Origin of the sequence: Limnobaculum zhutongyuii (genome assembly GCF_004295645.1) — a bacterium.
GTDB lineage: Bacteria > Pseudomonadota > Gammaproteobacteria > Enterobacterales > Enterobacteriaceae > Limnobaculum > Limnobaculum zhutongyuii.
The window spans coordinates 115,343-173,013 of the sequence record NZ_CP034752.1 but is presented as its reverse complement, the minus strand read 5'-3'; the positions used below and the strand labels follow the sequence as shown (position 1 = coordinate 173,013).

Genomic DNA, 57,671 nt, shown 5'->3' with positions numbered 1-57,671 from the left:
CCGGCATCGGCCAGTGCACCGGTAGAAATTAGCGCCAGCTTCCACCCCTTATTCAACACTGACTCGCCATATTCATTTACTGCTTTCTGGCTGGCACACTCCAACACCAAGTCTGGTTGTCCCTGGCACTCATCAGGATGCGCTAATGGTATTGATTGACCATCACATAGCTGTGATATGGCCTGATGGTGATGGGGGCGAGCCACAATCCAACCCACGCTCACGCCCTGAGGCAAACGGGCCATAACTTCATGAGCCATGGCACCAAAACCAATCATCATTATTTTTTTCATGGGGAAACTCGCTTTGCTCCAATACTTAAGGTGCTGTACAGGCTGCACTATACCTGCCTTTTAATCTGTTGTAGGTAATCAAGATGACAGTTTGAATAAACAATCACAAGCAAACGATAACGCAAACGGTTGCGATAAATTTTAAAATCATTAAAATGCGCTCTTTGCAGCTTCAGAGGTTCTTCACTTTTATCATGACCAGCCTACATCCCGCACACGATGCTGTCAGTAATGCCGAAAAAACCAGTACGCCAGCACCTGCTTCCAATAGTGAACTGATTTATCATCTCGAAGATCGCCCACCGCTACCGCAAACGCTGTTTGCCGCACTTCAGCACCTGTTGGCGATGTTCGTTGCTGTTATCACTCCCGCTATGTTGATTTGTCAGGCGCTTGGTCTGCCGGCACAAGATACTCAACACATTATCAGCATGTCGCTGTTTGCTTCAGGTTTAGCATCGTTATTGCAAATTCGCACCTGGGGTCCGGTGGGTTCTGGCTTATTATCCATTCAGGGCACCAGCTTTAACTTCGTTGCGCCATTGATTATGGGTGGAACCGCGCTGAAAAATGGGGGAGCTGATGTTCCTACCATGATGGCGACCCTGTTTGGCACGCTGATGCTGGCCTCCTGTACCGAGATTTTCCTGTCGCGCGTTTTGCATCTGGCTCAACGAGTCATTACGCCGCTGGTTTCCGGTATTGTGGTGATGATTATTGGTCTGTCGCTGATTCAGGTTGGTTTAATCTCTATTGGCGGTGGCTACAGCGCCATGTCAGAAACCAATAATACTTTTGGCTCACCCAGTAATCTGTTGCTGGCGGGTGTGGTATTAGCCACGATTATTTTACTTAACCGCCAGCGTAATCCTTATCTGCGCGTTTCTTCTCTGGTCATCGCGATGGCGATTGGTTATCTGTTGGCCTGGGCTATGGGTATGCTGCCAGAGCGTGCCAATGTAGAGAGCGAAGTGATTATGGTGCCAACGCCGCTTTACTATGGCCTTGGCATTGACTGGACGCTGCTTATTCCTCTGATGCTGGTATTTATGATCACCTCACTGGAAACCATTGGCGATATTACCGCAACCTCTGATGTTTCAGAGCAGCCGGTGGCAGGTCCTGTGTATATGAAGCGCCTGAAAGGTGGTGTATTGGCGAATGGTCTGAACTCCATGCTGTCAGCGGTGTTTAACACCTTCCCTAACTCTTGCTTTGGCCAGAACAACGGCGTGATTCAGTTGACCGGGGTTGCCAGCCGATATGTGGGTTATGTGGTTTCCCTGATGCTGGTGTTGTTGGGTCTGTTCCCTATTGTCAGTAGCTTTGTATTAAGCATTCCGGAGCCAGTGTTAGGTGGAGCCACCATTGTGATGTTTGGTACCATTGCGGCTTCCGGAGTACGTATTGTCTCCCGTGAAACGTTGAACCGTCGGGCCATTATGATTATGGCGCTCTCTCTGGCCGTTGGCCTTGGCGTTTCTCAACAGCCGCAGATTCTGCAGTTTGCCCCTGAGTGGTTAAAAACGCTGTTATCTTCCGGTATCGCTGCCGGTGGTATTACTGCGATTGTGCTGAATCTGGTATTCCCTCACGAGAAATAATCGACAGAATATGTTGTACCAAGCCCACCTTTACGGTGGGCTTTTTGCTTATTTAGCCGCATGATTCATAATATGCCTTAACGTATATTTCTGACTATTTTCATTGAGATTGTAGAGTAAATACGGCATAAAGAGACCTTGCTTAATTTTGTCATACGGATTCAGACCATGAGATTTATTCGGAAATCACTGTATACCCTACTGGCCCTGATTCTGGTGCTGGCAATTGCTGTCTATTTTATTGCCCAAACCTCTTATGCCGCCAGATGGGTTAGCCAGTGGGTCACCGACAATACCCCTTACCAACTCTCACTGGACCATCTGGATTACAGTATTACCTCTCCCTATCAGTTAGTGCTCAATGACGTTGAATTCAGCCAACAAAAACAGTCACCACTGCTAAAAGCAAAAAAAGTCACGCTGGAACTGACTTCATCATTTTGGCAAACACCAATGTACTTTTCAGCGCTGGAACTGGAAGATGGCACCCTTAATTTATCCGCTAAAAACGCCATCGAGCTTGCACCTGGCAGCGATCGCTTCCAGCTAAGAAACATGACGTTAAATGTTGATGGTCCGGAACTCAGCCTGCAAGGGGAGAAGGTCAACGGCGGTATTATTCCCTGGACATTAACCAATAACTTTTTGCCAGAAAAAGATAATCGCTTTGAGTTTAGCGCCGATACGCTAGTCGTTAACGGTATTGATACCCATAAAGTTCTGGTTCAGGGTGAAGTAAAAGATCGTCAGATTCTGTTTAACAATGTTGGCGCTGATTTAGCCAACGGGCAGCTCACAGGAAACGGTAAACGCACCGCCGATGGCAAATGGCAAATAGAGAGCCTGCGCCTTAGCGAAGTGAAGTATCAGAGCCCTCTCGAGTTAGATCAATTACTGGATCAGCTTAATCAACGTATCAGTAATACCGATATTAGTCTGAACCGTTTAGACCTGATTAATACCAATATTCAGGGACCTGAATGGGCATTCAGTGATTTCACGCTGTCGATGAAAGACCTGGAATTTATTAAAGGCCGCTGGCAGGCGACATCCGGCAGTGCGTTGCTGAACGCTTCTGACATGATCTATAACGATAACCATCTGGTCAGTCCGGTACTTAGCCTCGAGCTGGAAAATAACAGTGTCAAAATAAAGCAGTTCAATAGCCGCTGGCAGGATGGTTTAGTGCGAGCGACCGGTAACTGGCAGCGGGACACGCAAACCCTGACGTTGGATGACGTGGCGTTTACCGCATTACTTTATACCCTACCTAAAGAGTGGCTGAGCCAGTTAAAACAGGTTCAGCCTGAATGGTTGCGTGAGTTGCACGTCACTAAACTGGCGGCAAACCGCAATATCCTGATTGATATTACCCCTGACTTCCCGTTCCAGTTCACCTCTATCGACAGTAACGGCAGTAACCTGTATCTGGTGAAAAATCGTCAGGTAGGACTATGGGGAGGTACGCTAAGTTTTAATGCCTCCGATGCCACGCTAAATAAGATCGACCTGCGTCACCCATCTTTCACCCTTAACGCTACGCCAGAAACCATTACTATCAGTGATGTAAGTGCTTTCACTAAAGATGGATTAATCGAGGCAAACGCCACGTTGGGCCAGCAGCCAGAAAGAACATTAAACCTGACCCTCAATGGCCGTTCGGTGCCGGTTGATATTCTGCAAAGCTGGGGATGGCAAGCGATCCCGTTACAGGGCAATGGCACTATTGCCCTACAGCTCAAGGGGGATTTGATTGATAAGCAGAGTGACAAACCTGAGCTGAAAGGCAGTCTGAAAATAACGAATGATACCGGGCAGCAGCTAACACAATACCCGGTGGGGCAGAAGGATATTCCCGAAGAACCTCAGGCTATAACGCCAGCGCCAATTATTGACCCTCCAGTAACGCCAGTACCTGAGCAGGATGCCCCGGAAGCCTCACCGTTTGGGTGATTCCCAACCATTTTCACAAAAACACCGTAATTCAGCTTTCGGCTGAATTACGGTGTTTTGATATAAATCCTGATTTATTCATGCCCTTCCGGCAATACCATATAGGTTCCTTCAAACACACAACCTACCTCTTGTTCACCTGAAACCGTTACCTCTAGCTGAACCCTGGCTTTACGACCGCGAGCCAGTCGGTCCAGATCCCCTTTCATTGAATCCAGACTGGCTACTGCCGTTGGCCGACCAACGACCGGTTTCTGATAGCGAATATGGGCATCCACCAGCACAATAGAGCCACCTAATTGGCGTTCCTGTAACAGCAACCAGATTAATCCCCAGCCGGTTAACGTGGCTAAAGAGAACTGGCTACCGGCAAAAATTGTATGGTGAGGATTGGTGTTCACCCCTTCCGGCATGGTGGTGATAAAACGCTGCCCGGTATACTGGCTGATACGAACCCCCATTTTTTCACTCAGGGGAATATTCTGATACCAGGCGTTTTGCAATTGGGCACACCAGTCCGGGCGATGAAGAATATCATCCAGCGTTGCAATAGGTTTTCTCATCAGAAAATGGCGGACTGGCGTGGTTTGCGGAGTGGTTATCTCCCCCTGATTAGTAAATCCCAGCTTATCAAAGAAGGTCACTGTCTCTTCCCGGGCGCTACAAACGATCCGTTTTACCCCTTCCTGACGCGCAATAGACTCCAGAGTCATGGCAATCAGGGTACCTAACCCTTTACCGCGGACATTGGCTGCCACGGCCAGAAAGCGAATAGAGCCTTCATTATCGGCATTAATATATAAACGGCCAACGGCAACTACTTGACCCTGAGTATCAACCACCATCTGATGGTGGGCTATCATGTCGTAGCCATCTTTTTCAGAGCCGACGGGTTGATTCAACGGTTTCCGCAGCATCTCCCAGCGAAACTGATAGTAGTCATTTAATTCCTGTTCCGTTAACGGTACTCGCAGGTGGTACATAAAAGCTCTCTTAGTTTTATCTGTTTTATAGTGAAATGCTTTATTTCATCAACAACGGCTGATGCTAAACCTGAAGGCTGAAAGTGACTGGCCCATCATTCACTAACGATACCTGCATATCTGCGGCGAAAATACCGGTTTCGGTAGTGATAATTCGGCGACAACAGTCTGAGAAGTAGTTATATAGCCGTTCAGCATCCTGCGGAGTCGCTCCACGAGAGAAACTGGGGCGCATGCCTTTTTGGGTATCAGCCACCAGCGTAAACTGAGAAACTACCAGCACGCTACCACCAGCCTGTTGTACGTTAAGGTTCATTTTGCCCTGATCGTCACTGAAAATACGATAACCTAATACCCGCTCGCACAGGCGCTCCGCTTTTTCATTGGTATCGTCTTTTTCTACGCCCAGCAATATCAGTAACCCTTTATTTATTGCGCCAACCATCTCACCGCCGACCACCACATCAGCACGCGTTACCCGTTGAATTAATGCAATCATTGCTCTGTTGTTCCTGAATCATTGTTAGTGTTGTTATTGGCTTCATAATCTTCACGCAGCTTGCGGTATACCCCTAGCGTAACCGTCACTTCTGCACCAAAAAGTACAATACACCAACTAAGGTATACCCAAACAAATAAAATCGGAATCACTGCCAGCACACCATAGATCAACTGGTAGGCGGGGAACATGGTGACATACATACCAAACCCTTTCTTCCCCAGTTCAAACAGTAATGCGGCTACCAGTGCACCAATGGCGGCATCTCTGGTGGGAACCCGTTCCGTTGGCACAATGCAGTACAGTATCCAGAATGAAACAAAAGAGAGGATTAGCGGAAAAATACGTAATATTCGATCGACGATGCTGCCCATATCACCGTCATGGAACCAGCTCAGGGAAAGGAAGTAGGAGCTGATCGCCATACTGGCCCCAGCCATTAAAGGCCCGAGCGTGAGAACCATCCAGTACACAGCAAAAGAGTAGATCATTGGCCGCTGGCGCTCGCTGTGCCAAATCGCATTAAGTGCCGTATCTACCGAGCCAATCAATAGCAGTGAGGTAACAATTAACCCACAGATACCAATTGCCGTCATTTTATTGGAGTTAGCCACAAACCGTTCCAGATAAGCCTGAATCGTCTCACTGGCTGCAGGAACAAAGTTATTAAATACAAAGGCTTTAAGCTGAATACTCACTTCAGCAAACATCGGAAACAGGGCAAACAGAGAAAACACCACAGTAATCAGCGGTACCAGAGACAACAGGGAAACATAGGCTAAATTACCTGCCATCATTTGCAGGCGATCTTCATTGGCCCTGGCCCAAAGCAGCTGCGCATAAGCAACTATCGGTTTAATTCTCTTTGGCCCACGGACATGGGATAGATGTGACATAAGATACTCGCTTTCTATCGAATCGCCTTTTCCTTTAAGATAGTCGGATAATGACGATACAGGCCAGCTTACTTCACCAATAAGGTAAAGAAACTGACCCGCTTAACATTCAAAACATTCCGTTAATTTGCGCCAAAATATTCCGGGATAACGGTCTTATCAACCACATGCACGGCATTAATTCCCAGCGCTTCGGCACTAATAATATTATCGTAGTTATCATCAAAGAAAATCGCATGCTGAGGAGCAACGCCTTCCTGCTGTAAAACATGACGATAAATATCAGCCTCAGGTTTACGCATGCCTAATTCCTGAGATAAATAGACACGATCGGCAGATTCACTCACCTTCGGATACTGTTCCGGCCAGTAACGGCAATGCAACGCGTTAGTATTCGATAAAATCACTACCCGATTACCCTCTTTACGCAGGCGACGCATAATCTCCAGCACTTCGTCACGCTGACCAATAAAGATAGCTTGCCAACCGGCTTCAAACTGTTCAAAGCTCAGCGTTAGCCCCATCTCTTCGCACAGTTGTGATGCAAACTCTTCATCACTGATTTCACCACGTTCGTGCAATTCAAACGGTTTGCCCATGGTAAAACGCTCGCTCAATGTCGCTAAAGGCACACCGCTTAAGTTACTCCAGACTCCCAGTACGCGTTTAAAATCTATATCGACAATCACATTCCCTAAATCAAAGATATACAACATGATGTGCACCTGCATGATTTGATGGTTTGTCCCAATGCTACGCTATCACAGTTATCCTTATCTGAGCATCACAAAGTCACTAAAAACTAAATAAAAATCAGTCATCTTTCCATTTATATTAGTTGGTTAATCAGGCAAGAGTAAATCATCCGGATTAATTATTTAGCGATAAAAATTAATGCAAATTGGCCGGTTAGGATATAATTCACTCTCACTCCGCGCGGTGGCTCAAGATAGGTTAATTTGAGTGCAATACGGGCACCACACGGACAAATTAAGGATGATTAGGGTATAACCCGCATAGATTTATACCCACGGTTTCATATAATTCAGGAGTAACAAGGTAATGGGTTTGTTAGATCAATTAGGCGGTATGCTGGGCGGTAACAGCAACAACAATAGCGGTTCCGTTGATTACATGGCAATTCTTCAATGGGTTGAACAGCAAGGCGGCATCTCCGGCCTGTTAGACAAATTCCGTCAGGGTGGTCTGACTGAAATCGTTCAGTCATGGATCGGCACTGGTGCTAACCTGCCTATCTCTGGACAACAAGTTCAGGATATTATCAGCAAAGTCGCTTTACAGCAGTTATCCTCTAAATTAGGTATGGGTAGCCAGGAAACGTCTGGTCTTATTGCTCAATTTCTACCTGATATCGTTGATAAGCTGTCTCCAAAAGGCGAAGAGCCAGTTAACCCGGACTTAATGTCTCTGGGTATGAGCCTGCTGAAAGGTAAACTATTCGGTTAATACTACTGAATTGAATCATCGTTGCGGCATGGGTTAATACTTGTCGCAACGACATCCCTCCCCCGCGACATCACCATCATTTCACAAAAATCATAACGTCACTCAGCAACGTTTGGATCACGCCAGCTCAAGAGTGGTTTTTTAGCCTTCGAGAAAGAAAAAAACAAAAAAGAAAAGAGCAATAAACATTGCCCCTTCGGATTTAGTACTCTGGGCAATTTTCATTGCCGCTATTTTAACAACCGATAATCAGTCTTCTTTCGGGCCACGGTTGGCACGTTTACGGTCGTTTTCAGTCAGATGACGTTTACGAATACGTATAGAAGTCGGCGTTACTTCAACCAGTTCATCATCATCGATGAATTCCAGAGCTTGCTCCAGAGACATCTTAACAGGAGGAACTAAAATTGTTGCTTCATCAGTACCTGATGCACGCATGTTGGTCAGTTTTTTACCGGTTAAGCAGTTCACTGTCAGATCGTTAGAACGTGAGTGAATACCGATGATTTGGCCTTCATACACTTCTGCGCCATGGCCCAGGAATAACTTACCGCGATCTTGTAAGCTGAACAGTGCGAACGCGACTGCTTTACCCTGACCGTTAGAGATCAGTACGCCGTTCTGACGTTGACCGATTTCACCCGGACGCACATCATCATAATGACTGAAGGTTGAGTACAGTAAGCCGGTACCTGAAGTCATAGTCATGAATTCAGTACGGAAGCCAATCAGGCCACGAGCCGGAATCAGATAATCCAGACGAATACGACCTTTGCCGTCCGGGACCATATTCTTCACATCGCCCTTACGCTCACCCATGGCTTGCATGACGGAACCCTGATGCTGCTCTTCAATATCCAGCGTAACGTTTTCGAACGGCTCTTGTTTACGACCATCAATTACCTTGTTGATAACTTTAGGACGAGAAACGGCAATTTCGAAACCTTCACGACGCATATTTTCGATCAGAACTGACAGGTGAAGTTCACCACGGCCCGATACGCGGAATGCATCGGCATCTTCAGTTTCTTCAACGCGCAGCGCAACGTTGTGTACCAACTCTTTGTTTAAGCGGTCAAGGATTTGACGTGAAGTCACGTACTTACCTTCTTTACCACAGAACGGAGAGGTGTTTACACAGAAGTACATGGTGACGGTTGGTTCATCAACAGACAGTGCTGGCAAAGCTTCAACGCTTTGTACATCACAAACGGTATCAGAAATATTCAGTTCACCCAGACCGGTGATAGCAATAATATCGCCCGCTTCAGCAACTTGCGATTCGATACGTTCCAGACCCATATGGCCCAGTACTTTACCGATTTTACCGTTGCGAGTTTTACCTTCGCTGTCGATAACAGTGACTTGCTGGTTAGGTTTAACCTTACCGCGTTTGATACGACCGATGCCAATAACGCCAACATAGTTGTTGTAGTCTAATTGGGAGATTTGCATCTGGAATGAACCGTCACTGTCAACATCCGGTGGAGCAACGTGTTTAACGATGGCTTCAAACAGGGGATCCATGTTGTCAGTCATTTCGTTATGGTCGTTACCCGCGATACCCATTAATGCAGAAGCATAAATAATCGGGAAATCGAGCTGTTCGTCGGTAGCATCCAGGTTAACGAACAGGTCAAACACCTGATCAACAACCCAGTCAGGACGCGCGCCAGGACGGTCAACTTTGTTAATTACCACGATAGGCTTCAGACCGTTAGCAAATGCTTTTTTGGTCACGAAACGCGTTTGCGGCATTGGGCCGTCCATTGCATCAACAACCAGCAACACCGAGTCAACCATAGACATTACGCGCTCTACTTCGCCACCGAAGTCGGCGTGTCCCGGAGTATCAACGATATTTATGCGATAACCGTTCCAGGTAATGGCGGTGTTTTTAGCCAGAATGGTGATCCCGCGTTCTTTTTCGAGGTCACCGGAGTCCATAACGCGCTCGGTAGCTTCGTTACGTTGTTCCCCTAAAGTTCCGGACATTTGTAGTAGCTTATCAACCAGGGTCGTTTTACCGTGGTCTACATGCGCGATAATAGCGATGTTACGTAGATTCTCAATCACAGATTTGCCTCAGGCATTAGAAATAGCGCGTTATTGTACACACTTTAGACGAACTACTAAACAAGATCACAAAGATCTGTCAAAAACAACCAACGGCTGGACAGTTTGTGATCTCATTCACGGTAGAAAATGTCTATATAAAAAGCGATTTGCACCAAATTAAGTCACGGGTCATCGGCAATGCACTAATTTAGTGCATTATTTGGTGCAAAAATTTGTTTTTCGTTCATACTCTGAAGTCATAGCCGCTACAGACTGCTATTTAATGGTCCGGAATAAAAACTGGCACGATTATAGCATAACTTTAGCCCATGGCACCGATGCCAAATTATGACTCGATAATAACAGCCAGCGGGAGAACACCAATGTCCACAGAACATGTTTTGACGATGCTTAATGAGCACGAAGTGAAGTTTGTCGATTTGCGTTTTACCGATACTAAAGGTAAAGAGCAACATATTACTATCCCGGCTCATCAGGTTGATGCAGACTTTTTCGAAGACGGAAAAATGTTCGATGGTTCATCCATTGGCGGCTGGAAAGGTATCAACGAATCTGACATGGTGTTAATGCCGGATCCAAGTACTGCGCTTATCGACCCATTCTTTGACGATACGACGCTGATTATTCGCTGTGACGTGTTGGAACCAGGCACCATGCAAGGCTATGAGCGTGATCCGCGTTCTATCTCTAAGCGTGCTGAAGATTTCCTGCGCTCTTCTGGTATTGCCGACACCGTACTGTTCGGGCCAGAGCCAGAGTTCTTCCTGTTTGACGACATTCGTTTCGGTAACTCTATTGCAGGTGCTTATTACCATATCGATGATATCGAAGCAGCATGGAACACCGGCACCAAATACGAAGGTGGCAACAAAGGCCATCGTCCTATGGTTAAAGGCGGTTACTTCCCGGTTCCACCGGTTGATTCATCACAAGATCTGCGTTCTGCCATGTGTCTGACCATGGAAGAGATGGGTCTGGTGGTTGAAGCTCACCACCACGAAGTCGCAACTGCTGGTCAGAACGAAGTGGCTACCCGCTTCAATACCATGACCAAAAAAGCTGACGAAACCCAAATCTACAAATACGTGGTGCATAACGTTGCTCACGCATTTGGTAAAACAGCCACCTTTATGCCTAAGCCATTAGTGGGCGATAACGGTTCTGGTATGCACTGTCATATGTCACTGGCTAAAAACGGTACTAACCTGTTTGCTGGTGACAAATACGGCGGCCTGTCTGAAATGGCGCTGTACTATATCGGTGGTGTGATTAAGCATGCTAAAGCGATTAACGCTCTGGCAAACCCAACCACCAACTCTTATAAGCGTCTGGTTCCAGGATTCGAAGCACCGGTTATGCTGGCTTACTCAGCGCGTAACCGTTCTGCATCAATCCGTATTCCAGTGGTTGCCAGCCCGAAAGCGCGCCGCATTGAAGTGCGTTTCCCGGACCCTGCAGCTAACCCATATCTGGCGTTTGCTGCGCTGCTGATGGCCGGTCTTGACGGTATCATCAACAAGATCCATCCGGGCGAAGCCATGGATAAGAACCTGTATGATTTACCGGCGGAAGAAGCGAAAAACATCCCTACCGTTGCAGGCTCTCTGGAAGAAGCCCTGAACGCGCTGGATGCTGACCGTGAATTCTTAACCCGTGGCGGCGTGTTCACTAACGATGCTATCGATGCTTATATCGAGCTGAAGCAAGAAGAGATGAACCGCGTACGTATGGCTCCGCATCCACTGGAGTTTGAACTGTACTACAGTGTGTAACTACAGCGTGTAATAGCAAAAACATGATCTCGCTGTTATCTACGTTAGGGTTTGAGCCCATCATTTGATGGGCTTTTTTCACCTGACCACATTGCGGGGCTTTTTTGATGGTTTAATACGCCTTATCAGATGATGCCCCAATTTAGTGCAAAGGAGCCACTAATGGAAAACCCAGCGCTGCCGGATACCGAGCAAATTCTTAACTCACAGATCACCTGTGTGTTAATTCTGGATTTTTCATTAGCCATTCAATACGCCAACCCTGCCGCCCAACAATTGTTGGTGCAAAGTTCCCGTAAGCTGTTTGGTACCCCACTTCCCAATCTGGTTGATTATCTTTCGTTAGATGTCGATCTGATGTGGTCAAGCCTGCGCGAAGGTCAGGGATTCACCGATAACGAAGTCACTATGGTGGTGGATAGCCATCTCCATGTATTGACCCTCAGTGCTCAACTTCTGGCAGACGAGCATATTCTGATGGAACTGTCGGCGCTGGATAACCATCGGCGTCTGAGTCAGGAGCAATTGCAGCACTCACAACAAACCGCAGCAAGAGAGCTGGTACGTGGGTTGGCGCATGAGATTAAAAATCCATTAGGAGGGCTACGCGGAGCTGCTCAACTGCTGGCGAAAGCGTTACCCGACCCCGCTCTGGTGGAATATACCAAAGTTATCATTGAACAGGCTGACCGACTGCGTAATCTGGTAGACAGGCTACTCGGGCCGCAACACCCCGGCCAGCGGGTAGTACAAAATATTCATCAGGTCTCCGAGCGGGTTTATCAGCTACTGGTGCTGGAAAAGTCGGATAATGTCACTATCGTTCGTGATTATGACCCAAGTATGCCGGAATTAATCCACGATCCGGAACAAGTTGAACAAGTGCTGTTAAATATCGCCAGAAACGCCATGCAGGCACTGGGGCAATCCGGTGGTTCGATTACCTTAAGAACCCGCACTGCCTCACAGATGACACTGCACGGCATTCGCTATCGCTTATGTGCCCGAATTGATATTGAAGATAATGGCCCCGGAATTCCGCCGCAGCTACAGGATACCATCTTCTATCCGATGGTTAGCGGACGTGAAGGCGGCACTGGCCTTGGTTTATCCATTGCCCGTAGTCTGATTGACCAACATCGGGGAAAAATTGAGTTTAACAGTTGGCCAGGCCACACCGAATTTTCGGTGTTCCTGCCCATTCGTCAGTGAGGGTTACTATGAGTCAAGGTACAGCCTGGATTGTTGATGATGACAGCGCCATTCGCTGGGTATTGGAGCGGGCACTGACCGGCGCCAATATGCAGTGCACCAGCTTTGATTCTGCTGACGAAGTTCTGATTGCGCTGGAAAAGCGGGCACCAGACGTATTGATATCCGATATTCGTATGCCGGGTATTGATGGGCTGGCGTTGCTGCAAACCATCAAACAAAAGCACCCTTTGCTGCCGGTTATTATTATGACCGCTCATTCCGATTTGGATGCGGCTGTCAGCGCCTATCAGTTTGGCGCCTTCGACTATTTGCCTAAGCCTTTTGATATTGATGAGGCGGTTGCGTTAACCGAGCGGGCTATCAGTCATTATCGGGAGACGCGCCAGCCGGAACGGGAAATTCAAAACAGCCGGCCCACTACCGATATTATCGGCGAAGCCCCTGCTATGCAGGATGTATATCGTATTATTGGTCGTCTTTCTCTGTCATCAATTAGTGTACTGATCAACGGTGAATCCGGTACCGGTAAAGAGTTGGTAGCTCATGCTTTACATCGCCACAGCCCACGCGCCAACGGCAAATTTATCGCTCTGAATATGGCGGCAATTCCCAAGGATCTGATTGAATCAGAGCTGTTCGGCCATGAGAAAGGCGCATTTACTGGTGCAGGTCAGGTTCGTCAGGGTCGCTTTGAGCAAGCCGATGGCGGTACTTTATTTTTAGATGAAATTGGTGATATGCCGCTGGAAGTTCAAACTCGTCTGTTACGAGTTCTGGCTGACGGACAGTTTTACCGCGTAGGCGGCTATGAACCTATCAAAGTCGATGTGCGCATTATTGCCGCCACCCACCAGAATCTGGAGCTGTTGGTCAAAGAACATAAATTCCGTGAAGATTTGTTCCATCGCCTTAATGTTATCCGCATCCATTTGCCTCCATTACGTGAGCGCAGAGAAGACATTCCTCGTCTGGCACGTCATTTCCTGCTAATTACCGCACAGGAACTGGGGGTTGAAGCCAAGATTCTACATCCGGATACTGAACTGGCACTCAGTCAGATGACCTGGTCAGGTAACGTTCGTCAGTTGGAAAATACCTGTCGCTGGCTAACGGTCATGGCCGCTGGCAAAGAGGTATTGCCGCAAGACTTGCCGGAAGAGTTGTTTGTTTATGATGAACAAGCCCCGGAATCCCACGCCTCCGCCGCCACATTTGATGGCCACTGGACAATAGTATTGGAAAAATGGGCCGAACAAGCCCTGTCTTCCGGCAAAGAAGATCTGCTGTCCGAGGCTCTGCCGGATATGGAGCGTGTGTTGTTATCGGTTGCTTTGCGCCATACTCACGGGCATAAACAAGAAGCGGCTCAGCTACTTGGCTGGGGTAGAAATACGCTAACCCGTAAATTGAAAGAACTGGATATTGAATAACCGGCTCTGATCGGCATGGATGCCGGATTAAAAAGTTTTTTTAATGTAATCCGGTCCACATTTTTTCCGTCAAATTCTGATATTCTTGGCGCAAATCATCAAACCTACACTTTAGATACTTCTGGTGAAAATTTGTACTTTACAGATTTCATCACCTGCGTATTATGGCGACAATATTATTTCTCCAGGTCAGTACGGAGCAGGATCATGCTGGAAAATTTAGCTAATTTATTTAACTTCAGCACCGAAGTCGGTGCAATGACAGGGCAGTCACCTCAAACCGCTTTTGCAGCTATCTTGTGTGTGATTATGTTTGTTTTATTCTCCTGATTTTCTCCTTTTATACTGGAGGGTAACCAGGACTAACAGCAGATAAAAATAATGGGAAAGGTCAACGGAACATGCCTGTGCGGCAGCGTAAAATTTGAAGTTTCTCTGGAAGATTATCAGGTATCCGCCTGCCAGTGTTCGATGTGTCGTCGCTGGGCCGGGGGGATTTTCCTCTCTCTTGATATCAAAAACTCTCTTGTTATTCGTGATCCATCGGGTTTAAAACACTATAAATCCTCAGAGTGGGGGCAACGCGGTTTTTGTGAACACTGCGGAACCTCTCTGTTCTGGCAAACCGCAGACGGTAAGCAAACCTATGTCACTTACTCTTCTCTGGAACTGAGTGAATCGGAACTGGATAAGCTAAAACTGACCGCCGAGATCTTTGTTGATAACCAACCGAAGTTTTATTGTTTTGGGAATAAGACGGAGAGACTAACGGGGGAGGATGTGATGCGGTTGTTGCGGGAAAGTGGGGAGATATAACAGGTCAGCTTTTGAGGATATTCCGGCCGTAAAAACGATGCTGCTTATCTCATCTTTGTGCTCGGCCGGAAGGGCATCTGCACTTAGCATCAGAGTGCGTCGGGCCTAGATTCCCTAGGGGCAGTTATGAAACACCTTGCGGTGTTTCACCCTGCGGGCCAGCGCTAGCGCTGTTCAAACAGGCTTTCGCCTGTTTGTCGTTGGCTTACGCCAAGTCGACCCCAACGGAAATCTCTCCCTCCGATTGGCTTAATTAAGTAGGTTTAACTACTTAAATAACCCTCGAGAACTGCTGTCGCCGTGCTTGCTGCCGCAAATAAACGTCAAAACACATGCAGATATTGCGGATCAATAAGCGGCCTTTGCCGGTTACGTCGATACCTTTGTCATCGATTGTGACTAACCCATCTTTTTCCAGCGGGATCAGCAGTTTCAGATCTTCGGCAAAATATTCCGCAAAGCGGATATTGTGCGCTTTCTCGATCGGAGCAAAGTCCAGGCTGAAGTTACAAATCAGGGTCTTAATCACATCGCGGCGGATACAATCATCTTCCGTCATTGCCAGACCTTTCCACAGCGCATTGCCTTTCTCTTCAACTCTGGCGTAGTAAGCCTTTAAATCTTTCTGATTCTGGGCGTAAGTATCACCAATCATACTGATGGAAGATACGCCCATGCCCAGTAAATCGCTGTCACCGTGAGTGGTATATCCCTGGAAGTTGCGGTGCAAATGCCCTTCTCGTTGAGCAATAGCCAGTTCATCATCCGGACGAGCAAAGTGGTCCATGCCAATAAACTGATAACCATCGTTGGTTAATGAACTGATGGTTTCCTGCAGGATCTCCAGCTTTTCATTAGCCGAAGGCAAATCGTGATCTTTAATTTTTACCTGCGCAGCAAAACGGCTGGGTAAATGCGCATAGTTAAATACGCTCAGGCGATCCGGGCTTAGTTCAGCCACGCGCTGGAGCGTAAAAGCAAAGCTTTCTGCCGTCTGCTTTGGTAAGCCATAAATCAGATCGATATTGGTAGAGCGAAAGCCCAGCGCTTTAGCACGGTTGATCAGGGCGAAAATGAATTCTTCATCCTGTTCGCGGTTTACCAGACGCTGTACTTCTTTATTAAAGTCTTGTACACCCATACTCATACGGTTAAAACCTTCTGAGCGCAGGTGGTCCAGAATATCCAGTTCGATTTCCCGTGGGTCAATCTCAATAGAAATTTCAGCATCCGGCTGGAAGTTAAAATGCTGGCGCAGCATTCCCATCAGTCGGGTAATTTGCTGTTGATTCAAATAGGTTGGTGTACCTCCGCCCCAGTGCATCTGCGAGACCTGACGGTTAGCAAACAGCGGAGCGCGATGACGAATCTCTTGTTCTAGTACATCAAGATACTGCTCAACTTTATGCCCCTGACGGGTGACAATCTTGTTGCAACCGCAGAAATAGCAAAGCTTGTGGCAGAAAGGAATATGAATATAGAGGGAGAGCGGGCGTTCAGGGTACCGGGCAACCGCCGACAGAAAATCGCTTTCTCCGTACTGCTCACTAAATTCAAGCGCCGTTGGATAAGAAGTATATCTGGGCCCGGAATAGTTATATTTCTGAATAAGGGCCAGATCCCAATCAATCATCTGCGTCGACATTTGCTCACTCCGTCTTATTGTTTTGTCTCCCCGATCGTTTATTTACGTTTTTTATAGTACTGCTTTTTCTAATACCGGGGGTTTTGGCTGAGCGCCAACTGTGTTTCAGTTGGTTCAGCCATAATAGTCTACCTAATAACCAGACCAGATAACATGCCAGTATCAAACCTGGTATCAGGAATACTAACTGCATAGTCGATTATTTACTCTTGAGGACTGTTTCTTTTGAGTAATTTAACAATATCTTCTTTCTGCTCTTGAGGCTCATCCAGCATATCGTCTTCCTCATCGCCTAAATCAATACCTAAAATAGACATCAGCTCATCAATGCGATCGAGAGTATTGTCTACATAACGTTGTTCTTCCGCTGACAGTTTTTTGCCATCGTCAATCGCATCGAGTAATTCATTCAGGCGATCGTCATTTTCCAACAGGGCTAATTCTTGCTCTGGCGGTACGCTGGTCGCTTTTGGCGGTTTAGGTGCCTTAGGCTTAGCCACTACGGCCTGATTGCCTTCAACAATCAACGGAACCGGCGTTTTACTGCCAATACGCGGATCTTTAAAAGCCCCGCTGGATTTCTGATTTTTCCCGGACTGGGAATCAACGTTAGTACGCGCACCCGCTGAATTACCTCGATGTTTTTTCGCACGCTTACGCGCCCGAGCCTCGGCATCAACTTCTTCACGACTTTTACGCTTTGCTTTGACAACTTTATTGTTGCCCTTAGCGGTATTTTGCGGCTGCTTCATAGCGAATTCTCTAAAGTGGAGATATTGGGTCGGAATCTAGCAGAAACCAAGAAAAAAGGCGACAGAGTTATCTGTCGCCTTAGTGTCGAACCATTAAAGGAAAAATTATTTCCTAATCTCATCCCTGTGAACAAACAACGTCCCGGTTTATCCTTTTGTTATTTTTCCAGTCCCTGGTAGTGCCCTGACTCTCTTCCTGGAGAAACATGCTCATCCCTGGTGCTGTCCTTAGCTCTTGCTCTTCCTGAACTACGCTTCTGCGTATCCTGACGTCCTTATCCGTGTTACTATCCTGTATCACGCTACCTAATTCCGTTAGGTATTTCCTTCTGACTCTGTAAACATCATCCTGATGTTTACATGAGATTCACATCCTGTGAATTTCTGTCCTGGTGCATCCCCTTGCTTGATGTGTACTTTACTATGCTGCGGCAGCTAAACAAGTAACTAACTGGTATTAATACTAGGTATTTTCTGTCCTACAAAATAACTGGCTGATAATAAACGTGTTAAATTACAGGGCTACTTAAAAAAGAGGACATTGCCCTACTTTTCTATGGCAAATGTCTCACAAGGGTTAGCTGGCTATTACCACAATATCTGCTAGCTAGCGTGAAAATTGACAATAAACTCACCCTTTCTTACGGAAGACAGTATAATTGCCAGCCAAATTTGCTATTCGCGGAGACGAACGTTTTGACACTGAAAAACTTTAACTATCATAAGACACATTTCGTCACCAGCGCCCCGGACATTACCCATTTGCCTGTTGATTTTGGTATTGAGATCGCCTTTGCCGGTCGTTCTAATGCAGGAAAGTCCAGCGCCCTGAATACGCTGACCAATCAAAAAAACCTTGCTCGCACCAGTAAAACACCGGGGCGAACTCAGCTAATTAACCTGTTTCAGGTTGAAGAAAATCTTCATTTGGTAGATTTGCCGGGGTATGGCTATGCCGAAGTGCCTGAAGAGATGAAACGCAAATGGCAACGCGCACTGGGCGAATACCTGCAAAAGCGTGAATGCTTGAGAGGTCTGGTGGTACTGATGGATATCCGCCATCCGCTAAAAGATCTGGATCAGCAGATGATTCAATGGGCAGTAGACGTAGAGCTACCGGTCATGATTTTACTGACCAAGGCCGACAAACTGGCCTCCGGTGCCCGTAAAGCTCAACTCAATATGGTACGCGAAGCGATTTTACCGTTTCAGGGAGACATTCAGGTCGAGATGTTCTCATCCCTGAAGAAACTGGGGGTTGATAAACTGCGTTTGAAACTGGATGAATGGTTTAATCTGGATTTTAATCATAGTGATGAAGAGATTGACGATCAGCCTGCCGAGTAAGCCCTGCCCTATTTCTTTCCTGAATTTCAGATAAAAAAACGCCCCATTCAAACGAATGGGGCGGCTAATATAAAGCCAATCCTATTACAGGGTTGAAAAATAGAACATCTTACCTCTGTACCCTACAACGCTAACTCTACTCCATTTCTCACACCGGGAAAAGTAATTTTTGTAAAAAAATTACAAGTACTTTGATTACATACCGAGACTGTTATCACAAAAAAATTGAGTTTATGTAGTTTAGTTACATAGATATCCACACCGGTGATATGGAAAATCATTATCTATGTAGATGTTTGAAAATAAAAAAAGCTCCAACGTTTATCACATTGGAGCCTGTCTAAGCGGTCAGTTATGACATGTTCAGAGCGTGATTAGTGCGCTTCGTCCCAGTTCATTCCAACCCCAACATCCACTTTCATTGGCACAGCGAGTTTTACACACTGCTCCATCAGCTGGCGGATCGTTTGTTCTGAAACATCCAGCACCGACTCATGAACTTCAAACACCAGTTCATCGTGTACTTGCATAATCATCTTCACCAGTGGTTTGTCTTGCTGTTGCAGCCAGTTATCCACTTCTATCATGGCGGTTTTAATGATGTCTGCCGCGGTACCCTGCATTGGTGCGTTTATAGCTGCCCGTTCTGCACCTTTACGGCGCATACCGTTGCTGGCTTTAATATCCGGCAGATATAAACGACGACCAAACAGTGTCTCAACGTAACCCTGTTCAGAAGCCTGTACGCGAGTACGCTCCATATATTCCAGTACACCCGGGTAACGCTCAAAATAGAGGTCCATATAGCGCTGAGCTTCGCCCCGTTGGATCCCCAACTGGCGCGCCAGACCAAATGCGCTCATGCCGTAAATCAAACCAAAGTTAATCGCCTTCGCGCTTCGACGCTGCTCACCGCTAACCTGTTCAAGTGGCGTTCCAAATACTTCAGCTGCCGTTGCCCGGTGGATATCTTTGCCCTGAGCGAAAGCATCCAGTAGCCCTTTATCACCGGATAAATCAGCCATAATTCTCAATTCAATTTGAGAATAGTCAGCCGCCATAATCCGGTACCCTTCCGGTGCAATGAATGCCTGACGAATACGACGCCCTTCTTCATTACGTACAGGAATGTTCTGCAGATTAGGATCGCTTGAAGAGAGACGCCCGGTAGCCGTCACGGCCTGATGGTAAGAAGTATGCACCCGACCAGAAACCGCATTCACCATAAGCGGCAGCTTATCCGTATAGGTAGTTTTCAGCTTGGCCAAACCACGATGTTCCAAAATCACTTTCGGCAGTGGGTAGTCCAGCGCCAGCTCGGCCAGCACTTCTTCATTAGTAGAAGGTGCGCCACCCGGCGTTTTCTTCAGTACCGGTAATTTCTGCTTTTCATAGAAAATTGCCTGTAACTGCTTGGTAGAGGAGAGATTAAACGGCTCGCCTGCCAGCTCATGAGCCTGATCCTCCAGCTCTTTTAATCGTTGAGCTAATTCGGCCGAATGCTGATTTAAAATCTGAGCATCAATCAATACGCCGGTACGTTCCATACGTGACAGCACCGGAACCAGTGGCATCTCAATCTTGCGGAAAACCCGTTCCAGACTTGACTCTTGCTGTAACTTAGGCCACATAGCCAGATGTAGCTGCAATGTCACATCAGCGTCTTCTGCGGCGTAAGGCCCTGCATGCTCGATGGCGAGCTGGTTAAACGTCAGCTGATTTTTACCTTTGCCCGCCAGTTCATCAAAACTGATAGTTTTATGATTCAGGTAACGGTTTGCCAGGCTATCCATATCGTGACGTCCGGCAACGCTGTCCAGCACGTAGGACTCCAGCATGGTATCAAACTCAATACCGCGTAAATTAATGTCATAACGAGCCAGCATACTTTGGTCAAATTTCAGATTTTGACCAATAATCAACGCTTTTTCACTTTCTAACAGCGGCTTCAGGGCTTTCAATACCTCTTCAGCATTCAGTTGATCCGGCGCACCAATATAATCATGACCAAAAGGAACATAAGCCGCCTTACCGGCTTCAATAGCAAAAGAGACGCCTACCAGATTGGAACTCATATAATCCAGGCCGTCAGTCTCGGTATCAAAAGCAAACAGTTCAGCTTGTTCCAGCTGTTTTAACCAGCGGTTAAAACTATCCCAGTCGAGGATAACTTCATAACCTTCCTGAGATAAGATAGCGGAAACCTCCGGTGCGGCAGCAGCAGCCTGATAGGCAACCGGAGCAGGTTTACTTGCACCACTGCCCTTGTTACCGGCTTTCAGGGTGCCGGTACTTTCCAGCTCAGCCAGCCAGCGCTTAAACTCATAACGGGCAAACAGCTCGCGTAGCTCGTCAACTTCAGGTTCACGCAGTGCCAGATCCTGCTCATTAACCTCCAGCTCCACATCGGTTTTAATGGTAGCCAGCTTATAAGAGAGGTAAGCAGCATCTTTATGCTGTTCCAGCTTTGCCGCCATAGTTTTTGCACCGCGAAAACTTAAATCAGCAATTTTATCCAGTTGGCTGTATAAGGTATCTAACCCACCCAGCCCTTGCAGCAATGCCTGAGCCGTTTTTTCACCAACGCCGGGAACGCCAGGAATGTTATCGGAAGAGTCGCCCATTAATGCGAGGAAATCGATAATCAGCTCAGGCGGTACCCCATATTTTTCACATACCTCTTCCGGCCCAAGAATAGTGTTGTTCATGGTGTTAATCAGCGTAACCTGCGGCGTAACTAGCTGTGCCATATCTTTATCGCCGGTACTGATTAATACATCACGTCCTTTCGCTGCGGCGCTCAGTGCCAGAGTACCAATAACGTCATCAGCTTCCACACCGGGAATAACTAATAGCGGGATCCCCATCGCTTTTACCATTTGGTGTAATGGTTCTATCTGAGCACGCAGGTCATCCGGCATCGGAGGGCGGTGAGATTTATATTCAGCAAACAGTTCATCACGAAAGGTTTTTCCCTTGGCATCAAATACCACCACGATATGGCTGGGCTGACATTGAGCTATCAGGCTGCGTAACATATTCAATACGCCGTACATCGCCCCTGTAGGAACCCCTTCACGGTTAGTCAGCGGTGGAAATGCGTGGAACGCGCGATAAAGATAAGAGGAGCCGTCAACGAGCACCAGTGGGTTTTCTGCAATCTTAGCCATAAAATGATTCTTTGCTGTTTGATTCATCAATAGTGGTAAGCATGCCATAGCTGAGGCCAGGAAACGAATAGCTTATTTAACTTTAGCGATACAGACAGGAAATAAATCCATTAATTTACCCATAAATCCTGTGGATAACTCGGTGGATAAAAGTAAGTATATGTTATACAACAACGGGATAGACTCCGAAAAAGCAAAAATAAACATTAATAAATCAAAGAGATATATATAAAAGTCAAGTTCTCATTCTAAATATGGCACGATCTTCAACTGTGGATATTTGATTTATTAGTGATTCATATCTGTCAAGGGCTATGGTTCCCTTTTCTGATAATTAACCAAATAATTTTAGTAAAAAATGGGATGAAAGAGACTTCATCTGAATGTATCCCAACACCTCAAAATATCCCGTTATAAAGACCGTCAAAACAACACATTCATTCTGTCATTATCTTTGACAGCAGTTTCATTTACAGACCAAAAGGTCGGAATAGAATAAGTTGCTGAACGACCTTTCTGCTCTCCGCAGATTTTGTTCATTAGCCAATTTATTAATATGGTAGCCTTACGTGCGTTATAGTTTCAGTCGAACTTATTGCAATAATTTATTTTAGTTTTGGCTTTCTGTTAGAATTAGCCAAAATTTGAAGAATGATGAGTATTCATTGTCTTGGATGCCAGTAGACCAGTAACGAAAAATAGACATGCCAAAACTGTTTGCCCCAATTATCTTTGTCATCACGACAATATTAACCATCGTTTTTACCATGCTCTGTTCTGTGCCTATGGTAATCGCTGGCATCTTGAAACTTTTACTGCCCTTTAAAGTAGTCAGTCTTGGTGTATCCGCATTCTGTAATTTTATGATGTGGTGTTGGTGCGTTTCCCTGGCCTTCATTTTAAAAATTACCAATCGCATTGAATGGGATATTGAGGGTGCAGAAGACCTCAGTAAGCAAAACTGGTACCTGCTGATTAGCAACCATAAAAGCTGGACAGATATCGTCTCCCTTTGCGTCGTGATGCGTAACCGCATTCCAATGAATAAATACTTTCTCAAACAGCAACTGGCATGAGTTCCTTTTATTGGCATCGCCTGCTGGGCACTGGATATGCCATTTATGCGCCGTTACTCGCGCACTTATCTGTTAAAACATCCGGAAAAACGTGGTAAAGATATTGAAACCACGCGCCGCTCTTGCGAAAAATTTCGCGACCACCCCACGACCATTGTTAACTTTGTAGAAGGTTCGCGTTTTACCCGGCAAAAAAGAGAGCAGCTCAACTCTCCTTATCAAAACCTTTTGCCACCAAAATCGGCAGGCATTGCGCTGGCACTCAATGTACTGGGCGCCCAGTTTGATCGTATTTTAAACGTCACCCTTTATTACCCTGAAAACGAAGATAAACCGTTTATTGATCTGTTGAGCGGTCAAATGAAACGTATCGTGGTACGTATCGAAACACTGCCGATAGATGACAGCATTCGCGGCGACTATCTGAATGATAAGCTGTTTAAACGTCAGTTTCAGCAGTGGTTGCATGAGGTTTGGCAGAGGAAAGATTTGCTGCTGGAGCAGTTAAAATCACAATTTAATAAGCCTCAGCAATAAATCCGCATTTCAGCATGTTTAAAAATCACAAAGGCCCGCATTTCTGCGGGCCTTTAGATCTCAGTGCTTTAGATCTCAGTGAATGTCAGCTGAGAGCCTGTCTGTTACCAATATCCTAACCACTTCCACCATGCTCCACCGACGGTTATCCAGATGATCAGGTTGACCACACTCAGGATAAATCCGGTTTTCCACCATTCGGTTAGCGTCACATAGCCAGAACCAAAGATGATTGGAGCAGTACCCGTACCATAATGAGTTAACGACATCATTAATGAAGATGCGAAAGCAAGAATCAGGCCCAGTAGTGCAGGAGGTGCGCCAAGCGCTAAACCAGCGGCAAAGAAAGCGGCAAACATAGCGGTAATATGAGCGGTAGTACTGGCAAAGAAGTAATGGGAATAGACATAAACCAGCGTTAACAAAATAGTACCGCCAATCCAGCCAATACCCAGATTATCAATAGCGCCACCCACCGTCTGTGAGAGCCAGCTGATAAGGCCCAGCTTACCGAGGAAAGTCGCCATCATCACCAGTGCGGAGAACCAAACTACCGTATCCCAGGCACCTTTATTTTTCAGTAAATCTTCCCAGCTCAGAACGCCGGTCATCAGCAAAATAGACAGGCCAATAAACGCAGCCGTGGTGGGATTGACCACCCAACCCTCTCCCAGGAAGAACGCGGGAATGCCAGCCCACATCACCAGCAGCAAGCCAAATACCGCCAGAGTAATCTTCTCAGACAGAGATACTGGGCCTAACTCGCGCAGTTTTTCTTTAGCAAACACCGGAGCATTTGGCGTGCTTTTAATTTCTGGTGGATACAACCAGTAAATCACCAGCGGTACCACAATCAATGAAACAATGGCAGGGATCAGCGCGGCAATGGCCCACATTCCCCAGGTGAATTCAATACTCGGGTCTGTACCCTTAATGATCAGGGCAACAATCAACGGGTTAGGCGCAGTCGCCGTAATAAACATTGCTGAGGTAATAGGGTTAATATTGTAGTTCACCAGCGAAAGGTAACGACCTATCTTCTCCGTTGATCCGGGCTCAGGCTTAGAGTTAAAACTGTCGGCAATAGAGCGCATAATCGGGTGGATGATGCCACCACCCCGGGCAGTATTACTTGGTGTCACGGGAGCCAGCGTCGTTTCGGCAATTGCCAGCGCATAGGCGATACCAAGCGTTCTTTTGCCAAACAGAGAAATAAAGTAGTAACCGATACGTGCACCTAAACCGGTTTTATTCAAACTTTGCGAAACCATAATGGAAATACCAATCAACCAGATAAGCTGATTAGAAAAACCACTTAACGCATCATTTAGCGCAGCGCCTGGCTTACCGGGATTGGTGACCCCCGTCAGCGCTACCAGCGCAATAGCGACGATTGAAAGCGCACCAATAGGCATGGCTTTACCAATAATCGCCGCAATGGTTCCAACAAACAGCGCCAGCAGGTGCCAGGCATTGGGTGTTACGCCCTCTGGTACCGGGATAACAAACCAGATGATCAGAGTAATCGCAATCGCAACAAGAGAAGGAACAGGTTTTAGCGGAGTCATTTTATCCATAATATTGTCCATTTAATCATATAGAGTGGGTATCTCAGAAAAAGAACTGAGACAAATTCAGGCAAAACAGCACCTTTGTCACATCATTAAATGACTTAATTTTGGGATTGAAGAACCGGGCGTTTTAATAAATAACGCTTTGATATCATGCAATACAAAATCATTTCATTTCACATAATTTAAACAAAACTTATCATACTGGTTTTATAAAACCAGAACAGACATATTGTTTAAAAAAGTCGGGTGACTACAAAATTTTAACAACGGCGGGAGTATCTGATTTCCAAGCAGGTTGTTTCGATAATATAAGTCGAAACAACCTGTTGGAATAGGCAGGACAAATTAGCTGTGTAGCAGAGAGATGTCAGCGACTCTCAGGAACATATCGCGTAATTTGCTCAGCAACGTCAGACGGTTAACTCTGATAGCATCATCCTCAACCATCACCATGACTTTATCGAAGAAAGCATCAACGTATTCACGCAGATCCGCCAGTTCAACCAGCGCTTCCTGATAGCGTCCTTCTTCAAACAGTGGTTCCAGCTTATCGCGTAATACTGCCATTTGAGTTACCAGATGGATCTCTTCCGGCTCTTTCAGTATTGCCACGTTGGTTCTGTCATGTAACGTATCCGTTGCTTTGGACAGAATATTGGATACCCGTTTATTAGCCTCAGCCAGTGAAGCAGCGGCATCCAACGAGCGGAAGTGTGATACCGCCTTAACCCGTGCATCAAAATCAGCCGGCTTAGTTGGGCGACGAGCCAATACCGCCAGAATCACGTCAATGCTGTAGCCAACGTCCAGATACCAGGCACGGAAACGGCCCAGCATAAATTCAACCACATCATCGGTAACGTTAGTGTTAGTCAGCTTATCACCGTATAGACGCACCGCTTCTTCGGTTAATGTCGCCAGATCTAACGGTAAATTCTTCTCAACGATGATACGTAAGACACCCAGCGCTGCGCGACGTAATGCAAAGGGATCTTTATCCCCTTTAGGATTTTGGCCAATGCCAAATATACCCGCTAAAGTATCCATCTTATCCGCAATCGCGACGGCACAGGCAACCAGCGAATTAGGCAGATCGTCACCGGCGAAACGCGGCATATATTGCTCATTTAAAGCAACCGCCACTTCTTCGTCTTCACCATCAAAGCGAGCATAGTGCATTCCCATCACGCCTTGCGTATCGGTAAATTCAAACACCATGTTGGTCATCAGGTCGCATTTAGACAGTAAGCCTGCACGGGTCGCTTTGTTAACGTCTGCGCCAATCTGGCTGGCAATCCAACCGGCCAGCGCCTGAATACGATCGGTTTTATCACGTACAGTACCAAGCTGTTGTTGGAACAGAACGGTTTCCAGACGTGGCAGGCGATCTTCCAGACGATGCTTACGGTCGGTATTAAAGAAGAATTCCGCATCAGCCAGACGTGGGCGAACCACCTTCTCATTACCAGAGATAATCTGTTGCGGATCTTTAGATTCAATATTCGTCACGAAGATAAAGTTCGGCATTAAACGACCCTGATGGTCATATACCGGGAAGTACTTCTGGTCGCCTTTCATGGTGTGTACTAAGGCTTCCGATGGTACCGCCAGGAACTTCTCTTCAAATTTAGCAGTTAATACTACTGGCCATTCCACCAGCGAAGTGACCTCTTCCAGCAGGCTTTCACTGATATCCGCTACACCACCAAGTTTATCGGCGGCGGCTTCGGCATCACGCTTTATCAGTAGCTTACGGGTATCATAATCGGCGATCACTTTGCCGCGTTCGATCAGAATTTTTGGATACTGATCGGCGCTACCAATGGAGAACTCAGCTTCACCCATAAAACGGTGGCCACGAATAATGCGGTCTGACTTAATGCCCAGAATAGTTCCGTCGATCAGTTCACTGCCGTACAGCATGGTTACGGTATGAACCGGGCGGATAAACTGAGTATCTTTATCACCCCAGCGCATTGGTTTAGGAATGGGCAATTTAGCCAGCGACTGAGCGACCAAATCGGCCAACAGCGCCTGCACTTGCTGGCCTTTAACCTGAGCGCGGTACATCAGCCATTCGCCTTTGTCCGTGGTCAGACGTTCAGCCTGTTCAACGGTGATACCGCAACCACGAGCCCAGCCCTCTGCGGCTTTGCTTGGTTTACCTTCAGCATCAAACGCCTGAGAAATTGCCGGGCCGCGTTTTTCAACTTCACGATCGGGCTGTGAGGCCTGCAGTTCAATGACTTTCAGAGCCAGACGGCGTGGAGCAGCGAACCACTCAACCGTGCTGTAGGACAAATTAGCGTTGTCCAGTTCCGCTTTAAAATTTGCAGCAAAAGATTCAGCAAGAGAGCGAAGCGCCTTCGGTGGCAACTCTTCCGTGCCGATTTCCACAAGGAAAGTTTGTTGAGTCATGGCGTTCTCTTAAACCTTTTTCTTATCACACATAGGGAAACCTAATGCCTCGCGAGAAGCATAGTAAGCCTCAGCAACCGCTTTGGTCAGCGTACGAATACGCAGAATATAGCGTTGACGCTCGGTCACAGAGATTGCTTTGCGGGCATCCAGCAGGTTAAAGCTATGGGCCGCTTTCAGAATGCGCTCATAGGCTGGTAACGGCAGTGGTGTTTCCAGAGCCAGTAACTTCTGCGCCTCTTTTTCATACTGCTCAAAGCAGCTGAACAGGAAGTCAGTATCAGCATATTCAAAGTTATAGGTAGACTGTTCCACTTCATTTTGATGATAGATATCACCATAGGTAGTCTTACCGAAAGGACCATCGCTCCAGACCAGGTCATAAACACTGTCCACGCCCTGAATATACATGGCCAGACGTTCAAGTCCGTAAGTGATTTCACCAGTGACGGGTTTACACTCCAAACCACCTACCTGCTGGAAATAGGTAAACTGAGTGACTTCCATTCCGTTTAGCCAGACTTCCCAGCCAAGACCCCAGGCACCCAGCGTTGGGTTTTCCCAGTTATCTTCAACAAAACGGATATCGTGCACGGTCGGATCCACGCCCAGCTCTTTCAGCGAGCCGAGATACAGCTCCTGAATATTGTCCGGAGAGGGTTTGATAATGACCTGAAACTGGTAGTAGTGCTGTAAGCGGTTCGGGTTTTCACCATAGCGGCCATCCGTAGGACGGCGGGAAGGCTGCACATAAGCAGCGGCTATTGGCTCAGGCCCTAAAGCCCGCAGGCAGGTTATTGGATGCGACGTACCAGCACCGACTTCCATATCCAATGGTTGGACAATGGTGCAGCCCTGACGCGACCAATAATCCTGTAATGTTAGGATTAATCCCTGAAAGGTTTTATTATCGAACTTCTGCATGTTGGATCCGCGCGCGATAGAGTTTAATTAATGTAGCTGATAAGTATACCTATAGACGACCAGATGTGCAGCTCTAATCCATACCGGACACAGGATTTTGTTAAAAATCAGGGGAAATATATGCAACGTTGTAGTTGGGTCAATCAGGATCCGCTTTACATTGAGTACCATGACAACGAATGGGGAAAACCCGTTCGCGATAACCAAAAACTGTTTGAAAAAATTTGTCTGGAAGGACAACAAGCCGGTCTTTCATGGATTACCGTATTGAAAAAACGTGAAACTTACCGTCAATGTTTTCACCACTTTGATCCGGTAAAGGTCGCTGCGATGACCGAAAAAGACATTGATAAACTGATGGAAAATCCGGGGCTAATTCGCCATCGCGGCAAGCTGGAGGCCATTGTGCATAATGCTAAAGCTTATCTGTCCATGCAGGCTGCCGGAGAGGACTTCGCCACGTTTATCTGGTCGTTTGTGGAGAATACGCCAATCCTCAATCACCTTTCGATGAAAAAACCTGAGGAATTCCCTGCTTCCACACCGATTTCGGTCGCCATGGCAAAAGCGCTGAAAAAGCGTGGTTTTAAATTTTTCGGTGCGACGACTTGCTATGCCTTTATGCAATCAATGGGGCTGGTTAACGATCATATGATTGAGTGTTTCTGCCATCCGGACAATCACGCGTGATCCGTCGTTATCAGCCACAGGATTTAGATGCGCTAATGGCGCTATGGTTAACCACCACCATTAAGGCGCATCCTTTTATTGAACCATCCTACTGGCAGGAAAGTGAGCCACTGGTTCGCAACGTCTATATTCCTGACGCTACTACCTGGGTCTGCTGTGAAAATGATGAAATCATCGGTTTTATCAGCGTGATGGAACAACAGTTTATTGGTGCGCTGTTTGTTGACTTTAGCCAACAGGGAAAAGGCATCGGCAACGCGTTGATTGAGCAGGTTAAAATGCATTATCCCAGGCTGCTACTTGAGGTCTATCGGGAAAACACTCATGCACTTCAGTTCTATCTGGCGATGGGTTTTCATATTGTCAGTGAACAACCCCATCCGGAAACACAACAAATAACCTTAATCATGCAATGGCAAGCCCCGCTCATTGCTGCCTGATAACAACTCTTTAGTCGCACACAGGGTAAGCGCTGTCGTAGTAAACCCTGTATAGCTACCGCACTTAATTACCCTTTTACTGATTATCAGCCTGCTATAATTGTAAAGATACGGATCTGATAGCAGTGACAAAAACTATGCTATTACCCCGTATAACGGCCTTTTCGCGGTTGTTAAAGAAGTGTCCTGCAATTGAAAAATTTGCGTAAAGAAACTTCCTTTCCGCAAAAATTAGGCTTTAATCTGCTGTATCAGGATATTGATTCAACGAGGTACAGGTTATGAAAAAGTTTATTGCAGCAGTTGTTGTCGTTACATCTATGCTGTCATTGGCAGGTTGTGCAAATCCGTATGGTGGAAATAATCCTAATAACAACCAGGCAGCAAACGTAGGTGTTGGTGCAGGTGTTGGAGCCGTTGTTGGTGCGGGCATCGGTGCATTATCTTCCTCGCACAAAGATAATACTAAGGGAGCCCTGATTGGTGCTGCCGCAGGTGCTGCGGTTGGTGCTGCTTCCGGAGCCATTCTGGGCAATAGCTCAGGTCAGTAATTCTGTTTAAGGTATATGTATGAAAAAGTTTATGATTGCCACGGTTATTGCGCTTAGCGGAACACTAGCCGTTTCGGGTTGTACCACTAACCCTTATACCGGTGAATCACAAGTTGGCGATTCTGGCATTGGTGCAGGTATTGGTGCTGTTGTTGGCGCAGGTGTAGGTGCACTGTCATCATCGAAGAAAGACCGTGGTAAAGGTGCTCTGATTGGCGCTGCTGCTGGTGCAGCGCTTGGTGGTAGCGTTGGTTACTATATGGACGTTCAGGAAGCTAAACTGCGTGAAAAAATGGCAGGTACTGGCGTGAGCGTTACTCGTTCCGGCGATCAGATCATTCTGAATATGCCAAATAATGTTACTTTTGATACCAGCAGCAGTACGTTGAAGCCTGCGGGTGCAAACACTCTGACCGGTGTTGCAATGGTATTAAAAGAGTACAACAAAACTGCAGTGAATGTGCTTGGTCATACCGATAGCACCGGTTCTCGTCAGTTAAACATGAATCTGTCTCAGCAACGTGCTGATAGTGTAGCAAGCGCATTAATTACTCAGGGCGTTGCGGCTAACCGTATTCACACCCAGGGTGTTGGTCCGGATCAGCCGATTGCTTCTAACAGCACAGAGGCGGGTAAAGCGCAGAACCGTCGTGTGACAATTACATTGAGCCCATTGTGATTGGGGTTTGATGTTTTGCGAGAAACCGGTGCACAGCGCCGGTTTTTTTATGGCTGGTAAACTATTTTGAGTGATTAAATCGGCAACTGAGGATATTTCGGCCGTAAAAATGGTATTTCGTATATCGCCTTAGTACTCGGCCGAAAGGGCCATATACTTAAGTTTTGAGTGCGTCGGGCCTAGGCTGCCTACGGGCACTTCGTTGGCTGACGCCAAGTCGACCCCCACGGCACCCTCTCCCTCCGATTAGCTTTTTTAAGCTTTGTTATCAAATATAATGTCAATGTCATCATCTCTATATTTCTTATCTTTTCTTACATTTCCCGAGCTTTATGGTTAGATGCCACAATATTCCCCCAGCTATACCTTGTTTATTCTCCACCGCTTTTAGCCACTCTGCTGTTGATGCGACGGCGGCAAACCGTGAATGGAAGACTACGCTGAATACCCGATGGATCTCTTCGGCTGTTGCCTTTCCGGCCTGATTTTCGTAAGGGAGGCTTCCTGTGGCGTCGGACAGAAACTCGACGCTAAACCCTGCATGGCTGGCGTGGTAAATGGTGGAAGCATCACAGTTGTGGGTCATGTAGCCGACAATGGTTAAGGTATTTATTTGTCGGTCTTTCAGCCAGGCCATGAGTTCTGTTTCGGCAAATGCGTCGGGTAAACGTTTTTCAATCAATATATCGTAATGCTGACGCTGAATTTCCGGGTGTAATTCCCACCCTTTGCTGCCTTTAGCAAATACCGGTGAGTTTTCCGCTGCGCTGTTTTGCACCACAGCAATGGGAATACCCTCTTTTTTTGCCACCGCCATGGCCCGAATAATATTGTTTAATGATGTCTCCACCGGTGGATATTCAATGGGTAAATCCCCGGTGAAATACTCATTCTGCACATCAATAACGATCAATGCTCTTGTCGGATTGTTCATCAATAGTTTCCTTATAACCCGTTAACACTTCTGCTATTTTGCGGGCTTGCTCACTTATCGGATAGTGACCTGAATGACAGATATCGATAGAATCAGGCCAATTATCTTTGCCTGAAGCTCAGGGAATATGCATGGAACCGCTGACCAACCCGACCACAATTGCCGTTGCCGCTTATCAGGGCATAAACCCGTTTAATCTCTCTATTCCCCATACGGTATTCAGTAATGTGCTGAATCAGGATGGTTCTCCCCGTTTTCGGGTAATCACCTGTGCGCTGGAAGAGAAGCAGATAGAAAGTTCGATGGGGCTTAGCCTCACTGCCGAATACGGTATTGAAGGCTTCCAGCAGGCGGATATCATCATTGTGCCATCCTGGCACCGCATTGATATTGCACCTCCTGAAGAGTTTATTGATGTACTAAAACAGGCTAACCGACAGGGTGTAAAAATTGTCGGCTTATGTCTGGGGGCTTTTGTCCTGGCTAAAGCCGGGTTATTAAATGGTAAGGCGGCAACCACCCACTGGAAATGGGCCAATGCTTTTAGCCTACGCTATCCGGAAGTAGAGCTGCGCGCAGCGGAGCTCTATATTGATGAAGGCAATATTGTAACCTCTGCCGGTATGGCCGCGGCGATTGATTGTTGCTTACATATGCTACGGCAAATTTGCGGAGCAGAAATCGCCAATCAGGTTGCCCGTCAAATGGTTGTTGCACCTCATCGTCAGGGTGGTCAGGCACAATTTATTGAAATTCCACTGCCGGTATCACGACAGGATGATCGCATATCTCAGGTGCTTAACTGGGCAGCGCAACATCCAGAATTACCGCACTCTATCGATTCACTGGCGCAAAAAGGAGCGTTAAGCCGTCGAACCTTTACCCGACATGTGCGGCAAACTACCGGCACTACGGTAATGCAATGGCTGTTGAATCAGCGCATTGCTAAAGCACAACGAATGCTGGAATCCGGTAATCATTCCATGGAGAAGGTGGCGGCAGAATCTGGTTTTAATACCGTGGCATCCCTGCGTCAGCACTTTACTAAAGCGTTGAATATTTCCCCCTCATCCTACCGGAAGCAGTTCAAAATAAAGGCAGAACAGTCCACCAATAAATAAACCAAAAACCGGTCATGATTTATTTATTAGTTATGGTAATGTTTGCTCACTGACAATCTATCCCATCGCAGAGGACAGGATATGAAGCCATCGATCGTCTCCTATAAGAAACTGCCCGAAGATTTACAGGACAAACTGGAACAACGTTTTTCCGTTACCGCTTTTGACTCCATTACTAATGAAAATCGCGCCGACTTTATTAAAGCCCTGGCTAAAGCCGAGGGCATCATTGGTGCTAACGAAACTATCGATCGTAAATTGCTGGAACAGGCACCGGTACTCAGAGCGGTTTCTACCATTTCTGCCGGTTTTGACAACTTTGATGTTGATGCCCTGACCGAAAGAAAAATTCCTTTGATGCATACACCAGGAGCCCTGACTGAGACGGTAGCGGATACGATTATGGCGCTGGTGCTGACCACCGGTCGGCGCATCCTGAATGTGGCGGAACGAGTAAAAGCCGGAGAGTGGAAAGGCAGCGTAGGCGAGAACTGGTTTGGTACCGATATTCACCATAAAACCATGGGAATCATTGGTATGGGACGTATTGGTACCGCACTGGCCCAGCGGGCGCATTTCGGTTTCGGTATGAAAATTGTTTATAACACCCGCAACCGCAATCCGGAGGCAGAAAACCGCTTCGATGCCATTCATATGGAATTAGATAAACTGCTGTCGGTAGCCGATTATGTCTGTCTGATATTGCCGTTGAATCCACAAACTCGCCACCTGATTAATGCAGAACGATTCGCACTGATGAAGCCATCCGCCTTCTTTATTAATGCCGGACGTGGCCCGGTGGTGGATGAAGCAGCATTAATCGAAGCCCTACAGCAAGGCACTATTGCCGGTGCGGGTCTGGATGTATTTGAAAAAGAGCCGCTGCCAAAAGACTCCCCGCTGCTGTCGATGCCGAACGTGGTTGCTATTCCGCATATTGGCTCAGCGACCTTTGAGGCACGCTATGCCATGGCTGCCAGCGCCGTTGACAATTTAATTGCCGCCATGACGGACAGTATCGAAGGCAACTGCGTGAATCCTCAGGTTATCCGCTAGCACACAAATCTACCCTTCGTCTTACCGTGTCTGCATCAAATCATACATTTTTTTTGATGTAGTCACGGTAAAAATGCAGTTTATTTATCAGCACAATCCCTCGGAATTAACCAAATAAACCTGTTGAATACCACATTTAATGGTCGTCTGAACCACACATTTCACCATATGTGGTAATTACTACAGAACTTCAGGTAAAAATCAGTCAAATACTCACCCGTTGCACCAGCTAAGGTCTGTCGGTATGGTTAATGGTTATTCCCCTCAGCCCATAACATCAATGTATTAACATGACATTTTCATCTTTTGGTAAAAAATTTACCCGTTTTTCCGGCATTACCCAGTTAATGAGCGATTTAAATGAGGGTTTACGCACTCCCGGGGCAATTATGCTCGGAGGCGGTAACCCTGCAAAAATTCCGGAAATGCAAGACTACTTTACTCAGCTTTGTGCCGATCTGCTGGCAGAAGGAAAGCTCACCGAATCTATCTGTAACTATGATGGCCCGCAGGGGAAGAATACCTTTCTGACCGCACTGGCAGAGATGTTGAGCAAAGAGCTAGGCTGGCCGATTGAAGCGAAAAATATCGCTCTGACCAATGGCAGCCAAAGCGCTTTTTTCTATCTGTTTAATCTGTTCGCCGGTCATCAGCCCGATGGACAGGTGAAGAAAGTTCTGTTTCCACTGGCGCCGGAATATATCGGCTACGCTGATGTAGGGCTGGAAGACGATCTTTTGGTGTCTTATAAACCAACCATCGAGCTGCTGCCCGAAGGCATGTTTAAATATCACGTCGATTTTGACCATCTGCATATTGGTGATGATATTGGCGCTATTTGTGTCTCTCGTCCAACCAACCCAACGGGTAACGTATTAACCGACGAAGAAGTGATGCGTCTGGATGCCATTGCTCATCAAAAAGGCATCCCGCTGATTATCGATAACGCCTACGGTGTTCCGTTCCCAGGTATTATCTTTAGTCAGGCCACGCCGCTATGGAATTTGAATACCATTCTGTGTATGAGCCTCTCTAAACTGGGTCTGCCGGGCACTCGCTGCGGAATTATTATCGCTAATGAAGAAACCATTCAGGCCATGGGCAATATGAATGGCATTATTAGCCTGGCACCGGGTAGTATCGGCCCGGCACTGGCTTTAGAGATGATTGAACGCGGCGATTTACTCCGTCTTTCAGAGCAGGTAATCCGCCCCTTCTATCAACAGCGTGTAGAGCAAACGCTGGCGATTATTCGCCATTATATTCCGGCAGAACGCTGCCTGATCCATAAACCTGAAGGTGCCATCTTCCTGTGGCTATGGTTCAAGGATTTACCTATCAGCAGTCAAACCCTGTACCAGCGGTTAAAAGCTCGTGGTGTACTGATGGTGCCAGGTCACTACTTCTTCCCTGGCCTGGAGCAGGAATGGCCGCATACCCAGCAATGTATGCGGATGAACTATGTGCCGGAGCCCGAGTTAATAGAGAAGGGAATTATTGTATTGGCGGAAGAGATTGAGAGGGCACATAAGGAAGGATAAATCCGCGCTTTGAAAGATATATAATTCAGTTTCTCTTATTCGCCATTTTGTAAAATAGAAGGGCAACACTTACTGGGTGTTGCCCTTGACCTTTTCATGGAGCACTGGAATTCAGCCGACAACTGAAAGAGGGTAGCACGCCAAACATGGACGTTTGGCGAGGCGCTGCTTCGCCGGACAAAATTGCAGGAGCAACTTTGAACAGCACAACGTGCTGGCCCCGTAGGGGTGAGCCTCATGGATGAGGCGAATAAACCGAATCAGCGCCAATGAAGGCGGAGGGAAGTCGCCACAACGCGGTATACCGCGTTGAACAGCGCTTGCGCTGGCCCGCAAGGGTGAATACATCATTTCATGATGTATTCATAGCGCGACCTGAATTCGCGTGCGAAGGCGCGGGGGTGCAGGGGGCGTTCGCCCTTAACGCCCCTTGCTCGGCCACTTGCACTGCCGCCAATTTGAACACCGCACTACTAGTGGACGAAATTTCTCCCACAGCCATAATTACTGCTGATGCTCAATCACATCCTGCTTACCAATCACTATCCGCTGCGCCTGCAACGCCTCCGGTACTCTGCGTTCAATATCGATATGCAGCAGCCCCAGTTCAAATTTGGCTTCGGTGACAACCATATGGTCTGCCAGAGTAAAGCTCAGTTCAAACGCTTTACACGACAATCCCTGATGCAGATACTGCACTTCTTTTTCTATTTGGGTTGGGTTGCCTTTTACCGTCAGACGCTGGCCTTCTGATTCTATTTCCAGATTTTCCTGTTTAAATCCGGCTAAGGCTAATGTGATGCGATAGTGGTTATCGTCACTTTTCTCAATATTGTAAGGAGGGAAACCGGAATCCGCATTACCCTGCATGCTGCTGGCCAGTTTGTCGAATCCGATCCACTGACGAAATAACGGTGATAAATCATAATTACGCATAATATAACTCCTTCTTTGAAGCGAGTGAGGTCTGCCCCCATTACGGCAGGCAAATAACGGTTATGGCGCTTAGCGCCTCAAAATTCGATTACTTGATTTCGATACGGCGTGGCTTTGAAGCCTCTGGAATAACCCGTGCCAGTTCGATATACAGCAAACCATTTTCTAAATGAGCGCCTTCAACCTGAATATGTTCAGCCAGTTGGAATTTGCGTTCAAAATTGCGCTCGGCAATACCTTGATAAAGGTAAGTTTTTGCCGGTTCCTGGCTCTGTTTGGCACCGCGTACCACTAACAGATTGGGCTGAGCGGTAATCTCCAGCTCACTTTCAGCGAACCCGGCGACCGCAATAGCAATACGGTAATGGTGTTCATCAACCAGCTCAACGTTATAGGGAGGGTAGCCGCCGTTGCTTTGGCTCTGGCCTGACTCAAGGGTATTCAGCATCCGGTCAAAACCGATGGCCGAACGATACAGTGGGGAAAGATCAAAATTACGCATAAAACATGCCTCCTAAATAAATCAGCGAGGTTGAATAACATCATCTTCCTTACAGGACAGATGAACTTCCAGCGATCAGCAACCCTATTGGCATTGCTTTATCGATCACACTTAACAAAATGGAGGCATAAATTCATTTTTCAACGGCAAAAATCCATTTCTAAGCTAAATTTTATAGCGACGCGCAATTATCTGGTGTTACTTATTCAAATTTAGATAGTTGAGTGCTATAACGTTGCTCTTCAACTCAATATCATTAACTGTCAGAGCGGATTATACGTTTTGTGGATAGCAAACAATGATGACAACTGTTAAAGGTTTTTTACTGCCCATTTGCGTCAGTACAACCATGTTTGCACTTTCTGGTTGCTCCAGCCTGATGGCTCATGTGGCGCCTTATGAGAAGTATTATCCCGGCACTGCCCATGATATTGATATGATTGGTAACGACAATCATGGATGGCTGATGCGCAGCCTGTTAATTGTCGATCTACCCTTCTCTGCGGTGTTAGATACCGTTTTGCTACCTTACGATCTCTATCGAGCCAGCGATACCGAAGGGCGCTCTTCACCACGAAAAACGATTTCAGATTCAGATAAAGAGAAGCAAAATAAAGGCCTGATGAAGGGTTCTGGCTATACGCCACCCCCGCAAGAAAAAGCTAGCGATAAGAAGTAATACGGGCAATCAATTCTGCATCAGCAACAAAAAGCTGACTATCGGTTAAACCATCGATCCTTTGGCGCATCATTTCACACGCCTGTCCCACCAGCGTCTTTTCGTCCTGCCTCATCGACCAGATATTATTGGGCAAAAAGCTCAGCATGACGTGTTCATCAAAAGTACCGATATTAATCTGGCTGGGAATATAGCCATATCGTTCACGCAATACGCTTAACCCTCCTTCCAGAATCGGCAATGAAGAGGAGATAAAATTCACCGGAAACTCACCGTGCTGTTCAATAAACTGATTCATCATCAGTTCACCATCTTCAACCCGGTTATGATCCGCATAAGAGAGCTGTGATTTCTCCGGTGAAAAACCTGACTCATCACTGGCCCTGACATACCCTTTCAAACGTTCAGCAATAGTTGGCAGCCCGGCATCACCCACAAAGAAATGAATAGGCTGTTGAATTTTATCCAGCATGGCGCGAGTCAAACGATAACCACTTTTGCAGTTATCGGTAATGACACAGGAAGCGCCTTTAATGCCAAAATCCCGATCGAGAAAAATCAGCGGCTTATTACGATGTTTAACGTGATGGGCCTGACTTTTGGCATCAACTGAAACTATAAAAATACCGTCTACGTTGCGTTCTTCCAGCGATTTCACCAGTTTATTTTCATATTTAGGATCGCCATAGGTACAGCAGATCATCAACTGATAACCGGCTTCCCGGCAGCGGATTTCCAGTAACTCCGCCAGTGCCGCAAAGAAAGGGTTTGATAAACGGGGGATGACCAGGCCAAAGGTCTCAGTCTTGTTCAGTTTAAGGCTTCGCGCAGTATGGTTAACAGTATAGCCATGTAATTCAACATATTGGGCTATTTTTTCCTGCGTTTTTACGCTGATGCGATACTGTTCAGCCTTACCATTTAATACTAAACGAACCGTAGTAATGGATAAGTTTAAATCATTCGCAATCTGCTCTACCGTTTTAGCCATGACGTCTCGTTGGTTCCATTAACTGATTAAACATGGTGAATACTGATAGTGCAGGATATGGCAAATTTTCTGCTACCGCACGCCATATCCTGCGGGTATCACAATCTTATCCCCGACGAACTTTCATCAGTGATTTGATTTTCGGTCCAAATACAGGCAGAAGTAATGTTAGCACTGCAATAGCCAAAAATGTTGCACATATTGGACGAGTCAGTAACACCATCGGATCGCCTTCCGACATCATTAGTGCCCGACGCAGGTTAGATTCTGCCATTGGGCCAAGAATAATACCAATGACAATGGGTGACATAGAAAAATCCAGCTTAATCAAAATATAAGCTAAGAATCCCGCGCCCATCATAACGAAGACATCGGTCATACTGTGGTTAACCGAGTAGGCACCTACAGAACACAACATTAGAATAATCGGCACCAGCACACGACGTGGAATATCCATCACTTTAGCGAACAGGCGCATGCCCATAAAACCCATGATGCCCATAAATACGTTGGCAGCAAATAAACCGATAAAGATGGAATTTACTTCAACCGGATGGTCGGTAAACAGCTGAGGACCTAACGCCAGCCCCTGCACCATAAAGGCTCCCATAATGATGGCTGTTGCCCCATCGCCAGGAATACCCAGCGTCATTAATGGAACCATCGCACCCCCCGCTACCGAGTTAGCACCTGCCTCCGGCGCTGATACCCCTTCAGGAGAACCATGACCAAACTCTTCAGGATGCTTAGACCAGCGTTTCGCTTCGTTATAAGCGATAAAAGACGCGATATCACCACCAACGCCAGGCACTGCGCCAATACCGGTACCAATGACCGAAGAACGAACATAGGTAGGTAACACACGTTTAAAATCGAGCCAGGTTGGCAAGATACGTGTGATATTCGCCCGAATAATCTTTACCTGCCCGGCAATACGCTCACGATAATCCTCTTCAAAACTTAGCAATCCCTGAGAAAAAGCGAACAGCCCGACCAGCACCGGTATAAACGAAACGCCGCCCATTAAGTAAATAGAGTCAAAAGTAAAACGCATTCCGCTAGTCATTGGATCCAGACCAATGGTGGCAATAAACAAACCAATTCCACCACCGATCAATCCTTTAATAATCGAGTTAGATGAAACGCTGGTGATAATACTGATACCAAATACTGCCAGAGCAAAATACTCTGCTGCGGAGAAACCGGTGGCTACTTTTGCCAACAGAGGTGCAATCAGCACCAATGCGATAGTACTAAACAGACCGCCAAACATGGAACCCATGGTTGACAGACCTAACGCACGGCCCGCTTCACCTTTTTTCGCCATTGGATAGCCATCCAACACAGTCGCGGCGGACGCAGGCGTACCCGGCGTACTAATCAAAATAGCCGTAATTGAACCGCCATATACAGCACCACAATAGACCCCCAACAGTAAAAGGATCCCGGTCATCCCCTGAAAGGAATAGGTCAACGGCAGCAGTAAGGCGATGCCCATGTTGACGGTTAATCCCGGCAGCGCACCAATAATAATGCCAGCCAGCACCCCCAACAAAATCATTGATACGGTTTCGAGGCTGAATACGATAAACAGGGCTTCTAAAACTTCATTCATAGCGATCCCTTTATCCTTTTATTCTAAGAATTCAGATACAGGCAGAGGGGAATTAAAAATCAGGGTGAATGAGACATAGATAGTGGCCACAATCACAACTGAAATCAGCGCCAAAAACCAGGCCCGTCGCTCACCCATCATCCACATCACCACCGGGCTCAACAGCAGCGAAGCCACAATAAAACCGGTATAGTTAAGCAGTACGCCATACAGCACCATGACAATCGCCAGCACATAAGCTCTACGCACCGGCAGAGAGGTCAGATCAACTGAAACACCCGCCGTTTTTACACGCTGAACGGCCACTTCAATCCACTGTAAAACGCCTAATCCAATAAATAACCAGGCCAGACCATAAGGCCAGAAACGCTCTCCGGGCACGCCGAATTGATCAAACATGCTCATCTCCCGGGAGAGATACATAATGGCGCCCCCCAGAAGAACCGAGAGTAAACCGACAAGAATATTTAATTTCCGCATGACATCGTCTCCCTCCTGCCGGCGAACCGACAGGAGATACCGTTATTTATTTTTTCATGGTTTCGTCGATCAGCGTTTTATACATCTCATCATCTTCTTTCATCATGTTGTAAGCATCATCACCGGCAATCACTACTGGCATAATGCCTTGCTTCTTCAATGCTTCCTGATAGGCTGGTGTTTTCACCACTTCAGTAAAGGTATTTACCAGCTCTTGTTTCACGTTATCCGGTACTTTAGCGGTCGTTGCCAGTACCGCCCAGGCGCGCATTTTGACGTTAACATCCAGACCTAACGCCTCTTTAAAAGTCGGTACATCCGGGAACAGTTCAAAACGTTTTTCGTCCATCACACCCAGCACTTTCAGAATACCGGCATCAACCTGAGATTTTACCGAGCCCGGCGTGGTTAATACTGAATCAATGTGACCACCCACTAACGCAGCAATAGAAGGTCCGGTACCTTCGTTATAAGGAATATGGTTAAACTTCACATCCATGGTTTTTTCCATATTTACCGCAGCCAAATGGTAAATTGCCCCCATACCAGAGTTACCCACTTTTAACTTCCCCGGATTAGCTTTTGCTGCATCAATAAACTCTTGCAGCGTGTTATAAGGCGATTTGGCATTGACCACCACCGCAACCGGATCGGCAATAGTTGTCACCAACGGCGTAAAATCTTTGTAAGTCACTGGCGATTTGCCCTGATGTGGGAACATCGCCAGTTCAACGGTGGTCATCACCAGCTTATAGCCATCTGGCTTAGCTTTTGCCACTTCAATCAGCCCGGTCAGGCCGTTACCAGCAGGCTTATTCACTGGAACAAACATGGTTCCTTTAGGCATACGATCGCGGGCAAACTCAATCACGGTACGGGCTGAAGTATCAGTACCGCCACCAGGATTTTTAGGAATAACTACTTCAATGTTTTTGGTAGGGTAAGTGAGCGTTTGCTCCGCCTGAACCATCCCGAAGGGCAGCATTAGCGCGAGCAGAGGAAGCAGATTTTTTTTCATGAGGGCACTCCATTATTATCATTATCAGACGTTATTTTTTGGTACACGATGTTCTTACGATTCCATGTGTAGGTCACATGGAGTGTTTCACCATTGGCGATAATCGCCGGGTAGGAAAATTCTCCTTCACCATTTTCCAGATCTAACGGAATCGACCAGGTTTTGCCGTTATCCTGCGATACATTGATTGAGATGGGATAGCGACGGTTCCAGTTGCCTTCGATAGGGTTATAAGCCAGCACCAGACTGCCATTTCCCAGTCTTACTACATCAACACCACTGTTATTATTTGGCAGTGCTGTTTCATAGGCCGGACACCAGCTACGGCCGTAATCCATTGAATCACTGCGGTAAATGCGCCCACGAGTACTGCGCATCATGGCATGCACCTGACCGGGGGCGGACTCCCATAATGTTGGCTGAATCACGCCATCCCATTCAAATACGCGTTGCAGATCGGTTTCCCACAGCGCGTCATCTTTTAAACCTTGCCAGATATCACGTTCATTTGCAGATACCGGATGAATATGAGCAATCGGGATGTCCACGCGCTGCCAGCGTTCACCCAAATCGATGGAGATATCAACAAAAGCATCCCAGTAGCGATCGTTCTCTATAGAGGAAGGAGCCAGCCACTCACCATTGGACATCACCAACAGCTTGTTTTTAACCGGGCCGCGAGGCAACGAATCGCCTGGTACTAACTCCTGGGGTTGACTCCAGCTATAACCGCCGTCACCGGATGTAACGTAGCGCGTTATCCAGTGATGTACATCCGGCCCCACTTTATAGAACAGCCATAACGTACCGCACTGGTAGTGTAAAACCGGATTCCAGTGCGCCAGGCCATCCTGAGCAATGGCTCTTTGCGCTGGTTGCCATTCGCCCTTAACGCAGCGAGACAGCCAAATCGCCGTATCACCGCTGGCCTCTTTTTGCCCGGCAAAGTAGGCTACCAGCAGTTGATCGCTTTCTGGCAGCACCACTAATGTTGATGCATGACAGTTATTAAAAAGCTGATGATTCACATCCAGTAAAAACTGCGAAGATTGCTTAATAAAATGCATCTTATGATTTTTCCTTATAGCTCCAGATAGCGACGAATATCCTGCCCCAAACGCACCATGCCATTAATGGCCTCCGGATAGAATGTTTGCAGATATCCGCTGCTATCCCGCACCCGGCAGGCAATAGTATGGAAATTTCCAATGGATTGTTGAAAATTTTTCGCACAAACCGGGTAATCCAGATTTTCAACTAATGCTGCGGTAGAGAGATAATCGGATAATTTGCGGGCCTTTTCCGGCTCGGCCTGCCAATTCTCATACAGCCAGACATACAGATCGGGATGGAAGTTGGCCATAACACCGCTAAAGGCCTGACACCCCGCCTGAAAAGAGGCCAGCAGCGTCTGGCTATTGGCGTTCGCCAGATGTAAACGACTGCCTTTAGCCAGCTCAAGACGACGCTTAATCATGGTCAAATCGCAGCAGGTATCCTTAATGAAAGTGTAACGACCACTTTGAGCACACCAGGCAACTGTCTCTTCCGACAGCAGGCGTTTATAGGGGTAAGGGCACTCATAAATACCTAAGTCTACCGATACCGGTACCTGAGCCGTTAAACGCTGCAAGGTTTCCAGAGCTTTATCGTTGCTTTCACCCGCCAGCGCCAGACGATTGCTAATCATAATCACGCCATCAACGCCGGTTTCAGACATACTAATCAACTGCTCGCTCTGGTGACTAAACGCATTAGCCGTGTGACCAGATGCCACTACAGGTACCCGACCATCAACTTTTTCTACGATAAAACGCACCAGTTTTCTGGCTTCTTCATCGCTTAAAAAGAACATTTCACTCGACTGACAATCGGCAAATAACCCGTGAACACCGGCAGCCAGATACCACTCAATCAGCTTTTCCAGTGACTGCCAGTCGATCTCTTTACGTTCATCAAAGGGCGTTAGCATCACTGGCCAAACGCCGGTATATTTTTTCTGGTTCACGTTATGCTTCCTTTTGAAGCGCATGCAGTGCATCGCCCGCCACTTTTATCTGAATCCCCTGAGTCAGCGATTGAGCGACAAACGCCCGCAATACGCTACGCAGCTTAGCCTGTTCTACATAAGCAATAGTGATATGGTTACTCTGATGTCCTGACATCAAGTCATCACGCTGCACCCCGTCCAGAACGCAGTTAAGCAGCGGCCATTCATAGTTAGTCGCCCGGCGGCGGCGTTCAAACTCGTCTGCGGGTAATTCAACGGCATGACCAGTACCAATATGCATCACCACCTTGGTTCCTTCATAATGAGCCCGCGCCCAGATAAAACGTCCGGCTTTACCCTGTCCGCAAATGGTTGAACCACCATAAGGGAAGAACATCGGCGGCTGGCGATATCCTGTTGCGCCAGCAATACCGCCTTTCAGGTGCTCAAACGGTACTGCACCAGAGATTTCCATATCCCAATAGAAAGTCCCCCGATATTCACTGCCCCAACGAATATCATGTAGCGTGGTTTCGGCTGGTAATTCCAGTGAACTTAGCAAACGCCATAACATGGTTTGAGGAATAGCGGTGCCCATATCCACTTCATTAATGCAGGGAATCGCCTGATTTGGACAGATAATATCACCCTGCTCATCCGGGATAGGGAAACGTTCCGTTGAACCAATGGCACCTTCCGCAAAGTCTGAGGCAGCACAGCTATCCTTCAGTCCCTGCTGATACTGAACGCCCACCGCCGATAAACCAAAACGTTTTACAAAACGCGCCATGGCTATCATCATGGCACACTGCTCTTTAACCTGTTCACGCGTCAACTCAATGGCGCTATCCTGACCAAACTGGAATTTCATACTGCGTTGTTCATACCAGTTCAGACAAGCTTCCCTTAATTCATCGGGCACTTTTGCCATTTCAACCAGCAAGGCGGACTGCGATAATGACTCCAGCGGCATACCTATATTAACCAGCGCCTGTTGTGGAAATACGCCGTTAATCATCCCCATGCAGAAAGTATCGAATAATCCCAAAATCTCTTTATGCTGCAAAATATATTCGCCGACTTTGCGACCCACGGCACCCTCTGGGGTGGCCATAACCGGATGTGTCGGCGCCACATCATGTAAATAGTTATTCTTATGCTGTAATGAACCATAACGCAGCCAGGTCTGCAGACCCTGCATAAAAAACTCATCATCAAAGCTTTCTGACCATAAACGAGAATAGGGTTTATCCAGACTGGTTAAGGTTCCGGCCAGGCAAAGCATGCCGACTAATCCCGGCCAGGTACCGTCAAAATTGGCCAGTAGCAACACCGGACCACGATGATGCGCAAGCGATGGGGCAATATGGTGTGAATATTGCCAGGCGGTTAACAGCACAATCACTGGCGCGTCAGGTTCAATCGCAGCAAACAAATCGCAGCCTTCACGCTGACTGCTGATAAAACCATGACCACGACTTTGACTCACCGGATGAGCTCGCTTCATGGAGTAACCCAGCTGTTCCAGAGCCTGCTCTAGCTTATCTTCAAATTTCTTCTGTACCGGCCAGCAGGTAACGTTTGCCGGTTCACGTAAATCCGCGTTAGTGACCATCAATACCTGCTTACTTTTCGCCCCTATTTTCGCCGGTGACGGTGGCAGATTAAGTTTTAACACGTTGATTTTCCTGTTCTGATAAAGTTTACGCTAATAATTCGGCATTACTCATCATCTGGTGGTAACGCTGCTGAGCCTGATACATCTGTAAATAGACCTGATACTTAGCCTGATGAAATGAAGCCGTTGAATCGTCGGGCTGGATACTGTTTCCATATCGAACCATCGCTCCGGCCGCCTGAGAAAAATCAGAAAAGGCACCGCATGCCACGGCTCCCAGTAAAGCAGCACCCAGCGTAACCGCATCCTCTTCCTTCGCCAGATGGATCGTGCGTTGAGTCGCATTGGCATACTCTCTGAGCCAAAGCGGATTTTTAGTCGCACCGCCGCACAAAATAAGGCGCTCAATCTGATGGCCTGACTCTTCCAGTACGTCGATGATATGGCGGGTGCCATAGGCGATAGCCTGTAGGGTGGCTAAATAGCGTCGGGCCAATGCATCCAACCCCATCTCCAGCGACAGGCCAGACTCCATGCCTTTCGCATCAGGATTAGCGCGGGGAGAACGATTGCCGTGGTGATCCGCCAGAATATGAAGATGATAAGTAGGATACGGATGCTGCTGTTCAAGCTGAGCAACTCGCTGATTGAGAATTTGGTAGTAGCTGCACTGCTGGCGTTTAGCCATCTCTTCCAGTTCTGGCCAGGCATCGCTCTGGCGTAACGTCCATTCAACCAGTGCACCAGCAGCACTTTGCCCACCTTCGTTGAGCCACCAGTCAGGGATCATCGCGCTAAAGTAAGGCCCCCAAACGCCGGGTACCATCACGGCTTGTGGGCTGACAACCATATGACAGTTAGAGGTACCACTGATAATGGCCAGGCTAGCTTGTGGTTTCGCGGCCACCAAAGCTAATCCACCGGCGTGAGCATCAATGATTCCGCTGGCAATGGTCACATTGGTATGTAACCCAAACTGGTGCGCCGTTTCCGGACAGAGCATGCCCGCTTTTTCCCCCAGATTTAACACCGTAGCGGGTACTTTGTCGGTTAATTCTGTCAGCCCTACGGCATCCAACAAGCTGTGGCTAAAACGCCCTTCATGAGAAAGATAGTTCCACTTGCAGCTTAGAGTACAAATACTGGCTACATCAGCAGCGCTGGCTCGCCAGACCAGATAATCGGCTAAATCAAAAAAGCGCCATACCTGCTGATAGCGTTGTGGATAATGCCGTTTTAACCAAAGGATTTTCGGCAACTCCATCTCAACGCTGACTTCACCCCCGACATATTGCAACGCAGGGTCATTGGTCAGGTTAATTTCCATCGCTTCATCCATGGCCCGATGGTCCATCCACATGATGATATCGCGCTCCATATCATCGTCTTCAGCAACTGAAATTGGTGAACCATCTTGTGCAACAGCAACCAGTGAGCAAGTAGCATCGAAACCAATGGAGCAAATAGAGTGGATATCAACCTGAGATAACTCAACAGCCTCTTTTACCACCGCACACACCTGCTGCCAGATATCTGCAGATGACTGTTCAACCATATTCGCCCGGGAGTGAAATTGCTGAATCGCCCGAACGGAAAATGCCAGGCGTTCCCCCTGTGAGGTAAATACACCAGCCCTGACACTGGCAGAACCTACATCAACGCCGATAAAAAATTGCTGCTCCACAAAGCCTCCAAACTCAATGCTGCGTCGAGTTAGCAACTTATGAAAGCAAGGAACAAAAAACAATCAAATTGTTTAAATTATGTGATATTGATCGAAATGAAGAAGATAACCAACTGAAATAGAATAGATAATATTTTTGAGTAAATCAGGAAGGAAAAACGACATAATCCAGCCAGCGTTAATCTGAAATTATTAACGCCGGCAGGACGCAGTTTACTTAGTCTTTCAGAACTTCACGGGCATTAATTGGCTGAACCGGGCGGTTATTTGGATGGCCCATCAGCGTGGTAAATGCTTGAATTTGTTCATGGCTGGCAGTGATTTGATTTTTCAACACTAACCAACGAACGCCTTCAGTACAAGGAGGAGTGGTCAGTGAACCGCTAAAGCGATAGTAGTGCAGGTTAGCTGGCAGTAAATCTTTGGCATTGATCTTTTGATCATAAGTCACCGTTTCACCCGTCTTAGGCATCTCTTTCCACAGTTTAGCCAGCGTTGGGTTAGCTTTACCCTCTTTCACCATAACGGCTAACACGGTCAGTTCACCCTTACTGTTAGCATGAACGAAGTGAATCTCCATAGGGAAAGATTTACCTTCGATTTGGTTTTCACCCGGGGTATGGAAATGGAACTGTTTCAGTTCAAATGGCATACCATCAACATCAATTTTGCTACCTGGTGCATAATTAACCTGTAATGTATGGCCATTGTTCACCATATTTTCTGCGCCCGCAGCATAAGTAATATGGAAAGGTTTTAGATCGGATTTCACGGTACCGGTCAGGTTAACCGGTGACTGGTTTTGAGCGTGGCAAGCAGCAAATTCTGGTGCTAATTCTGCCCAATGCTCAGGCCCGGCTTCGCCGCTATATTCCCAATGAGGAGATGCAAGCGCACTAAAAGACAATGCCAGACCACAAACGGCGATAAACGTTTTCACATTATTTCCTTTCAAAAATTAACCAGAACAATATTAGAGGGATATGACAAGTATCAGTCGAATTCAATATTGCTAACATCCCTGGACGCATCGGAAAAACAAAATCCCGTGTTGGTTAATTATATATTTGTTCAAAACCACATGAATCAACTGAGCTGTAATTAACCCCACGCAAAGTGTAATAATATGTAACTTATTGATATAGCATAAATAACACACAGGCTTTATTTATACTAACTCAATGAAAAATAATATAACTTTGTTAAACAGGCATTATTAATGTTCAATAAAGCTCGAAGAAATGAAATATGAATCTAAAACTTAGCCTGTTTATTCTATTTAGTACCAAAAATAAATAAGAATTACTTTCAATAATATAAAAAGGCGTGAAACAGCCAAACAAAAATAAATAAAAAACCCCCAAACCTATTAAAGTTTGGAGGCTTTTAAATCAATTAATTAATAACTGATTATAATTTAGGAATACGCAGAACTTGTCCTGGATAGATTTTATCCGGATGGCTTAACATTGGTTTGTTAGCTTCAAAAATCTTCTGGTATTTGTTGGCATCACCATACTGGGATTTAGCAATCGCACCCAAGGTATCGCCTTTCTTAACGGTATAGAAGTTACCTTCTTCTGAAGGTTGAATAACAGAAACTTGATCCTGAACGTTACCGATAGATGCAACGTTACCCAGAATAACCATCAGCTTCTCTTTCAGCTCCTGATCCGCAGCTTCACCACCAACGATCACGGTGTCGTTTTCTACTTTAATATCAACTTTATCTGAACCAGGCAGACCCATTTTATCTAAGTGCGCCTTCAGTTTTGCTGCTTTATCTTCTGGTTTGCTAGAGACACTATCCCAAAGCTTTTCGCCTGCTTCCTTAACAAAATTGAATAACATTCCCATTATATTCTCCAACAACAGTTAAAATGTTTAAACACCACTCATTTCCACTCAAACCCGTGGCGAGCCACATCGTCAGCGAGAGACAAGCGCTGTTTATAGTATATCCCACGAACCGCCCACACACTAATTTTGTGTTAATCCGGTTCAGTGGCGGTAATAAACAATTGAGAAAAACCGTCTACTTTTCGCATATAAGCGATATATTCACCATTGGGTGAAAACACCACCGCATCCGCACAAAGGTGGTTTACACTCTTTTCCGTTAACCGTTTAACCACACCGCTATTAACGTCACATAATACAATGCTGCCATCCATAACGAAGGCTAAACTACGGCCATCCGGACTCCAGCTAAATGCGGAATCTACGCCATAACCACCGTCAGTTACCTGTTTTAACTCACCGCCTGACGGCGAAACCAACCAAACCTGCACCACATCGAAATCATCTTTCATCAGGAAGGCAATTTTGCTGCCGTCGGGTGAACTGCGGACCCAGTGGCGCGGGGAAGAGACTACCCCCGGAAAACGGCTATCGCCGGTATAAGTCAAACGACGCTGGTTCACGTCGGCTGGCGGTGCCGGCATCTGTTCTGCCGTTCCGGTTAGTGGGTACTCACCGGGTTTAGCGTAATCATCCAAATGCTCAGGTAAATCAACAATAAAAATTTCTGACAGTTTGCTGCCATCTTCCGCTCTGGTATCGCCAATAAACGCCAGCGCCCAACGCTGGGTCGTGCCCTGAGCAGTAATATACCCCTGGTTTCCTACCCATCCCTCTTCATAAGCCCGGCTGATCTCATCGCTGCCAGCTTCAGGGACCAATACTGTTGAACTCACCAACACACAGAAATGGCTACCGTCATATTCTCGAACATGTTGTTTTTCCACATGAACCGCATGTAATGGTACTGCGACGCCAATATTACGCTGATCGAACTGTGGCCCTTTCTCATGCATCACGTGATCGTTATAAGTGAAGCTTAGTCGACTGCCGTCCGGACTAAAAACATGTACATGGGAACCGCCGCGTAGCGCGCCGTTAGTAAAAGGTGGGGTAATATCTAATGCATCCAGAGTCACTGCATGCTTTCGGTCGGGTTCGGTCACTATCACACCGCGGCGGTGATGGAAGTCATAGTGCCACTGCTCATCCGGCTTCTCCGGACTGTGGATAAAGGCATAGCGTACCGGTTCAACCGGGCTGGCCGTCACTACACCAACATAACTCTGCGGTTCTGCCTGATAAACAATTTCAACTTCGCAGCTATTAATATTCACCCGTTCGATTGTCTCGCCGGTAAACGACGAACCATCAGGCCGGACATCATAAACCAACCACTGACTGTCCGGTGTCCATACGTTAACGTTAGTTAACTGGTGGTTGCAGGGCGTATAGGTAATTTGTTTTTCTGTATCACGCATCGATGTGCTCCTACCTTGTCGCCTGTACGAATCTTTATGTTGCAAGATAAATTTTCAACTGTCACTGAAAGGTTATAAAAAATTCCACCGTTATCGCTATTTCGTCACTGATTAAGAATATTAATAACATAATGATGTTAAATAGATATAGGTGGGAATTGGGGTTACGGCAAGGAGAGATAAGATAAAAGATCTGTTAATACCACCAGACATAAGGTAACTGGTTATTGACCTTCTTAGTGAGTACTGAAATTCAGTTAAGAGAGGGTAACGCAAATGAAAGCGGAGGAAAGTCGTCATGGGCAAGCTCAGATGGCTGACAAAGTCAGATGATTCAGTTTTATGTTTTAGCATAGCCAATCGGAGGGAGAAGGTGCCGTGGGGGTCGACTTGGCGTAAGCCAACGACAAACAGGCGAAGCTTGTTTGAACAGCGCTTGCGCTGGCCCATAAGGGTGAAACACCGCAAGGTGTTTCATAACTGCCCGTAGGCAGCTTATGCCCGACGCGCTCCACAGTTGAGTGCAGACGATCTTCCGGCCGGGCACCGGGATGATATGAGCACATCGCCCTTACGGCCGGAATATACACAATAGTTAATAAGAATAATTTATATAAAACTCAAGGGCTATAACCAATCAGTCATAGCCCCGGTAAATCAGGCTATCCGCTTCACCTCTCCAACCAACAAGATATACGAGAACGCCCCAATTACCGCCACAACGGAGATATAAATCAGCGAAGGAGCAAAACCGTAATTTTGAGCCAGATAACCCACGACCAACGGTACCGTGATACCACCCAGACCGCCGACAAAGTTAAATACCCCACCGGTTAAACCAATCAGGCGAACCGGAGCCAGAGAAGAGACTAACGACCAGGTAATAGAAGCGAAACCATTACCAAAAAACGCGACGGCCATCAGCACCATGATCCAAATCGGATCGTTGGTGTAGTTAGCACCCATAATGCAGGAAGAGAGCAATAAACCGCAGATAATCGGAGTCTTACGGGCAAAACCAATAGATTTACCGCTGCGGGTTAACTTATCGGCCAGTTGACCTGAAAGTAATACACCGAAGAAAGCCGCCAGGAAAGGAACCGTAGTCATAAAACCAGCGGTTAACGCCGCAATCCCTTTTTCCTGAGTTAAATAGTTAGGGAACCAGGTCAGGAAGAACCATAGCATAGAGGTAATGGCGAACTGGCCTAAATAGACACCAATCAGCTTACGGTGAAAAATCAGTTTCCAGTCAGAGCGAGTAAACGGCACTTTCTCTTTTTTCTCAACCAGAGCATCACCATCCACCATACCACCGCCTTGCTCGATAAATTCAAGCTCAGCATTATTTATCCCTTTGCTTTTTCTCGGGCTTTGGTAATTGAAATGCCAAATCAGTGCCCAGACAATACCGATTGCGCCAGTAATAAAGAACACCCAATGCCAGCTCAGAATTTCCTGAACCCAAATCAGCATCGGTGTTAAAAATGCCAGACCAACAAACTGCCCTGAAGTATAGAAGCCAACCGCACCTGCGCGTTCCTGCTCAGGGAACCAACTGGTGACTACCCGGTTATTCACCGGGAACGCTGGGGCTTCAAACAGACCGGTTACAGCCCGCAAACCAATCAACGAGGCTAAGCCACCGGCAAAACCCTGTAAGAGCGTAGCGACTGACCAGCCCATAATGGCGATAAAGTAGGTAAGTTTGGAGCCAACCCTATCCAAAAACCAGCCACCCGGAATTTGACAGGCGGTGTAAGTCCAGGCGAAGGCGGAGAAAATATACCCCATCTCCGTTTTGGTAATGCCAAACTCCTGTTGAATTTTAGCGGATGCCACGGCCAGGTTTGCCCTGTCGACATAACAAATTACCACCGTCACAAAAATCATCAATAAGGTAATATAGCGACGCTTGGTGGGCTTTATTACCTCTACCGAATCGATTGTTTTATCCATTGTAGAGTATCCTGTTTAATTGTTTTTATACTGCCGGAAAATAATAAAAATTGCTCTATTGCCTTATTTATCAACGTAATCAAAACAGACCCGGTCTGATTCAGGCGTAAGGGAACCCCGGCGGGTATTTACGCCTTTTTATTGATTTAATAATTAAACTGACCGGTTAATTACGTTTTACATAAACGCGATGCTTTCACAATGCCATTATTACCACTCGGCAACAGCACCATCCGGATAACGCCAAATCGGGTTACGCCAGTCTGGAGCTTGCTTACTGCGTTCAATCACTAACTCTTCATTCACTTCTACCCCTAATCCTGGTTTGGTTGGTGGATAGAAATGACCATCTTCCATGGAGAAATCTTCTTTATTCAGCACATAATCCAATAGCTCTGCGCCCTGATTGTAGTGAATACCCATGCTCTGCTCCTGAAGCACGGCATTACGCGCCACGAAATCAATATGCAGGCAGGAAGCCAGCGCAATCGGCCCCAGTGGGCAATGTGGAGCAAACGCCACATCGTAAGATTCTGCCATTGCTGCAATCTTATAACACTCGGTGATACCACCGGCGTGGGAAAGGTCGGGTTGAACGATGCCCAAGCCACCATCTGCCAGCACACGTTTAAAATCAAAACGCGAGAACATACGCTCACCGGCCGCAATAGGAATATGGGTCTGTGCTGCCAGACGAACATAATATTCTGCCTGCTCTGCCAGTACCGGTTCTTCAATAAACAGCGGACGATAAGGCTCCAGCTCTTTAATCAGAATTTTTGCCATTGGTGCGTCAACGCGACCGTGGAAATCCAGACCAAACTCAATGCTATTACCAAAGGCTTCACGAATTTCAGCCACTACTGCCACGGCTTCATCCACTTTACGTGAATTATCAATGATTCCCATCTCTTCACAGCCATTCAGCTTAAAGGTATCGAAACCGATACTTTTCAGTTTATTAATACCGGAAATCACATCAGATGGGCGATCGCCGCCTACCCAGCTATAGGCTTTAATTTTATCGCGCACCAGTCCACCCAGCAGTTGGTAAACCGGAACCCCTAACACTTTGCCTTTGATATCCCACAATGCCTGATCGATACCGGAGATAGCACTCATCAGAATAGGGCCACCGCGATAAAAACCACCGCGATACAGGGTTTGCCAGATGTCATTTATACGGGCAGGATCCTGACCGATAATCATCTCTGACAGTTCATGTACCGCTGCTTCAACGCTGCGTGCACGACCTTCTATCACCGGTTCTCCCCAGCCAGTCACGCCTTCATCGGTTTCTACTTTAAGAAACATCCAGCGCGGGGCTAAACGGTATGTGGTGAGTTTAGTAATTTTCATAACTGCACTTCCTTATAGGCTTTAACAAAACGTTGCGCCTGCTGGCGGGTCTGTTCAGGTGACTGACCGGCACGATACAGATCGCTTCCCAGCCCTGCGCCAACACAACCCGCCCGCATATACTGGTGGAGGTTTTCTGGCGTCACGCCACCCACCGCAAACACCGGTACTTCAGGCGGTAAAACGGCTTTGAGCGCTTTAATGTAGTCAGGGCCAAAAGATGAAGAAGGGAATATTTTTAACGTTTGAGCACCGGCTTCCAGTGCGGTAAAAGCTTCTGTTGCCGTGGCACAGCCGGCACATACCGTCATACCAAACTCTACAGAGCGTCGAATAACCGCCGGATTGGTGTTCGGTGTCACAATCATTTGGCAGCCCATCGACGCTAAACGCTCGACGTTAGCAACCGTTAAGACAGTACCCGCACCAATCAGCGCCTGAGAACCAAACTGTTCAACCATCTTCGGAATACTGACCTCCCACTGTGGTGAATTCAGCGGAATTTCAATAGCATCAAAACCAGACTCAATCAGGGCGGAAACGTGGGACTCCACCTCCTGGGGCTTAATACCACGTAAAATAGCAATTAGCGGAAAATTAGTTTTCCAGCTCATAAACCAGACTCCTTATACCGGATTTAAAGGCATCATCTCCATCAATGGCCTGATGTGGGATACCGGCTAAAACCAGCGCTTCGCGATAGCGACTGGTTAAACTCTGGTTACCAATAATCGTGACGCCACGCTGATTCACATCAGCATATTGCTGCTGCATTTGCGCTACTTCATTACCGATAAGCAACCCGGATAGCCACTCCTGAACCACGGAAGGATCTAACTGACCAAGAACATGAGCCGCCCGGGTTTCAAACAGGCGACGGATAATATGAGTTTCATTAAAACCAACGTCCATTCCCTGTCTGAATGCCTGCTGCGATTCACGCTGCACACCAATACCGGCACCCACCAGCGAATGATTAATCAGCAGATGATGCAGTTCACCGGTCATCACCGTCCGAAAATCGGCTACCGTATCGCCATCCATTTGTACCCATTTGCAATGGGTACCGGGCATCACGTAATAGGCGGCTGGTTTTTGTGCATGAGCACCTACTAACTGGGTCTCTTCACCACGCATAACGTTGCAGTTGCCATCCTGATTGATGGCAAGGCCGGGCACAATCCAGGCGCGCATGGGCGCTAGCTGAGTTACCGGCATTAAGTGATGAGAGATCTGACTTAAATTTGCCGGACACATTTGATAAGGAGTAGGAATCCATCCGGCGTTACTACCAATCATGCCGGCCATCACTACAGGGATCCCGTCAGGATACTGAGCCAGCCAGTTATCAAATAGCTGATGAAAAATCGCTTCCGGCAGCTGCCCGTCAAAACGGGTAACGCCCCGCTCAGAACGCAGCGTATCGACGCACAGATCGCCATCAAATAACCAGGCTCTCAGATTGGTTGAACCCCAATCAACGCCGATAAATTGCTCAATCATGTAGACTCCTTCAAACGCTGGGTGGAACTGGCAATCATCGCCAGAGCGGCCTTCTCTGCAGCATCAATATCCTGATGCCGAATCGCATCGTACAAGTCCTTATGCTCCCGCAGGGTGCGCGGCATATTGTCTTCATCCGGCATATAGGTACGCTCAAACACCGCATGTTGTAGCGAACTAATCGCAACGCCCAACTGCTGTAATATTGGATTATGGGTCGCCACCAAAATAGCCTGGTGAAAACGAATATCTGCCTGGTTAAACGCTTCGCGATCCTGACTGTGAATAATCATGTCATTCAGCGCACTTTCAATCTGGACCAATTCCGTAGGCGTTGCGCGCTCTGCTGCCCAACGAGCCATGCTCGGCTCGACTAAATGACGCACTTCATTCATTGAGGCGGTCAACCGGGGGTCATAATCATGCTCAAGAATCCACTGCAAAACGTCACTGTCGAGATAACTCCACTGATTGCGGAAAGTGACAAATGCTCCGCGATAACGCTGCACTTCAACTAAACGCTTTGCTGCCAGTGCGCGCAGCACCTCACGAATAATGTTGCGTGAAGTATTAAATTCTTCACAAAGATCGGTTTCTGCCGGTAACGCAGAACCAGGAATATATTTACCGTGTACGATCTGCTTACCCAGCTCGATAATAATGCGATCGGTTTTGCTCATTTCAGACTGTGGCATCAATAACTCCAGAGTGATAAGTGTCGTTGTTGTACTGAAAACTGTGCTACTTCGGCATCAGTTTTGGCTGCTACCAACTTTATCTGTCTGACCCTCACCTGTCTTGTACACGATGTTAAAAATGGCGAGTATTTCTACTACGATGAAGAGATTGTAATTCAATTTATTTAAATTGTACTACGATCTGGATCGCAAAACGTACAATCTATTTCTAAAAGGAAATTATTTGAATGCTAAAAAAGGCTATTCCGAGGCAAAAAATGTAAGACCGTTTGAAATAGAAAGAGAAAAAAGCAAGAAAAAGGCAGTACACAGGGCACAACTCAATGTGCCCTGCATGTATTTTATCGAGCGAAAATACCGTGGCTTTCTGCCAGATCAACTCGGGAATGGTTAATCGACAGCACAGTTCTTGAGCCGGTCAAATCAACGGAAGTATGGAATGATTCATCTTCTCTGGGGGAAGTAATCACAACAAATGCTTCAACCCCGTCTTTTGGTGTATAGAAGCCAAAAGGAGTACCCACCGAGCCAACATAACATTTTCCTTTTAACCACACCGGGATATCAGCTACCCGCTCAACCGTGTAATGCAACGGATCGCCGGTATAGTAAAACTGCGCATTTTCTTTACTGACTGAAGCCGGAATTGGGCAAATTGGATGATTAAAGCTCCATACAGGGAGGCCATCATGCAACATCTCATCGGACATTCTGGCTAAGCTCTTTTCCAGTTCCGCCAAATCTGCCGCATCCAGAACCACCTCTTTTGGCCGTTCATTTTCTTTCCTCAATGCCAGCGCATACTGATAGCGGATAGTCATCTTTGGTATTTTTGCAGACTGGCTAAACGGCTTTAACAAATAGATATTATCTGTACCAAAAGTACTGTTGCGATAGGCAACATAGACCTGTCCATTGAGTTTGATCCAATAGTCAGCCTGATTAGCACCGCGGCCATTCAACGAATACATGGTTACCGGAACAAACTCACCGTTTTGCGCGCTGGGTCCTACCGGATTAAATTCAGTTTTATATCTTTTTAATACACTGATATCGCTAAACAGCCCCGTACCACCAATATAAGCATCGATAATCAAATCTCGCTGACCGTCTCCATCCAGATCAACCAGCGTATAAGAGGCGCCACGCTGTTCGGTTTCTTCGGCTATCACGTCAGATTTAATAAAAGCTTGCCACTCATCATCACTGATATCGGCTGAGGGTTTTTCTGATGGCAGACGATATTCGCCATTTTGTTCAATATATTGAATGGTAAATTCGGTCTGACGATCGCTGATATGAGAGTAACGCTCCATGACCTTATCAACCGCCAGCTGACTGTCTTTTTTGCGTTCATCTTCTAAAGCCTGATACAGCTGTTTTACTGCTGCATTATCGTCATCAATTTCCTGCTGCGATCTCACCGTACTCACTACGGTATATAAATTCCAGGGGCCACCGGCTTCTATTCCATTACAGGCGCCGGTAGAAAGTTCTTCGCTGATAACAAAACTTTTGCCATCCCATACCCAATTTTTCACCAACCAGCAGTCGCCAAGCCCACGGCCTTTCTGAGACAGATAAATAATGCCATTGCCATAATCGCTGGCTGAAGAAGTAATGAATTTAGGCTCAGTGCTGAAGTTATTATCCACCAGCCAATAGGCCAGACCTTCGTTATAGGCACCGCGCCAGCACAGTACCTGAATCAGTGAGTGTTTAGCGTCAACATTAATGGCTTTCCAGTTATTTTTACCGTCACCAATATCATCAACGCCGTGGCATTCCGCCTCAATCGTTGGCTTTAACCAACGGCTCACTTTATCGACTTGCTCCGGCGTTAAATCAACCGGCGTCGCTTTTTTATTAACGGCAGCGGCAATAATTTCAGGACGA

49 protein-coding genes and 1 pseudogene (2 of these 50 running past the window's edge) are annotated in these 57,671 nt (G+C 46.9%); 18 read left to right on the top strand and 32 right to left on the bottom strand.

Features of this window, described 5'->3' with window-relative positions; translation table 11 throughout:
- Positions 1 to 293, bottom strand: the 5' portion of a protein-coding gene (locus EKN56_RS00430) for an aspartate dehydrogenase (protein WP_130590012.1). The gene continues 505 nt to the left of window position 1, outside the view; only the first 293 of its 798 coding nucleotides appear in the window; its start codon is at positions 291 to 293; the stop codon falls past the left edge of the window.
- Between the two features lie 194 nt (positions 294 to 487).
- Here EKN56_RS00430 and EKN56_RS00425 point away from each other — a divergent pair, with 194 nt between their 5' ends.
- Positions 488 to 1,897 carry a uracil-xanthine permease family protein gene (locus EKN56_RS00425; protein ID WP_130590011.1) on the top strand — a complete coding sequence of 470 codons (1,410 nt, stop codon included), beginning with the start codon at positions 488 to 490 and terminating at the stop codon, positions 1,895 to 1,897.
- Positions 1,898 to 2,065: 168 nt separating this feature from the next.
- On the top strand, positions 2,066 to 3,850 hold the full coding sequence (locus EKN56_RS00420) for an AsmA family protein (RefSeq protein ID WP_130590010.1): 1,785 nt from the start codon (positions 2,066 to 2,068) through the stop codon (positions 3,848 to 3,850).
- Between the two features lie 74 nt (positions 3,851 to 3,924).
- Here EKN56_RS00420 and fabY read toward each other — a convergent pair whose 3' ends face one another.
- The 4 genes from fabY to yihX all read right to left on the bottom strand — a co-directional run bounded on the left by fabY (position 3,925) and on the right by yihX (position 6,944).
- The gene (gene fabY / locus EKN56_RS00415) at positions 3,925 to 4,833 is read right to left on the bottom strand and encodes a fatty acid biosynthesis protein FabY (RefSeq protein WP_130590009.1); all 909 of its coding nucleotides are present in this window, start codon (positions 4,831 to 4,833) and stop codon (positions 3,925 to 3,927) included.
- 64 nt (positions 4,834 to 4,897) lie between these two features.
- Positions 4,898 to 5,332 carry a D-aminoacyl-tRNA deacylase gene (gene dtd / locus EKN56_RS00410; RefSeq protein WP_130590008.1) on the bottom strand — a complete coding sequence of 145 codons (435 nt, stop codon included), beginning with the start codon at positions 5,330 to 5,332 and terminating at the stop codon, positions 4,898 to 4,900.
- On the bottom strand, positions 5,329 to 6,228 hold the full coding sequence (locus EKN56_RS00405; protein ID WP_130590007.1) for a virulence factor BrkB family protein: 900 nt from the start codon (positions 6,226 to 6,228) through the stop codon (positions 5,329 to 5,331). The genes dtd and EKN56_RS00405 overlap by 4 nt, the downstream gene beginning before the upstream one ends.
- A 122-nt stretch (positions 6,229 to 6,350) precedes the next feature.
- Positions 6,351 to 6,944 (bottom strand): glucose-1-phosphatase, encoded by a 594-nt coding sequence (yihX, locus tag EKN56_RS00400; protein WP_130590006.1) that lies wholly within the window; start codon positions 6,942 to 6,944, stop codon positions 6,351 to 6,353.
- 346 nt (positions 6,945 to 7,290) lie between these two features.
- Here yihX and EKN56_RS00395 point away from each other — a divergent pair, with 346 nt between their 5' ends.
- Positions 7,291 to 7,695, top strand: a complete 405-nt coding sequence (locus EKN56_RS00395; RefSeq protein WP_130590005.1) for a YidB family protein — start codon at positions 7,291 to 7,293, stop codon at positions 7,693 to 7,695.
- A gap of 249 nt (positions 7,696 to 7,944) precedes the next feature.
- On the opposite strand, the gene typA is transcribed toward EKN56_RS00395, so the two are convergent.
- Positions 7,945 to 9,771 carry a ribosome-dependent GTPase TypA gene (gene typA, locus EKN56_RS00390; RefSeq protein WP_130590004.1) on the bottom strand — a complete coding sequence of 609 codons (1,827 nt, stop codon included), beginning with the start codon at positions 9,769 to 9,771 and terminating at the stop codon, positions 7,945 to 7,947.
- Positions 9,772 to 10,136: 365 nt separating this feature from the next.
- Between typA and glnA the strand changes: the two genes are divergently transcribed.
- From glnA to EKN56_RS00370, 5 genes are all read left to right on the top strand, one after another.
- Positions 10,137 to 11,546 carry a glutamate--ammonia ligase gene (gene glnA / locus EKN56_RS00385; protein WP_130590003.1) on the top strand — a complete coding sequence of 470 codons (1,410 nt, stop codon included), beginning with the start codon at positions 10,137 to 10,139 and terminating at the stop codon, positions 11,544 to 11,546.
- Between the two features lie 162 nt (positions 11,547 to 11,708).
- Positions 11,709 to 12,758 carry a nitrogen regulation protein NR(II) gene (gene glnL, locus EKN56_RS00380; protein WP_130590002.1) on the top strand — a complete coding sequence of 350 codons (1,050 nt, stop codon included), beginning with the start codon at positions 11,709 to 11,711 and terminating at the stop codon, positions 12,756 to 12,758.
- Positions 12,759 to 12,766: 8 nt separating this feature from the next.
- The gene (gene glnG / locus EKN56_RS00375) at positions 12,767 to 14,191 is read left to right on the top strand and encodes a nitrogen regulation protein NR(I) (protein WP_130590001.1); all 1,425 of its coding nucleotides are present in this window, start codon (positions 12,767 to 12,769) and stop codon (positions 14,189 to 14,191) included.
- A 207-nt stretch (positions 14,192 to 14,398) separates the two neighbouring features.
- Positions 14,399 to 14,521: a YshB family small membrane protein gene (locus EKN56_RS20805; RefSeq protein WP_140920480.1), complete on the top strand. Its 123-nt coding sequence runs from the start codon at positions 14,399 to 14,401 to the stop codon at positions 14,519 to 14,521.
- Between the two features lie 51 nt (positions 14,522 to 14,572).
- Positions 14,573 to 15,007, top strand: coding sequence for a GFA family protein (locus tag EKN56_RS00370; RefSeq protein WP_130590000.1), 435 nt, complete (start codon positions 14,573 to 14,575; stop codon positions 15,005 to 15,007).
- 271 nt (positions 15,008 to 15,278) lie between these two features.
- Here EKN56_RS00370 and hemN read toward each other — a convergent pair whose 3' ends face one another.
- Together hemN and yihI are read right to left on the bottom strand one after the other, a co-directional pair.
- Complete coding sequence (gene hemN, locus EKN56_RS00365; protein ID WP_130589999.1) at positions 15,279 to 16,652, bottom strand: oxygen-independent coproporphyrinogen III oxidase; 1,374 nt, start codon at positions 16,650 to 16,652, stop codon at positions 15,279 to 15,281.
- 203 nt (positions 16,653 to 16,855) lie between these two features.
- The gene (gene yihI / locus EKN56_RS00360) at positions 16,856 to 17,404 is read right to left on the bottom strand and encodes a Der GTPase-activating protein YihI (protein ID WP_130589998.1); all 549 of its coding nucleotides are present in this window, start codon (positions 17,402 to 17,404) and stop codon (positions 16,856 to 16,858) included.
- Between the two features lie 696 nt (positions 17,405 to 18,100).
- On the opposite strand from yihI, the gene yihA reads away from it, so the two are divergent.
- Positions 18,101 to 18,751, top strand: coding sequence for a ribosome biogenesis GTP-binding protein YihA/YsxC (yihA, locus tag EKN56_RS00355; protein WP_130589997.1), 651 nt, complete (start codon positions 18,101 to 18,103; stop codon positions 18,749 to 18,751).
- A 374-nt stretch (positions 18,752 to 19,125) separates the two neighbouring features.
- Here the strand turns inward: yihA and polA are convergent, their stop codons facing one another.
- Positions 19,126 to 21,921, bottom strand: a complete 2,796-nt coding sequence (gene polA / locus EKN56_RS00350) for a DNA polymerase I (RefSeq protein ID WP_130589996.1) — start codon at positions 21,919 to 21,921, stop codon at positions 19,126 to 19,128.
- Positions 21,922 to 22,625: 704 nt separating this feature from the next.
- Here polA and EKN56_RS00345 point away from each other — a divergent pair.
- Positions 22,626 to 23,534, top strand: a pseudogene (locus EKN56_RS00345) (acyltransferase).
- Positions 23,535 to 23,638: 104 nt separating this feature from the next.
- On the opposite strand, the gene EKN56_RS00340 reads toward EKN56_RS00345, so the two are convergent.
- From EKN56_RS00340 to glyQ, 3 genes are all read right to left on the bottom strand, one after another.
- Positions 23,639 to 25,111 (bottom strand): DASS family sodium-coupled anion symporter, encoded by a 1,473-nt coding sequence (locus tag EKN56_RS00340; RefSeq protein ID WP_130589995.1) that lies wholly within the window; start codon positions 25,109 to 25,111, stop codon positions 23,639 to 23,641.
- Between the two features lie 342 nt (positions 25,112 to 25,453).
- Positions 25,454 to 27,526 (bottom strand): glycine--tRNA ligase subunit beta, encoded by a 2,073-nt coding sequence (gene glyS, locus EKN56_RS00335; protein ID WP_130589994.1) that lies wholly within the window; start codon positions 27,524 to 27,526, stop codon positions 25,454 to 25,456.
- A gap of 9 nt (positions 27,527 to 27,535) precedes the next feature.
- Positions 27,536 to 28,450: a glycine--tRNA ligase subunit alpha gene (gene glyQ / locus EKN56_RS00330; RefSeq protein ID WP_130589993.1), complete on the bottom strand. Its 915-nt coding sequence runs from the start codon at positions 28,448 to 28,450 to the stop codon at positions 27,536 to 27,538.
- Positions 28,451 to 28,570: 120 nt separating this feature from the next.
- Between glyQ and EKN56_RS00325 the strand changes: the two genes are divergently transcribed.
- From EKN56_RS00325 to EKN56_RS00310, 4 genes are all read left to right on the top strand, one after another.
- A complete protein-coding gene (locus EKN56_RS00325) occupies positions 28,571 to 29,140 on the top strand; it encodes a DNA-3-methyladenine glycosylase I (protein WP_130589992.1) in 570 nt (189 codons plus the stop codon).
- Positions 29,137 to 29,580, top strand: coding sequence for an N-acetyltransferase (locus EKN56_RS00320; RefSeq protein WP_130589991.1), 444 nt, complete (start codon positions 29,137 to 29,139; stop codon positions 29,578 to 29,580). The genes EKN56_RS00325 and EKN56_RS00320 overlap by 4 nt, the downstream gene beginning before the upstream one ends.
- Before the next feature lie 281 nt (positions 29,581 to 29,861).
- Complete coding sequence (locus EKN56_RS00315; protein ID WP_130589990.1) at positions 29,862 to 30,131, top strand: glycine zipper 2TM domain-containing protein; 270 nt, start codon at positions 29,862 to 29,864, stop codon at positions 30,129 to 30,131.
- 19 nt (positions 30,132 to 30,150) lie between these two features.
- Complete coding sequence (locus EKN56_RS00310; RefSeq protein WP_130589989.1) at positions 30,151 to 30,810, top strand: OmpA family lipoprotein; 660 nt, start codon at positions 30,151 to 30,153, stop codon at positions 30,808 to 30,810.
- 304 nt (positions 30,811 to 31,114) lie between these two features.
- Here EKN56_RS00310 and EKN56_RS00305 read toward each other — a convergent pair whose 3' ends face one another.
- Positions 31,115 to 31,744 (bottom strand): cysteine hydrolase family protein, encoded by a 630-nt coding sequence (locus EKN56_RS00305; RefSeq protein WP_210405322.1) that lies wholly within the window; start codon positions 31,742 to 31,744, stop codon positions 31,115 to 31,117.
- 131 nt (positions 31,745 to 31,875) lie between these two features.
- Between EKN56_RS00305 and EKN56_RS00300 the strand changes: the two genes are divergently transcribed.
- The 3 genes from EKN56_RS00300 to EKN56_RS00290 all read left to right on the top strand — a co-directional run bounded on the left by EKN56_RS00300 (position 31,876) and on the right by EKN56_RS00290 (position 35,462).
- Entirely contained in the window at positions 31,876 to 32,865 is a 990-nt protein-coding gene (locus tag EKN56_RS00300) for a GlxA family transcriptional regulator (RefSeq protein WP_130589988.1), read from the top strand.
- Positions 32,866 to 32,946: 81 nt separating this feature from the next.
- A complete protein-coding gene (ghrB, locus tag EKN56_RS00295; RefSeq protein ID WP_130589987.1) occupies positions 32,947 to 33,921 on the top strand; it encodes a glyoxylate/hydroxypyruvate reductase GhrB in 975 nt (324 codons plus the stop codon).
- Between the two features lie 290 nt (positions 33,922 to 34,211).
- Entirely contained in the window at positions 34,212 to 35,462 is a 1,251-nt protein-coding gene (locus EKN56_RS00290) for a valine--pyruvate transaminase (RefSeq protein ID WP_130589986.1), read from the top strand.
- Positions 35,463 to 35,966: 504 nt separating this feature from the next.
- On the opposite strand, the gene ibpB is transcribed toward EKN56_RS00290, so the two are convergent.
- Together ibpB and ibpA are read right to left on the bottom strand one after the other, a co-directional pair.
- On the bottom strand, positions 35,967 to 36,398 hold the full coding sequence (gene ibpB, locus EKN56_RS00285) for a small heat shock chaperone IbpB (RefSeq protein WP_130589985.1): 432 nt from the start codon (positions 36,396 to 36,398) through the stop codon (positions 35,967 to 35,969).
- 88 nt (positions 36,399 to 36,486) lie between these two features.
- Positions 36,487 to 36,900 (bottom strand): small heat shock chaperone IbpA, encoded by a 414-nt coding sequence (gene ibpA, locus EKN56_RS00280; protein ID WP_130589984.1) that lies wholly within the window; start codon positions 36,898 to 36,900, stop codon positions 36,487 to 36,489.
- A gap of 298 nt (positions 36,901 to 37,198) precedes the next feature.
- On the opposite strand from ibpA, the gene EKN56_RS00275 reads away from it, so the two are divergent.
- The gene (locus tag EKN56_RS00275) at positions 37,199 to 37,579 is read left to right on the top strand and encodes a YceK/YidQ family lipoprotein (protein WP_246019916.1); all 381 of its coding nucleotides are present in this window, start codon (positions 37,199 to 37,201) and stop codon (positions 37,577 to 37,579) included.
- Here EKN56_RS00275 and EKN56_RS00270 read toward each other — a convergent pair.
- The 17 genes from EKN56_RS00270 to EKN56_RS00190 all read right to left on the bottom strand — a co-directional run.
- Entirely contained in the window at positions 37,563 to 38,570 is a 1,008-nt protein-coding gene (locus EKN56_RS00270; protein ID WP_130589983.1) for a LacI family DNA-binding transcriptional regulator, read from the bottom strand. The two genes, EKN56_RS00275 and EKN56_RS00270, sit on opposite strands and share 17 nt — an antisense overlap.
- Positions 38,571 to 38,676: 106 nt before the next feature.
- Positions 38,677 to 40,185 (bottom strand): tripartite tricarboxylate transporter permease, encoded by a 1,509-nt coding sequence (locus tag EKN56_RS00265; protein WP_130589982.1) that lies wholly within the window; start codon positions 40,183 to 40,185, stop codon positions 38,677 to 38,679.
- 18 nt (positions 40,186 to 40,203) lie between these two features.
- Entirely contained in the window at positions 40,204 to 40,665 is a 462-nt protein-coding gene (locus tag EKN56_RS00260) for a tripartite tricarboxylate transporter TctB family protein (protein WP_130589981.1), read from the bottom strand.
- Between the two features lie 46 nt (positions 40,666 to 40,711).
- Positions 40,712 to 41,683, bottom strand: coding sequence for a tripartite tricarboxylate transporter substrate binding protein (locus tag EKN56_RS00255; protein ID WP_130589980.1), 972 nt, complete (start codon positions 41,681 to 41,683; stop codon positions 40,712 to 40,714).
- The gene (locus tag EKN56_RS00250) at positions 41,680 to 42,750 is read right to left on the bottom strand and encodes a sialidase family protein (protein ID WP_130589979.1); all 1,071 of its coding nucleotides are present in this window, start codon (positions 42,748 to 42,750) and stop codon (positions 41,680 to 41,682) included. The genes EKN56_RS00255 and EKN56_RS00250 overlap by 4 nt, the downstream gene beginning before the upstream one ends.
- 14 nt (positions 42,751 to 42,764) lie before the next feature.
- Complete coding sequence (locus EKN56_RS00245) at positions 42,765 to 43,691, bottom strand: dihydrodipicolinate synthase family protein (protein ID WP_130589978.1); 927 nt, start codon at positions 43,689 to 43,691, stop codon at positions 42,765 to 42,767.
- Position 43,692: 1 nt separating this feature from the next.
- Complete coding sequence (locus EKN56_RS00240; RefSeq protein WP_130589977.1) at positions 43,693 to 45,351, bottom strand: signal transduction protein; 1,659 nt, start codon at positions 45,349 to 45,351, stop codon at positions 43,693 to 43,695.
- Between the two features lie 25 nt (positions 45,352 to 45,376).
- Positions 45,377 to 46,975: an FGGY-family carbohydrate kinase gene (locus EKN56_RS00235; protein ID WP_130589976.1), complete on the bottom strand. Its 1,599-nt coding sequence runs from the start codon at positions 46,973 to 46,975 to the stop codon at positions 45,377 to 45,379.
- Positions 46,976 to 47,192: 217 nt separating this feature from the next.
- Positions 47,193 to 47,915 carry a carbonic anhydrase gene (locus EKN56_RS00230; protein WP_130589975.1) on the bottom strand — a complete coding sequence of 241 codons (723 nt, stop codon included), beginning with the start codon at positions 47,913 to 47,915 and terminating at the stop codon, positions 47,193 to 47,195.
- 470 nt (positions 47,916 to 48,385) lie between these two features.
- Positions 48,386 to 48,832 (bottom strand): peptidoglycan-binding protein LysM, encoded by a 447-nt coding sequence (gene lysM, locus EKN56_RS00225; protein ID WP_130589974.1) that lies wholly within the window; start codon positions 48,830 to 48,832, stop codon positions 48,386 to 48,388.
- 134 nt (positions 48,833 to 48,966) lie between these two features.
- On the bottom strand, positions 48,967 to 50,256 hold the full coding sequence (locus EKN56_RS00220) for a DUF3748 domain-containing protein (RefSeq protein ID WP_130589973.1): 1,290 nt from the start codon (positions 50,254 to 50,256) through the stop codon (positions 48,967 to 48,969).
- A 657-nt stretch (positions 50,257 to 50,913) separates the two neighbouring features.
- Positions 50,914 to 52,215, bottom strand: a complete 1,302-nt coding sequence (locus EKN56_RS00215; RefSeq protein ID WP_130589972.1) for an MFS transporter — start codon at positions 52,213 to 52,215, stop codon at positions 50,914 to 50,916.
- 210 nt (positions 52,216 to 52,425) lie between these two features.
- Positions 52,426 to 53,574, bottom strand: a complete 1,149-nt coding sequence (gene dgoD, locus EKN56_RS00210; protein ID WP_130589971.1) for a galactonate dehydratase — start codon at positions 53,572 to 53,574, stop codon at positions 52,426 to 52,428.
- Entirely contained in the window at positions 53,571 to 54,188 is a 618-nt protein-coding gene (locus EKN56_RS00205) for a 2-dehydro-3-deoxy-6-phosphogalactonate aldolase (protein WP_130589970.1), read from the bottom strand. The genes dgoD and EKN56_RS00205 overlap by 4 nt, the downstream gene beginning before the upstream one ends.
- Positions 54,172 to 55,077 carry a 2-dehydro-3-deoxygalactonokinase gene (locus EKN56_RS00200; RefSeq protein ID WP_130589969.1) on the bottom strand — a complete coding sequence of 302 codons (906 nt, stop codon included), beginning with the start codon at positions 55,075 to 55,077 and terminating at the stop codon, positions 54,172 to 54,174. Before EKN56_RS00200 ends, EKN56_RS00205 begins: the two co-directional genes overlap by 17 nt.
- Positions 55,074 to 55,772, bottom strand: coding sequence for a FadR/GntR family transcriptional regulator (locus EKN56_RS00195; protein WP_130589968.1), 699 nt, complete (start codon positions 55,770 to 55,772; stop codon positions 55,074 to 55,076). Before EKN56_RS00195 ends, EKN56_RS00200 begins: the two co-directional genes overlap by 4 nt.
- A gap of 344 nt (positions 55,773 to 56,116) precedes the next feature.
- Positions 56,117 to 57,671: the 3' portion of a DUF1176 domain-containing protein gene (locus tag EKN56_RS00190; protein ID WP_168189571.1), read on the bottom strand. 545 nt of this gene lie beyond the right edge of the window; 1,555 of the gene's 2,100 nt are visible here — the last part of the coding sequence; the start codon falls outside the window, past its right edge; it ends in the stop codon at positions 56,117 to 56,119.

Bases quoted from the DNA above. Each gene is read 5' to 3' on its own strand.
- EKN56_RS00205 (WP_130589970.1), bottom strand. From the start codon at position 54,188: ATGAGCTGGAAAACTAATTTTCCGCTAATTGCTATTTTACGTGGTATT.
- EKN56_RS00395 (WP_130590005.1), top strand. From the start codon at position 7,291: ATGGGTTTGTTAGATCAATTAGGCGGTATGCTGGGCGGTAACAGCAAC.
- EKN56_RS00405 (WP_130590007.1), bottom strand. From the start codon at position 6,228: ATGTCACATCTATCCCATGTCCGTGGGCCAAAGAGAATTAAACCGATA.
- EKN56_RS00325 (WP_130589992.1), top strand. From the start codon at position 28,571: ATGCAACGTTGTAGTTGGGTCAATCAGGATCCGCTTTACATTGAGTAC.
- ibpA (WP_130589984.1), bottom strand. From the start codon at position 36,900: ATGCGTAATTTTGATCTTTCCCCACTGTATCGTTCGGCCATCGGTTTT.
- glnA (WP_130590003.1), top strand. From the start codon at position 10,137: ATGTCCACAGAACATGTTTTGACGATGCTTAATGAGCACGAAGTGAAG.
- EKN56_RS00300 (WP_130589988.1), top strand. From the start codon at position 31,876: ATGGAACCGCTGACCAACCCGACCACAATTGCCGTTGCCGCTTATCAG.
- hemN (WP_130589999.1), bottom strand. From the start codon at position 16,652: ATGTCGACGCAGATGATTGATTGGGATCTGGCCCTTATTCAGAAATAT.
- EKN56_RS00195 (WP_130589968.1), bottom strand. From the start codon at position 55,772: ATGCCACAGTCTGAAATGAGCAAAACCGATCGCATTATTATCGAGCTG.
- fabY (WP_130590009.1), bottom strand. From the start codon at position 4,833: ATGTACCACCTGCGAGTACCGTTAACGGAACAGGAATTAAATGACTAC.
- EKN56_RS00250 (WP_130589979.1), bottom strand. From the start codon at position 42,750: ATGCATTTTATTAAGCAATCTTCGCAGTTTTTACTGGATGTGAATCAT.
- ghrB (WP_130589987.1), top strand. From the start codon at position 32,947: ATGAAGCCATCGATCGTCTCCTATAAGAAACTGCCCGAAGATTTACAG.
- lysM (WP_130589974.1), bottom strand. From the start codon at position 48,832: ATGGGAATGTTATTCAATTTTGTTAAGGAAGCAGGCGAAAAGCTTTGG.
- EKN56_RS00255 (WP_130589980.1), bottom strand. From the start codon at position 41,683: ATGAAAAAAAATCTGCTTCCTCTGCTCGCGCTAATGCTGCCCTTCGGG.
- EKN56_RS00310 (WP_130589989.1), top strand. From the start codon at position 30,151: ATGAAAAAGTTTATGATTGCCACGGTTATTGCGCTTAGCGGAACACTA.
- EKN56_RS00305 (WP_210405322.1), bottom strand. From the start codon at position 31,744: ATGAACAATCCGACAAGAGCATTGATCGTTATTGATGTGCAGAATGAG.
- EKN56_RS00290 (WP_130589986.1), top strand. From the start codon at position 34,212: ATGACATTTTCATCTTTTGGTAAAAAATTTACCCGTTTTTCCGGCATT.
- glnL (WP_130590002.1), top strand. From the start codon at position 11,709: ATGGAAAACCCAGCGCTGCCGGATACCGAGCAAATTCTTAACTCACAG.
- EKN56_RS00215 (WP_130589972.1), bottom strand. From the start codon at position 52,215: ATGGATAAAACAATCGATTCGGTAGAGGTAATAAAGCCCACCAAGCGT.
- EKN56_RS00220 (WP_130589973.1), bottom strand. From the start codon at position 50,256: ATGCGTGATACAGAAAAACAAATTACCTATACGCCCTGCAACCACCAG.
- polA (WP_130589996.1), bottom strand. From the start codon at position 21,921: ATGGCTAAGATTGCAGAAAACCCACTGGTGCTCGTTGACGGCTCCTCT.
- EKN56_RS00265 (WP_130589982.1), bottom strand. From the start codon at position 40,185: ATGAATGAAGTTTTAGAAGCCCTGTTTATCGTATTCAGCCTCGAAACC.
- dtd (WP_130590008.1), bottom strand. From the start codon at position 5,332: ATGATTGCATTAATTCAACGGGTAACGCGTGCTGATGTGGTGGTCGGC.
- EKN56_RS20805 (WP_140920480.1), top strand. From the start codon at position 14,399: ATGCTGGAAAATTTAGCTAATTTATTTAACTTCAGCACCGAAGTCGGT.
- EKN56_RS00425 (WP_130590011.1), top strand. From the start codon at position 488: ATGACCAGCCTACATCCCGCACACGATGCTGTCAGTAATGCCGAAAAA.
- EKN56_RS00270 (WP_130589983.1), bottom strand. From the start codon at position 38,570: ATGGCTAAAACGGTAGAGCAGATTGCGAATGATTTAAACTTATCCATT.
- glnG (WP_130590001.1), top strand. From the start codon at position 12,767: ATGAGTCAAGGTACAGCCTGGATTGTTGATGATGACAGCGCCATTCGC.
- EKN56_RS00315 (WP_130589990.1), top strand. From the start codon at position 29,862: ATGAAAAAGTTTATTGCAGCAGTTGTTGTCGTTACATCTATGCTGTCA.
- glyQ (WP_130589993.1), bottom strand. From the start codon at position 28,450: ATGCAGAAGTTCGATAATAAAACCTTTCAGGGATTAATCCTAACATTA.
- dgoD (WP_130589971.1), bottom strand. From the start codon at position 53,574: ATGAAAATTACTAAACTCACCACATACCGTTTAGCCCCGCGCTGGATG.
- EKN56_RS00340 (WP_130589995.1), bottom strand. From the start codon at position 25,111: ATGGATAAAATGACTCCGCTAAAACCTGTTCCTTCTCTTGTTGCGATT.
- EKN56_RS00275 (WP_246019916.1), top strand. From the start codon at position 37,199: ATGATGACAACTGTTAAAGGTTTTTTACTGCCCATTTGCGTCAGTACA.
- EKN56_RS00370 (WP_130590000.1), top strand. From the start codon at position 14,573: ATGGGAAAGGTCAACGGAACATGCCTGTGCGGCAGCGTAAAATTTGAA.
- EKN56_RS00200 (WP_130589969.1), bottom strand. From the start codon at position 55,077: ATGATTGAGCAATTTATCGGCGTTGATTGGGGTTCAACCAATCTGAGA.
- EKN56_RS00260 (WP_130589981.1), bottom strand. From the start codon at position 40,665: ATGCGGAAATTAAATATTCTTGTCGGTTTACTCTCGGTTCTTCTGGGG.
- EKN56_RS00420 (WP_130590010.1), top strand. From the start codon at position 2,066: ATGAGATTTATTCGGAAATCACTGTATACCCTACTGGCCCTGATTCTG.
- ibpB (WP_130589985.1), bottom strand. From the start codon at position 36,398: ATGCGTAATTATGATTTATCACCGTTATTTCGTCAGTGGATCGGATTC.
- yihI (WP_130589998.1), bottom strand. From the start codon at position 17,404: ATGAAGCAGCCGCAAAATACCGCTAAGGGCAACAATAAAGTTGTCAAA.
- yihX (WP_130590006.1), bottom strand. From the start codon at position 6,944: ATGTTGTATATCTTTGATTTAGGGAATGTGATTGTCGATATAGATTTT.
- glyS (WP_130589994.1), bottom strand. From the start codon at position 27,526: ATGACTCAACAAACTTTCCTTGTGGAAATCGGCACGGAAGAGTTGCCA.